51 protein-coding genes (1 of these 51 running past the window's edge) are annotated in these 57671 nt (G+C 70.3%); 28 read left to right on the forward strand and 23 right to left on the reverse strand.

Annotation, left to right across the window (positions count from 1 at the left end):
- The 4 genes from mmsB to idi form a co-directional block, all read right to left on the reverse strand.
- Positions 1-1247: multiple monosaccharide ABC transporter permease (gene mmsB / locus OXR63_RS11700; protein WP_267423406.1), on the reverse strand; the 1247-nt coding region annotated here is incomplete at its 3' end.
- Positions 1244-2767, reverse strand: coding sequence for a multiple monosaccharide ABC transporter ATP-binding protein (gene mmsA / locus OXR63_RS11705; protein ID WP_267423527.1), 1524 nt, complete (start codon positions 2765-2767; stop codon positions 1244-1246). The genes mmsA and mmsB, both read right to left, overlap by 4 nt.
- A gap of 355 nt (positions 2768-3122) precedes the next feature.
- Positions 3123-4145: a LacI family DNA-binding transcriptional regulator gene (locus OXR63_RS11710; protein ID WP_194629177.1), complete on the reverse strand. Its 1023-nt coding sequence runs from the start codon at positions 4143-4145 to the stop codon at positions 3123-3125.
- 299 nt (positions 4146-4444) lie between these two features.
- On the reverse strand, positions 4445-4978 hold the full coding sequence (gene idi / locus OXR63_RS11715; RefSeq protein ID WP_267423413.1) for an isopentenyl-diphosphate Delta-isomerase: 534 nt from the start codon (positions 4976-4978) through the stop codon (positions 4445-4447).
- Between the two features lie 21 nt (positions 4979-4999).
- On the opposite strand from idi, the gene OXR63_RS11720 reads away from it, so the two are divergent.
- From OXR63_RS11720 to OXR63_RS11750, 7 genes are all read left to right on the forward strand, one after another.
- Positions 5000-6058: a polyprenyl synthetase family protein gene (locus OXR63_RS11720; RefSeq protein ID WP_267423415.1), complete on the forward strand. Its 1059-nt coding sequence runs from the start codon at positions 5000-5002 to the stop codon at positions 6056-6058.
- Positions 6055-6996, forward strand: a complete 942-nt coding sequence (locus OXR63_RS11725) for a phytoene/squalene synthase family protein (RefSeq protein ID WP_267423417.1) — start codon at positions 6055-6057, stop codon at positions 6994-6996. The genes OXR63_RS11720 and OXR63_RS11725 overlap by 4 nt, the downstream gene beginning before the upstream one ends.
- Entirely contained in the window at positions 6993-8663 is a 1671-nt protein-coding gene (gene crtI / locus OXR63_RS11730; RefSeq protein ID WP_267423419.1) for a phytoene desaturase family protein, read from the forward strand. Before OXR63_RS11725 ends, crtI begins: the two co-directional genes overlap by 4 nt.
- Entirely contained in the window at positions 8663-8998 is a 336-nt protein-coding gene (locus tag OXR63_RS11735; RefSeq protein ID WP_267423529.1) for a lycopene cyclase domain-containing protein, read from the forward strand. The genes crtI and OXR63_RS11735 overlap by 1 nt, the downstream gene beginning before the upstream one ends.
- A complete protein-coding gene (locus OXR63_RS11740) occupies positions 8995-9390 on the forward strand; it encodes a lycopene cyclase domain-containing protein (RefSeq protein ID WP_267423421.1) in 396 nt (131 codons plus the stop codon). The genes OXR63_RS11735 and OXR63_RS11740 overlap by 4 nt, the downstream gene beginning before the upstream one ends.
- Complete coding sequence (locus OXR63_RS11745; protein ID WP_267423423.1) at positions 9387-10313, forward strand: prenyltransferase; 927 nt, start codon at positions 9387-9389, stop codon at positions 10311-10313. The genes OXR63_RS11740 and OXR63_RS11745 overlap by 4 nt, the downstream gene beginning before the upstream one ends.
- 234 nt (positions 10314-10547) lie before the next feature.
- Complete coding sequence (locus tag OXR63_RS11750) at positions 10548-11606, forward strand: Gfo/Idh/MocA family protein (protein ID WP_267423425.1); 1059 nt, start codon at positions 10548-10550, stop codon at positions 11604-11606.
- Positions 11607-11810: 204 nt separating this feature from the next.
- Here the strand turns inward: OXR63_RS11750 and OXR63_RS11755 are convergent, their stop codons facing one another.
- The gene (locus OXR63_RS11755; RefSeq protein WP_267423427.1) at positions 11811-12551 is read right to left on the reverse strand and encodes an MBL fold metallo-hydrolase; all 741 of its coding nucleotides are present in this window, start codon (positions 12549-12551) and stop codon (positions 11811-11813) included.
- Between the two features lie 98 nt (positions 12552-12649).
- Between OXR63_RS11755 and OXR63_RS11760 the strand changes: the two genes are divergently transcribed.
- Both OXR63_RS11760 and OXR63_RS11765 read left to right on the forward strand, forming a co-directional pair.
- A complete protein-coding gene (locus OXR63_RS11760; RefSeq protein ID WP_267423429.1) occupies positions 12650-13141 on the forward strand; it encodes a hypothetical protein in 492 nt (163 codons plus the stop codon).
- Between the two features lie 3 nt (positions 13142-13144).
- Entirely contained in the window at positions 13145-14176 is a 1032-nt protein-coding gene (locus OXR63_RS11765) for a YihY/virulence factor BrkB family protein (RefSeq protein WP_267423431.1), read from the forward strand.
- A 53-nt stretch (positions 14177-14229) separates the two neighbouring features.
- Here the strand turns inward: OXR63_RS11765 and OXR63_RS11770 are convergent, their stop codons facing one another.
- Positions 14230-14364 (reverse strand): hypothetical protein, encoded by a 135-nt coding sequence (locus OXR63_RS11770; RefSeq protein ID WP_267423433.1) that lies wholly within the window; start codon positions 14362-14364, stop codon positions 14230-14232.
- A 179-nt stretch (positions 14365-14543) separates the two neighbouring features.
- Between OXR63_RS11770 and OXR63_RS11775 the strand changes: the two genes are divergently transcribed.
- On the forward strand, positions 14544-15239 hold the full coding sequence (locus OXR63_RS11775; RefSeq protein WP_267423434.1) for an SDR family oxidoreductase: 696 nt from the start codon (positions 14544-14546) through the stop codon (positions 15237-15239).
- A 31-nt stretch (positions 15240-15270) separates the two neighbouring features.
- On the opposite strand, the gene OXR63_RS11780 is transcribed toward OXR63_RS11775, so the two are convergent.
- A complete protein-coding gene (locus OXR63_RS11780) occupies positions 15271-16848 on the reverse strand; it encodes an ABC-F family ATP-binding cassette domain-containing protein (RefSeq protein WP_267423435.1) in 1578 nt (525 codons plus the stop codon).
- A 272-nt stretch (positions 16849-17120) separates the two neighbouring features.
- Between OXR63_RS11780 and OXR63_RS11785 the strand changes: the two genes are divergently transcribed.
- A complete protein-coding gene (locus OXR63_RS11785) occupies positions 17121-17540 on the forward strand; it encodes a DUF3151 domain-containing protein (protein ID WP_267423436.1) in 420 nt (139 codons plus the stop codon).
- A gap of 150 nt (positions 17541-17690) precedes the next feature.
- Here OXR63_RS11785 and OXR63_RS11790 read toward each other — a convergent pair whose 3' ends face one another.
- The 8 genes from OXR63_RS11790 to OXR63_RS11825 form a co-directional block, all read right to left on the reverse strand.
- Entirely contained in the window at positions 17691-18464 is a 774-nt protein-coding gene (locus OXR63_RS11790; protein WP_267423438.1) for a hypothetical protein, read from the reverse strand.
- Positions 18465-18652: 188 nt separating this feature from the next.
- Positions 18653-19177, reverse strand: a complete 525-nt coding sequence (locus OXR63_RS11795; RefSeq protein WP_267423440.1) for an SdpA family antimicrobial peptide system protein — start codon at positions 19175-19177, stop codon at positions 18653-18655.
- A 51-nt stretch (positions 19178-19228) separates the two neighbouring features.
- Positions 19229-19903 carry a hypothetical protein gene (locus OXR63_RS11800; protein WP_267423442.1) on the reverse strand — a complete coding sequence of 225 codons (675 nt, stop codon included), beginning with the start codon at positions 19901-19903 and terminating at the stop codon, positions 19229-19231.
- A gap of 86 nt (positions 19904-19989) precedes the next feature.
- Positions 19990-20340, reverse strand: coding sequence for an SdpI family protein (locus OXR63_RS11805; RefSeq protein ID WP_267423444.1), 351 nt, complete (start codon positions 20338-20340; stop codon positions 19990-19992).
- 333 nt (positions 20341-20673) lie between these two features.
- Positions 20674-23700 (reverse strand): glycoside hydrolase family 2 TIM barrel-domain containing protein, encoded by a 3027-nt coding sequence (locus OXR63_RS11810; RefSeq protein WP_267423446.1) that lies wholly within the window; start codon positions 23698-23700, stop codon positions 20674-20676.
- Positions 23697-24632: a carbohydrate ABC transporter permease gene (locus OXR63_RS11815; RefSeq protein ID WP_267423448.1), complete on the reverse strand. Its 936-nt coding sequence runs from the start codon at positions 24630-24632 to the stop codon at positions 23697-23699. The genes OXR63_RS11810 and OXR63_RS11815 overlap by 4 nt, the downstream gene beginning before the upstream one ends.
- Positions 24629-25738, reverse strand: coding sequence for a carbohydrate ABC transporter permease (locus OXR63_RS11820; protein ID WP_374116121.1), 1110 nt, complete (start codon positions 25736-25738; stop codon positions 24629-24631). Before OXR63_RS11820 ends, OXR63_RS11815 begins: the two co-directional genes overlap by 4 nt.
- Complete coding sequence (locus OXR63_RS11825) at positions 25735-27096, reverse strand: ABC transporter substrate-binding protein (RefSeq protein WP_267423450.1); 1362 nt, start codon at positions 27094-27096, stop codon at positions 25735-25737. The genes OXR63_RS11820 and OXR63_RS11825 overlap by 4 nt, the downstream gene beginning before the upstream one ends.
- 200 nt (positions 27097-27296) lie before the next feature.
- On the opposite strand from OXR63_RS11825, the gene OXR63_RS11830 reads away from it, so the two are divergent.
- Positions 27297-27683, forward strand: a complete 387-nt coding sequence (locus OXR63_RS11830; RefSeq protein ID WP_267423452.1) for a hypothetical protein — start codon at positions 27297-27299, stop codon at positions 27681-27683.
- Entirely contained in the window at positions 27664-28830 is a 1167-nt protein-coding gene (locus OXR63_RS11835) for a baeRF2 domain-containing protein (RefSeq protein ID WP_267423454.1), read from the forward strand. The genes OXR63_RS11830 and OXR63_RS11835 overlap by 20 nt, the downstream gene beginning before the upstream one ends.
- 216 nt (positions 28831-29046) lie before the next feature.
- On the opposite strand, the gene OXR63_RS11840 is transcribed toward OXR63_RS11835, so the two are convergent.
- Positions 29047-30240, reverse strand: coding sequence for an MFS transporter (locus OXR63_RS11840; protein WP_267423456.1), 1194 nt, complete (start codon positions 30238-30240; stop codon positions 29047-29049).
- 81 nt (positions 30241-30321) lie between these two features.
- Between OXR63_RS11840 and OXR63_RS11845 the strand changes: the two genes are divergently transcribed.
- The gene (locus OXR63_RS11845) at positions 30322-31038 is read left to right on the forward strand and encodes a GntR family transcriptional regulator (protein WP_267423458.1); all 717 of its coding nucleotides are present in this window, start codon (positions 30322-30324) and stop codon (positions 31036-31038) included.
- A gap of 142 nt (positions 31039-31180) precedes the next feature.
- Here OXR63_RS11845 and OXR63_RS11850 read toward each other — a convergent pair whose 3' ends face one another.
- Entirely contained in the window at positions 31181-31342 is a 162-nt protein-coding gene (locus tag OXR63_RS11850) for a hypothetical protein (RefSeq protein WP_267423460.1), read from the reverse strand.
- Between the two features lie 234 nt (positions 31343-31576).
- Between OXR63_RS11850 and OXR63_RS11855 the strand changes: the two genes are divergently transcribed.
- The 7 genes from OXR63_RS11855 (at position 31577) to OXR63_RS11885 (ending at position 40534) form a co-directional block, all read left to right on the forward strand.
- Positions 31577-32677, forward strand: coding sequence for a LacI family DNA-binding transcriptional regulator (locus OXR63_RS11855; RefSeq protein WP_267423462.1), 1101 nt, complete (start codon positions 31577-31579; stop codon positions 32675-32677).
- 386 nt (positions 32678-33063) lie between these two features.
- Complete coding sequence (locus tag OXR63_RS11860) at positions 33064-34761, forward strand: ABC transporter substrate-binding protein (protein WP_267423464.1); 1698 nt, start codon at positions 33064-33066, stop codon at positions 34759-34761.
- Complete coding sequence (locus OXR63_RS11865) at positions 34758-35738, forward strand: ABC transporter permease (protein ID WP_071279662.1); 981 nt, start codon at positions 34758-34760, stop codon at positions 35736-35738. The genes OXR63_RS11860 and OXR63_RS11865 overlap by 4 nt, the downstream gene beginning before the upstream one ends.
- Positions 35735-36688: an ABC transporter permease gene (locus tag OXR63_RS11870; RefSeq protein WP_267423468.1), complete on the forward strand. Its 954-nt coding sequence runs from the start codon at positions 35735-35737 to the stop codon at positions 36686-36688. Before OXR63_RS11865 ends, OXR63_RS11870 begins: the two co-directional genes overlap by 4 nt.
- The gene (locus tag OXR63_RS11875; RefSeq protein ID WP_267423470.1) at positions 36685-38469 is read left to right on the forward strand and encodes an ABC transporter ATP-binding protein; all 1785 of its coding nucleotides are present in this window, start codon (positions 36685-36687) and stop codon (positions 38467-38469) included. The genes OXR63_RS11870 and OXR63_RS11875 overlap by 4 nt, the downstream gene beginning before the upstream one ends.
- Positions 38466-39338 (forward strand): alpha/beta fold hydrolase, encoded by an 873-nt coding sequence (locus OXR63_RS11880; protein ID WP_267423472.1) that lies wholly within the window; start codon positions 38466-38468, stop codon positions 39336-39338. Before OXR63_RS11875 ends, OXR63_RS11880 begins: the two co-directional genes overlap by 4 nt.
- Positions 39339-39358: 20 nt before the next feature.
- The gene (locus tag OXR63_RS11885) at positions 39359-40534 is read left to right on the forward strand and encodes a glycoside hydrolase family 1 protein (protein WP_267423533.1); all 1176 of its coding nucleotides are present in this window, start codon (positions 39359-39361) and stop codon (positions 40532-40534) included.
- 118 nt (positions 40535-40652) lie between these two features.
- Here the strand turns inward: OXR63_RS11885 and OXR63_RS18425 are convergent, their stop codons facing one another.
- Genes OXR63_RS18425 through OXR63_RS11900 form a run of 3 tightly spaced genes read right to left on the reverse strand, consistent with a single transcriptional unit; the run spans position 40653 to position 44243 of the window.
- Entirely contained in the window at positions 40653-41867 is a 1215-nt protein-coding gene (locus OXR63_RS18425; RefSeq protein WP_267423474.1) for an ankyrin repeat domain-containing protein, read from the reverse strand.
- Positions 41868-41877: 10 nt separating this feature from the next.
- On the reverse strand, positions 41878-42873 hold the full coding sequence (locus OXR63_RS11895) for an acyltransferase family protein (RefSeq protein ID WP_267423535.1): 996 nt from the start codon (positions 42871-42873) through the stop codon (positions 41878-41880).
- Complete coding sequence (locus OXR63_RS11900) at positions 42816-44243, reverse strand: hypothetical protein (RefSeq protein WP_267423476.1); 1428 nt, start codon at positions 44241-44243, stop codon at positions 42816-42818. The genes OXR63_RS11895 and OXR63_RS11900 overlap by 58 nt, the downstream gene beginning before the upstream one ends.
- A gap of 73 nt (positions 44244-44316) precedes the next feature.
- Between OXR63_RS11900 and OXR63_RS11905 the strand changes: the two genes are divergently transcribed.
- The 4 genes from OXR63_RS11905 to OXR63_RS11920 are packed head-to-tail and all read left to right on the forward strand — an operon-like array spanning position 44317 to position 48615.
- The gene (locus tag OXR63_RS11905; RefSeq protein WP_267423478.1) at positions 44317-45726 is read left to right on the forward strand and encodes a polysaccharide biosynthesis tyrosine autokinase; all 1410 of its coding nucleotides are present in this window, start codon (positions 44317-44319) and stop codon (positions 45724-45726) included.
- Complete coding sequence (locus OXR63_RS11910; RefSeq protein ID WP_267423480.1) at positions 45723-46343, forward strand: arsenate reductase/protein-tyrosine-phosphatase family protein; 621 nt, start codon at positions 45723-45725, stop codon at positions 46341-46343. The genes OXR63_RS11905 and OXR63_RS11910 overlap by 4 nt, the downstream gene beginning before the upstream one ends.
- Positions 46340-47446, forward strand: coding sequence for a glycosyltransferase (locus tag OXR63_RS11915; protein WP_267423482.1), 1107 nt, complete (start codon positions 46340-46342; stop codon positions 47444-47446). Before OXR63_RS11910 ends, OXR63_RS11915 begins: the two co-directional genes overlap by 4 nt.
- Positions 47431-48615, forward strand: coding sequence for a glycosyltransferase (locus OXR63_RS11920; protein ID WP_267423484.1), 1185 nt, complete (start codon positions 47431-47433; stop codon positions 48613-48615). Before OXR63_RS11915 ends, OXR63_RS11920 begins: the two co-directional genes overlap by 16 nt.
- A 68-nt stretch (positions 48616-48683) precedes the next feature.
- Here OXR63_RS11920 and OXR63_RS11925 read toward each other — a convergent pair whose 3' ends face one another.
- Positions 48684-50183 carry an oligosaccharide flippase family protein gene (locus OXR63_RS11925; protein ID WP_267423486.1) on the reverse strand — a complete coding sequence of 500 codons (1500 nt, stop codon included), beginning with the start codon at positions 50181-50183 and terminating at the stop codon, positions 48684-48686.
- 32 nt (positions 50184-50215) lie between these two features.
- Entirely contained in the window at positions 50216-50446 is a 231-nt protein-coding gene (locus OXR63_RS11930) for a DUF3060 domain-containing protein (protein WP_267423487.1), read from the reverse strand.
- Here OXR63_RS11930 and OXR63_RS11935 point away from each other — a divergent pair.
- A complete protein-coding gene (locus tag OXR63_RS11935; RefSeq protein WP_267423489.1) occupies positions 50445-50666 on the forward strand; it encodes a hypothetical protein in 222 nt (73 codons plus the stop codon). The genes OXR63_RS11930 and OXR63_RS11935 overlap by 2 nt on opposite strands.
- Positions 50667-50773: 107 nt before the next feature.
- On the opposite strand, the gene OXR63_RS11940 is transcribed toward OXR63_RS11935, so the two are convergent.
- Entirely contained in the window at positions 50774-54985 is a 4212-nt protein-coding gene (locus tag OXR63_RS11940; RefSeq protein WP_267423491.1) for an Ig-like domain-containing protein, read from the reverse strand.
- A 262-nt stretch (positions 54986-55247) separates the two neighbouring features.
- Here OXR63_RS11940 and dnaK point away from each other — a divergent pair, with 262 nt between their 5' ends.
- Both dnaK and OXR63_RS11950 read left to right on the forward strand, forming a co-directional pair.
- Positions 55248-57119, forward strand: coding sequence for a molecular chaperone DnaK (dnaK, locus tag OXR63_RS11945; RefSeq protein ID WP_267423493.1), 1872 nt, complete (start codon positions 55248-55250; stop codon positions 57117-57119).
- A gap of 3 nt (positions 57120-57122) precedes the next feature.
- Positions 57123-57671 carry the 5' portion of a nucleotide exchange factor GrpE gene (locus OXR63_RS11950; protein WP_267423495.1) on the forward strand. It continues 81 nt past the right edge of the window, so the window shows 549 of its 630 coding nt (coding positions 1-549); its start codon is at positions 57123-57125; its stop codon lies off the right edge, out of view.

The following is a 57671-nucleotide window of genomic DNA, read 5'->3' on the forward strand; positions in this document are numbered from 1 at the left end:
TGCTGGGCCGCCACCGTGTTCTGCTCGGTGTCCTTGCGCTGGAACTGCCGCATCATGCCGCCGATGAGCGACGGACGCCCCTGCGACTTCGAGTAGACGTCGAAGGCGACGGCCACGAGCAGGACCAGACCACGGATGATCTGCACCTTGTTGGACTCGAGGCCCATCAGCTGCAGGCCGTTGGACAGCAGCGCCATCACGAGACCACCGATGATCGAGCCGGAGATCGTGCCGACACCACCGGCGACGGCGGCACCACCGACGAACACCGCGGCGATCGCGTCGAGCTCCCAGCCGGTGCCGTCCGCGGGGCCGGAGGCACCCGAGTAGGCGACGAACACCATGCCGGCGACGGCGGCGAGGACGGACATGTTCATCATGACGAAGAAGTTGACCTTCTTCGCGCTGACACCGGAGAGGACCGCGGCGCTGGAGTTGCCACCGACCGCGTAGACCTGGCGACCGAAGATCGTGTTCTTCGTGACGAAGCCGTAGATGATCGTCAGGACACCGAGGATGATCGCGACGATCGGGACCGAGGTGCCGACGGGGCCGGCGCCGAACAGGTACGTGGCGACGAGCGTGACCGCGACGAGGATGCCGGTGCGGACGATCGAGACCCACAGCGGCGGGACCTCGGCCTGCATCTTGCGGCGACGGGCACGGCCGCGGGCCTCGATGATGATCAGCGCGGCGATGGTGACGAGCCCGATGAGCAGGGTGCCGTTGCTGTAGCCGAAGTCCGGACCGAAGTCACCGAGGAAGCCGGCGCCGATCGGGGTGTAGGCGTCCGGGACGGGGACCGAGGTCGAGTTGCCGATGATCTGGTTCACACCACGGAAGATGAGCTGACCGGCCAGCGTCACGATGAACGCCGGGACCCGGACGAACGCGACCCAGAAGCCCTGCCAGGCACCGATGAGCGCACCGACGGCGAGGCCGAGGATGATCGCGGTCCACACCGGGAGGTGCCAGACCGCCATGGACTGCGCCACGATGATGCCGACGACCGCCGCGACCGAACCGACCGACAGGTCGATGTGGCCGGCGATGATCACCATGACCATGCCGAGCGCCAGGATCAGGATGTAGGAGTACTGCAGGAACAGGTTGATCACGTTGGTGGGCTCGAGGATGAGGCCCTGGGTCGTGATCGAGAAGAAGATCAGCAGCGCGATGAGCGCGATGACCATGCCGTACTGGCCGATGCTGTTGCCCTTGCCGAAGAGCTGTTTCAGGTTGTTCATGAGGCTGTGGCGCCCTTCCGCGCGGAGGTCATGCTGCGCATGAGCGATTCAGGATCGGCCTGGTCGGCCGGCAGGTCAGCGGTGATCTGACCCTCGAAGATGGTGTAGATGCGGTCGGAGAGCCCGAGGAGCTCGGGGAGCTCGGACGAGATGAGGATGATGCCCTTCCCCTCGGCCGCGAGCTGCTGGATGATGCCGTAGATCTCGAACTTCGCGCCGACGTCGATGCCGCGGGTGGGCTCGTCGAGGATGAGCAGGTCGGGGTCGGTGAACATCCACTTGGACAGGACGACCTTCTGCTGGTTCCCGCCGGAGAGCTTGCCGACGTTGTCCTCGACGCTCGGCACCTTCGTGCGGAGCATCTTGCGGTACTTCTCGGCGACCGAGTACTCCTCGAGCGAGTCGACGACACCGGCCTTCGAGATCTTCCGCAGGTCGGCGGCGACGGTGGAGCGCTTGACGGTGTCGAGCAGGTTCAGGCCGAGGGCCTTGCGGTCCTCGGAGACGTAGCCGATGCCGTTGTCGATGGCCTGCTGCACGGTGTTGACCTTGATCTCGCGGCCGTCCTTGAGGACCGTGCCGCCGAGGAAGGTGCCGTACGAGTGGCCGAAGAGGCTCATCGCGAGCTCGGTGCGCCCGGCGCCCATGAGCCCTGCGAAGCCGACGATCTCGCCGCGCTTGACGTGGAAGTTCGAGCCCTTGCACACCAGGCGCGAGGAGTCGAGCGGGTGCTGCACGGTCCAGTCGCGGACCTCGAAGAAGGTCTCGCCGATCTTCGGGGTGCGGTCGGGGAAGCGCGACTCGAGCGAGCGGCCGACCATGCCGCGGATGATGCGGTCCTCGTTGACGCCGTCCGCCTTGACGTTGAGCGTCTCGATGGTCTTGCCGTCACGGATGATCGTGATGCTGTCCGCGATCTGCTCGATCTCGTTGAGCTTGTGGCTGATGATGATGCTCGAGATGCCCTTGGCCTTGAGGCCGACGATCAGGTCAAGCAGGTGCTGCGAGTCGTTCTCGTTCAGGGCCGCGGTGGGCTCGTCGAGGATGAGCAGCTTGACGTCCTTGTGCAGCGCCTTCGCGATCTCCACGAGCTGCTGCTTGCCGACGCCGATGTTCTTGATCTGCGTGTCCGGGTCGTCACGGAGGCCGACGCGGGCGAGCAGGTCCTGGGCGCGCAGCTGAGCGGCGGTCCAGTCGATGGTGCCGAACCGGCCGGGCTCGTTGCCGAGGAACAGGTTCTCGGTGATCGAGAGCTCCGGGATCAGCGCGAGCTCCTGGTGGATGATTACGATGCCGGCCTGCTCGGACTGCTTGATGCCCGAGAAGCGGACCTCCTGGCCCTCGAAGACGATGTCGCCGGTGTAGGTCCCGTACGGGTAGACGCCGGAGAGGACCTTCATGAGGGTCGACTTGCCGGCCCCGTTCTCGCCGCAGATCGCGTGGACCTCGCCGGCGCGGACGTTGAGCGAGACCTCCGAGAGGGCCTTGACACCAGGGAACTCCTTGGTGATCGAGCGCATCTCGAGGATGGTCTCGGGTGCTGTGATCGACCGGGTCTCGAGTCCGGTGTCGATCGGGGTTGACGCCACGGTGCATCTCCTTCTGCCGCTGCGATGCGGCAGTCCTTCGGGTGGTCCTGCTGCGGCAGCGAAGGCGCAGGAGGCCTGCGTGGACTTCGTTGTCGCGTCCAGTGCCCCAGCCCGTGTGACGGTGATGTGAACGGTCACATCGGCTGGAACGGAGGTAATACTACGCACGGCTACGGCACACGTGTCAATTCGTCACTGTCGCGTTTCGGTAACGGTGCCCGTGTCGGTGGGATCGCGGACATGTGTTGTCCCCCGATCTGGGGTCCGGACCTGCGTTCTCCGGCCACTACCCGCGGTGACGGGGAGCGCTGGTCGACGCCCGGACGACCAGCTGCGGGACGATCTCGACGGCGCGGAGCACCTCGTCCTCGTCGGGCAGGAGCAGGTCGACGCAGCGTCGTCCGAGCTCGGCGAAGTCCACCTGCACGGTGGTCAGCGGCGGCCAGAAGTGCTTCGCCTCCGGGATGTCGTCGTAGCCCACGACGGACAGGTCACCCGGCACGTCGAGCCCGTACGACCGGGCGGCGTGCACGACCCCGAGGGCCATCGCGTCGTTCGAGCAGAACACCGCGGTGCAGTCGCGGTACCGCAGGAGTTCTCGGCCCGCGTGGTAGCCGAAGTCCGCGGTCCAGTCCCCGAGGATCGGCGGCTGCACGGGCTTGTCGCGGTCGGACATCTCGCGGAGGAACCCCTGCATCCTGGCGTCGGCCTCGATCCAGTCCTGCGGGCCGGCGATGTGGCGGACGTACTCGTGGCCGAGGTCGAGCAGGTGTGCGGTGGCGAGCCTGGCGCCCTCCATCTGGTCCACCCAGAGGGCCGTCGGGTCCTCGCCGATGCTCGAGCGGAGGGTGACGTAGGGCGTGCGGACGCCGAGCTCCTCGATGAGGTCGAACACCCGCTGCTGGGGCGCGATCACGATCATGCCCTCGACGTCCTGGTCGAGCAGGTGCCCGAGCCCGTCGCGCACCGCGGTGTCGGTCGGTTCGGCGATGTTCGCCGTCGTGACGGAGTACCCGCGGGCGACGGCGGCGTCCTCGATGGCCTGCATCGTGACGGCGGGGCCGTAGTGGGAGCGCTGGGCCGTCAGCACCCCGATCGTCCTGGTGCGGGACGTGACCAGTGCGCGGGCGGCCCGGTTCGGCCGGTACTGCAGCTGCTCCATCGCCGCGAGCACGCGGTCGCGGGTCTCGGCGCGGATGGCGTCGGAGTTGTTCAGGACCCGTGAGACGGTCTGGTGCGACACACCAGCCACCCGCGCGACGTCGCGGATGCTGGGCGATCGCGGTGGCTGTGTCCGCGTCGACGCCATTGCTTGCTCTTTCCCGCTCGGTGTCGTGGCACGCCCATGTGCACGTTCACATTCCGAGCCAGATCATTATGCACGCCCACCGCCCGGGCGCCAGCCGGGAGGTTCGCGCGGGCGCCGCGCGCGGGCGGTCCCGGGCGCGGGACAGTGCCGCGCGCCGGGCGGCCCCGCGGTGCGAGCTTGCGCACCCGGTGCGGCCAGACGGACCCGCACGGGGTGGTCAACCTCGCACCGGCTGAGGGAACGCGCACGGTGCGAGGCCGGCGAAACGCACGGACACGCCCACGACGCGCCCGGAGGGGTCAGTCGAGCGCGTTGACCGGCAGCTGCTGGAGCTGCCACCCGAGCCATGGACTGAACGCGAACGGCGCCGCCGACACGGCACTGCGGAGCGCGTGCTCGGAGAGCCACTCGTACTCCGAGACCTCGTCGTCCGCGGGGGCGGGGAGGTCGTCGGTCACGGCACGGAACACCGGGCAGACCTCGTTCTCCACGATCCCGGAGGCGTCGACCGCCCGGTACCGGAAGTCGGGCAGCACGCTCTGCACGTCCCGCACGGTGATGCCGAGTTCCCGCGCAGCACGGCGGGCGATGGCGTCCTCGAACGTCTCGTCCGGGCCGGGGTGGCCGCAGAAGGAGTTCGTCCAGACGCCGGGCCAGGCCTTCTTCGACAGCGCACGGCGCGTGACGAGCAGGTCGCCGTCCGCGTTGGTGACGTGGCAGCTGAAGGCGAGGTGCAGCGGCGTGTGATCGGTGTGCACCGCGAACTTGTCCGCGGTGCCGATCGGGGTACGGTCTTCGGCCAGCAGCACGACGGTTTCAGGGAAGTGGTTCATCTAGTTCGATAGATTAGGCCAATGACGGACGAAGCGGCCACCGTGGCGCACATCGACCTCGCCCTGGTCGACGAGTGCCTGGAGCGCTTCTTCGTCGTGTCCTCGGCTCGGGCGCAGGCCTTCGGCCGCCCCTCCGAGGAACTCTGGCGGGTGCTCCGCAAGGCGAGCATGGGCGGCAAGCGCTTCCGTCCCCGCATGGTCCTCACCGCGTACGCCGGCCTCGGCGGCACCGACGTCCACGCGGCCTCGCACGTCGCCGCCGCCTACGAACTGCTGCACACCGCGCTGGTCGTCCACGACGACGTCATCGACCGCGACTGGTCCCGGCGCGGGCAGCCCAACGTCGCCGGGTCCTTCCGCGACACCGCCACGACGGGCGGCCTGCCGCTGCCGACCGCCGAGCACCGCGGGATGAGCGCCGCGGTCATCGCCGGCGACCTCGCACTCTCCGGCGCCCCGCGCTTCATCGAGTCGAGCGGCGTGGACGGCGACCGGCGCACCCGCCTGCTCGACCTCTTCGACGACGCCGTCTTCGCCAGTGCCGCCGGGGAGATGGCCGACGTCGACCTGACCCACGGCGTGATGCCCACGGTGGACGAGGTCCTGGCGATGGAGCGCGCGAAGACGAGCGTCTACTCGTTCGAGGCCCCGCTGCAGTCCGGCGCCGTGCTCGCCGGGGCCGACGAGTCGATCGTCACTGCGCTCGGTGCCTTCGGCCGCGAGATCGGCATCGCCTACCAGGTGGTCGACGACCTGCTCGGGGTCTTCGGTGACGAGGCCGCGACGGGCAAGACCGCGATCGGCGACCTGCGCGAGGGCAAGCGCACGATGCTCATCGCCTACGCCGCCACCACCGAGTGCTGGGCCGAGCTCGCCCCGTACCTCGGGGACCCCGACCTGACCGAGGAGCGCGCCGCCGAGATGCGCCGCCTGCTCGTGCACTGCGGGGCGCACGACGCCGCACTCGTCCGGGTCCGCGAGCACACCGCGCTCGCCCGGGCGGAGCTCTCCGCGCTGCCCTTCGACCTGGCCGATCGTCTGGAGACCCTGGTGTCGGAACTGGTGGAGCGCGTCCGGTGACCACGAGCACCACGAAGGCCGGCAGCGGGCACGCCGCTCGGCTCCCGCTGTACGACGCCACCGCAGAGGCCGCGTCCTCCGTCGTCATCGACCGCTACTCCACGTCCTTCGGACTCGCGTCGCGCCTGCTCACGAAGGACACCCGCGAGCACATCAAGAACGTCTACGCCCTGGTCCGCGTCGCCGACGAGGTCGTGGACGGACCGGCAACAGAGGCGGGGCTCGACCCGGCCCTCGCGCGCACGGTCCTCGACGAGCTCGAGGTCGACACCGAGCGCGCGATGGAGCACGGCTTCTCGGTGAACCCGGTGGTGCACGCGTTCGCCAGGACCGCCAGGACGACCGGGTTCGGTCCGGAGCTGACGAAGCCGTTCTTCGCGTCCATGCGGATGGACCTCGAGCAGACCGAACACGACCAGGCCTCCTTCGACACGTACGTGTACGGCTCCGCCGAGGTCGTCGGCCTGATGTGCCTGCGCGCCTTCGTGTACCGCGCCGGCACGCCGACGTTCGACGCCACCGTGCTCGTGGACGGCGCCAGGGCCCTCGGTGCCGCCTTCCAGAAGGTCAACTTCCTCCGTGACCTGCACGCCGACTTCGAGGTGCTGGGCCGCTCGTACTTCCCGGGCGTCGACCTGCGCTCCTTCGACGAAGCCACCAAGGCCCGCCTGGTCGACGACGTCCAGGCCGACCTCGACACGGCGGCACGCACCGTCCCGCTGCTGCCGAAGGACGCCCGCCAGGCCGTGGGCCTGGCCCACGCCCTGTTCCAGGAACTCAACGACCGGATCGCGGCCACCCCGGCCACCCGGCTCATCACCACCCGTGTGCGCGTCCCGAACCCCGTCAAGGCGCGGCTCGCCGCGCAGGTGCTCGCCGGACGCGCGCCGATCACGTCGCGCAGGGTGACCAGCCGACACACAGGAGGCCCAGCATGAGCCCGAAACGAGCCTCCCGTCCGGAGTCCACCCGCAAGGTCCCCGTGCGCCGCGCCGTCGTCATCGGCGGCGGCATCAGCGGACTCGCGTCCGCCGCGTTGCTCGCGCGGGACGGCTTCGCCGTCACCGTGCTCGAGCAGCGCACCCAGCTCGGCGGACGTGCCGGCACGTGGGAGCAGGACGGCTTCCGGTTCGACACCGGACCGTCGTGGTACCTGATGCCCGAGGTCTTCGACCACTTCTTCCAGCTGCTCGGCACGAGCGCCGACGAGCAGCTCGACCTGGTCAAGCTCGACCCCGGCTACCGGGTCTACAGCGAGGGCTACGACGAACCGATCGACCTCCGGGCGACGCGGGAGGACAACCTCGAACTGTTCGAGTCGATCGAACCGGGTGCCGGCAGGCGGATGGCGAAGTACCTCGACTCCGCTGCCGACACGTACGAGATGGCCGTCCGCCGGTTCCTCTACGGCACGTTCCAGGACTTCCGGAAGCTCGCCGCTCCCGACGTGCTGCTCCGCATGGGCAAGCTCGCGCGGCTGCTGCTCGAGCCGCTGTCCACCTTCGCCGAGAGCGCCGTGCGGGACCGCCGCCTGTGGCAGGTCCTCGGCTACCCGGCCGTGTTCCTCGGCACCAGTCCGTACTCCGCGCCGAGCATGTACCACCTGATGAGCCACCTCGACCTGGCCGACGGGGTGCTCTACCCGAAGGGCGGCATCACCGAGGTCATCTCCGCCGTCGAGCGCGTCGCCCGGGCCGAGGGTGCCCAGATCATCGCCGGCGCGAAGGTCGAGCGGATCACCGTCGAGGGCGACCACGTCACCGGCGTCGTACACCGCGACCGGGACGGCGTCCAGCACGTCGCCCCCGCGGACGTCGTCGTCAGTGCCGCCGACCTCCGCCACACCGAGATGCAGCTGCTCGACCGCGAGCACCGCACGCACGACCAGTCGCACTGGGACAAGCGCGACCCCGGGCCCTCCGCGGTGCTCGTCTACCTCGGCGTCGACGGACCGGTCCCCGGGCTGCTCCACCACACGCTGATGTTCACCGCCGACTGGAAGGCGAACTTCGGCGCGGTCTTCGGCGACGACCGGCACGTGCCCGACCCCGCCTCGATCTACGTGTGCGCACCGTCGGAGACCGACCCGACCGTCGCCCCGCGCGGGTCGAGCAACCTGTTCATCCTGGTGCCGCTGCCCGCCGACGTCGGCATCGGCAAGGGCGGGATCGACGGCGCCGGCGACTGGGAGGTCGAGCGCATCGCCGACCGGGCCATCGACGTCGTCGCGGAGCGCTCGGGCGTCCCGGATCTCCGCGACCGGATCCGCGTCCGCCGCACGATCGGCCCCCGCGACTTCGCGGACGACTACAACGCCTGGAGCGGCTCCATGCTCGGCCCGGCGCACACCCTGAAGCAGAGCGCGTTCTTCCGCGAGGGCAACGCATCCGCCAAGGTCGACGGCCTGTACTACGCCGGGTCCTCGACGATCCCGGGCATCGGGTTGCCGATGTGCCTGATCTCCGCCGAGGTCCTGCTGAAGCGCATCCACGGCGACACCTCGACCGAGCCCCTGCCGACGCCGCTCGAGCGGTCCGCCGGTGCCCCGCCGCGGGTGACCACGGCGGGGTCGACGCGGACCCCCACGCCGACGGCCGCTGGGTGATGCACGGGCTCTACCTCCTCGGGCTGCTGGTCTCCCTGACCGGCATGACCGTGCTCGACGCCCGGTTCCGCCTGTTCTTCTGGCGGGCACCGTGGCGTGCGGCGGCCGTCATGGCGATCGGCGTCGTGTTCTTCCTCGTCTGGGACGCGCTCGGCGTCGCGCTCGGCATCTTCTTCATCGGCCCGACCCGGCTGCTGACGGGCGTGCTGCTCGCTCCGGACGTCCCGCTCGAGGAGCTCTTCTTCCTGCTGCTGCTCTGCTACACGACGATGAACCTGTTCGGGGCAGTCCGGCCGATCGTGGCGCGCGCCGCCGACCGTCGGAGCCGCTCGTGAACGGGTCGGGCGTGTACGCGCTGCTCGCGGTGCCGTTCCTGCTCACCGCCCTCGTGCTCGCGGTCGTCGCCGGCGTCGTGGCCGACCGCCGTGCCCGGACGCGTGAAGACGCTGCCCGACGCCGACGGGTCACCGCCGTCACGGGCATCGTCGCCGGGGTGGCGCTGCTCGTTATGACGATCGTCTTCAACAACGTCATCGTCACGCTGCGCATCGTGGCGTACGACCCGGCGCGCATCACCGGGCTCCGGATCGGGGCGTTCCCCGTCGAGGACCTGGCCTACGCCATCGGCGCCGTGCTGCTGCTCCCGTCCCTGTGGGTCCTGCTCGACCGCGACCACCGCGCCGAGCTCACGACCCGACCACGTCCCGAACCGGAGGACCCGCGATGACGGCGACCCCTGCCTCCCGGCAGTCGACCCTCGGCGCACTGTTCGTGTCGTCCCGGCCGATCAGCTGGGTGAACACCGCCTACCCGTTCGCGGCCGCGTACCTGCTCGGAAGCGGCGTCGGCGTCGACGGCGGTGGCGGCTTCTCGCTCGTGGCGCTGCTCGTCGGTGTCGTGTACTTCCTGGTGCCCTACAACCTCGCGATGTACGGCATCAACGACGTCTTCGACTACGAGTCCGACCTGGTCAACCCGCGGAAGGGCGGGGTCGAGGGCGCCCTGCTCGACAAGAGCGTGCACCGCACCACGCTGTGGGCCGTCGTCGTCACGAACGTGCCGTTCCTCGTCGCGCTCGTGCTGCTCGGTGGTGTCGGCGGCAACGGCCCGTGGTCGTGGCTCGTGTTGGCGATCAGCGTCTTCGCCGTCATCGCGTACTCGGCACCCGGGCTGCGGTTCAAGGAGAAGCCGTTCCTGGACTCGCTGACCTCGTCGACGCACTTCGTGTCCCCGGCGGTCTACGGGCTGGCGCTCGCCGGACCGCACTGGACCGGGCAGCTCGTCGCCGTGTGCGTGGCGTTCTTCCTGTGGGGCGTCGCCTCGCACGCGTTCGGTGCCGTGCAGGACGTGCTCGCGGACCGGGCCGGGGGCATCGGCTCCGTGGCCACGGTCATCGGTGCGCGTGCCACCGTGCGCCTGGCGTTCGTGGCGTACGTCGTCGCGGGCATCGCGCTGCTGTTCTCGGCGTTCCCGGGGCCCATCGCCGCGGTCGTCGTGATCCCGTACGCGCTCAACGTGCTGCCGTGGTGGAACGTCACCGACGCGGGCGCGGAGTCGGCGAACGCGGGGTGGAAGCGGTTCCTGTGGATCAACTACCTGGCGGGGTTCATCGTCACGATGGCGCTCATCGCGTACGCGTTCACGCACTGAGGCGTGCGCGCGCAGAGCGGGCCCTTTCGCGCGTAGCGAGTCGAAACGCGCGTAGGAGGTCGTTCGTTCCGACCGTCAACGCGCGATCCCGCTTCCCACTGCGAGTGTGATGGGAAGGAACGCGCGTGCGGGCGACCCCCACGAGGCGCTCCCCGGACCACCTCGTCGGCGGTCCCTGCCAGGATGGTCATGACGTCGAGGTCGGCGTCGACGTGAACACGAGGGAGTGCACACATGACGGTCCGCATCATCCACGTCGGTCTCGGAGGGTGGGGCGGCAGCTGGGCCCGCGTCGCGCTCCCCGCGGTGTCGGAAGTCGAGGTCGTCGGGATCGCCGACCCGAGTGCCCCGACGCTCGAGGCCGTGCGGAAGGACCTCGGCCTGCCGGAGTCCGCGGCGTTCCCGTCCCTGACCGCGGCGCTCGCCGAGGTCGATGCCGACGCCGTCGTGATCACCGCGCCCGCCGTCACGCACGTGCCGCTCGCGCTCGAGGCCCTCGACGCCGGCAAGCACGTCCTGGTGGAGAAGCCCTTCGCGAACTCCGCGGCCGAGGCAGCCGAAGCCGTGCACCGCGCCGAGGAACGCGGCCTCGTGCTGCAGGTCAGTCAGAACTACCGGTTCTACCCGGCACCCCGCGTGACGAAGGACCTGCTCGCCGCGGGCACCCTCGGGGAGCTCTCCGCGATCAACATCGACTTCCGCCAGTGGGACAACGACGCGGCCTTCGAGGACAACCCGCACTACCGGTTCCCGCACGCGATGATCAACGACATGGCGATCCACCACCTGGACCTGCTCCGGATGGTCACGGGGAAGGACGCCGTCCGGGTGTTCGCGAAGGCGACCTGGCCGTCGTTCAGCAAGTACCAGGACGAAGCGGTCGCGTCGATGCTCATCGAGATGGAGGACGGCCTGGTCGTCAGCTACCGCGGCAGTTGGTTGAGCCGTGCCGAGCACACGCCGTGGGCGGGGGAGTGGAGCATCCAGGGCGAGGACGGCGAGATCCGGTTCACCAGCCGTGCCGGTGAGCCCGGGGACGTCAGCGGTGACCTCGTCACGGTGCGCACGGTCAGCGGCAGCGCAGCCGAGGGTCCGAAGGAGACGTCCGTCGAGCTCCCGACGGCCGAGCACCACGACCGGCAGGGCGGGTTGCAGGCCTTCGCCCGGGCGGTCGAGGGTGGGCCGGCGCCGGAGACGAGCGGGCGCGACAACCTCCGGAGCCTCGCACTCATGGAGGCGGCGACCCGATCCGCCGCGTCCGGCATGCCCGAGGACGTGGTCGTCCCCGACTGACGCGCTGCGGCGCCCAGTCGGGCTCGAATCGGAACGACAACGTCGCTGTCGTACGACGTCGACCTTGTCGCTCGAGCCGGCCAACGCCGTCACGCCAGCCGGGCTCGACTCGGAACGACAACGTCGCTGTCGTCCGACGTCGACCTTGTCGCTCGACCCAATCGGTAGCGTCCATCCGCGCCGCGTCCCGCACCACCGCGAGCGTCAGGCCGCCCCGGCCGCCCGCCGCGCCTGCGCCACCGCGCCCCGCACGCCCCACGACCACGCCGGCCCGTGCCCGGGCAGCACGTGCCGCGCCTCGGTGTCCTCGAGCCGCCCGAGCGACGCGACCGCGGTGTCCATGTCGGACGTCGCCGCCGGTGCCACCACCCGCGGCCCGATCCCGCCCGTGTACGGGTCGAAGGTCACGAGCGCGTCCCCGACGACCACGGCGTCCCGGTCGGCGAAGTGCAGCGCCACGTGCCCGTCGGTGTGCCCGGGCGTCTCGATGATCCACGGCGACCCGGGGACCTCCGCGCGGGACTCGAGCGGCACGGTGTCCTCGATGCCGTCGACGGTCGCGGCGCCGGCGAGCAGCATCCGGCCGAGCGGGGCGAGCCCACCCGGGTGCGCGAGCACGAAGCCGAACCGGTTCGTCTGCGGCTGGTACGAGTAGGGGTGCGCCGCCAGGTCCCGGTCGCCCGGGTGCACGAACACGGGCGTGCCCCACTCCCGGTGCGCGCGGGCGGCGGTGCCGACGTGGTCGAAGTGCCCGTGGGTGAGCAGGAGGCCCTCGACACGGTCGGGCGTGTACCCGAGGTCGTGCACGGCGAGCAGCAGGTGCGGCCACGACGCGGGGAGCCCCGCGTCGATGACGATCAGCTGGTCGCCGGTCTCGACGAGGTACTGGTTCGTGTGGGCGATCTCGAGCCGGTGGATGCCCTCGGCGACGTCTCGGTACAGCATGCGCGGGACGGTGGACGCGTGCCGCTGGAAGCACTGCCGGGGTGGTCGCACAACGCGGTCCTGGGGTGTCGAGGCCCGGAACCGTGTACGAACGACGTATGGCGAACGACAGTCTCCCCGAGCTCGAGCTCGCGAACGTCCGCACGCGCGAGCGGATCACCGACACGGTCGAGCGCATCAAGCAGAAGGTCGACGTGCCCGCGCGCACCCGACTGGCCGTGGCGAAGACCCGGCAGCGCTGGCACCGCGACCCGACCCCGCTCGTCGCGCTCGCGACGATCGCGGCCACCGGCGTCGTGGCCATCGTGGTGGGCACGCGCATCGGCCGCACCCCGGCCGGTCATCTCGCGGCACCGCCCGCGTCGACCGCGTTCACCGCGCTCCTGCCGTTCGGCGCGCGCGGCGACGAGTCAGCGCCCGGCCGCAAGGGGCGCAAGGCCCGCAAGGCCGGCCGGAAGGCTCGGCAGGCGCAGCTCGAGCAGGACCCGGGCTACCAACTCCGGACGAAGCAGCGCCGTCGGCTCGCACCCGTGCAGGCGCAGGCCGCGAAGTACCGCAAGCAGGCCGCCAAGCGAGCGAAGAAGGGCTGACCCATGGCGCGCGAAGACACGAAGCCGGCACCGGACGACTCCCGGAAGGCCGACAGCCCCACCGACCTGAAGAAGCCGACGGTCGTCTACACGCTGAAGAAGACCCTGCGTGAGTTCACCAGTGACCAGTGCACCGACCTCGCGGCGAGCCTGACGTACTACACCGTGCTCGCGCTGTTCCCCGGACTGCTCGCCGTCGTCTCCATCCTCGGTCTTGTGTCCGACCCGAAGGCGACCATCGACACGCTGCTCAAGATCATCGGCAACGTCGGTTCCCAGCAGGTCGTCGACCTCATCAAGGGCCCCGTCGAGAACCTCGTCCGGTCGCCCGCCGCACCGGTCACCTTCATCGTCGGTCTCCTCGGCGCGCTCTGGTCGGCCTCCGGCTACGTCGGGGCGTTCGGCCGCGCGATGAACCGGATCTACAACGTCCGCGAGGGTCGCCCGATCTGGAAGCTCCGTCCGACCATGCTCGGCGTGACGGTCACCACCGTCGTCCTGCTGGTCCTCGGCCTGCTCGTGCTCGTCAGCGGTCCGCTGGCGCGCAGCTTCGGCGACCTCATCGGCCTCGGTGACGCCGCTGCGACGGTCCTGCTCATCGTGCAGTGGCCGATCCTGCTGGTCATCGCGATCGTCATCGTCGCGGTGCTCTACTACTGGTCGCCCAACGTCAAGCAGCCGAAGTTCACCTGGGTCGGCGGGGGCTCGATCGTCGCGCTGCTCATCTGGATCATCGCGAGCGTCGGCTTCGGGTTCTACGTCGGCAACTTCTCGAACTACAACGCCACGTACGGCTCCCTCGGTGGCGTCATCGTGTTCCTGCTGTGGATCTGGATCACGAACAACGCGCTGCTCTTCGGCGCCGAGTTCGACGCCGAGATCGAGCGGGGCCGCGAACTGCAGGCCGGGATCCGCGCGGAGGAGGACATCCAGCTCCCCGAGCGCGACACCCGCCAGATCGACAAGCAGGACGAGAAGCGCGCCCAGGACGTCCTCGAGGGCATCCGGATCCGCCAGGGCGTCGACAACGACTGACCCGTGAACCGGAACGAGGACGTGGGCGCCGTGGCGCCCACGTCCTCGTCGTCTCAGTGGAGGAACGCGCCGATCAGGGCGGCGGCGACCGTGCCCACGACCCCGAGCGCTCCGGCGCCGATCGCGCCGGCGGCTCCGACGATGCCGGCACCGACTGCGCCGATGAGTCCGATGATGGCGATGAGCATGCTGGATTCCCTTCGATCTGCCGACGCCTCGCCCTGCGAGGTGTCGGTCCGGTGCGTCGCTGACTGCCACGCGGAGCCAGCGTGACATCCGACGTACCAGATGTCGAAGCCCGGAACGTCGATACGCACGATCAGGGATCGGCCGGGAGGCTCGCCCCGGCATCCGTAGGCTGGCCTGCGTGACGCAGACACAGCCTCCAGTCCGTCCGGTCGCCCTGGTGACCGGAGCCACGCGCGGCATCGGCCGCGCGATCGCGGCCGACCTCGGCCGCACCCACCACGTCCTGGTCGGCGGGCGCAGTGCCGATGCGGTCGCCGCCGTCGTGGCCGACCTGCCGAGCGCGGAGCCCTTCGTGGGGGACCTCGGCGCCGGCGAGGTCCCGGACCTGCCGGAGTGGCTCGACGTCCTCGTGCACTCCGCCGGGGTCGAGCAGGGCACCCGGGTCGCGGACACCCCGCGCGCCACGTGGGAGGCCGTCTTCGCCACCAACGTCTTCGCGGTCGCCGAGCTGACCCGGCTGGCCCTGCCGGCGCTCCGTGCGTCGCGGGGCATCGTCGTCACGATCAACTCCGGCTCGGGGTTCGTCTCCGGCCCGGGCGGAGGTGTGTACGGGGCGTCGAAGTTCGCGCTCCGGGCGTTCGCCGACGCCCTGCGGGAAGAGGAGCGGGACGCCGGCGTGCGGGTGTCGAGCGTGCACCCGGGCCGGACGGACTCGGACATGCAGCGGCAGCTCGTGGAGAAGCTCGGCGAGGACTACGACACCGAGTACTACCTCGCGCCGTCCGACGTGGCCGACGCCGTGCGCATCGTCGTCGACCTGCCCGAGCGCGGCACCGTCGAGTCGCTCTCGATCCGCCCGACCCGGAAGCGCTAGCCCGCCCCCGGCAGCAAGCCGGCGCCCGTCGTCACGCCAGCTCCAGCCGGACGTCGGGCGCCAGCCGTCCCAGGAACGACTCGTCGTGACTGACGACGACGACGGCTCCGCGGTAGGCCTGCAGCGCGTCGACGAGCTGGTCCACGCTCGTCAGGTCGAGGTCGTTCGTCGGTTCGTCGAGCACCAGGAGCTGTGGCGGCGGGTCCGCGAGCACCAGACCGGCCAGCGCGACGCGGAACCGCTCGCCGCCGGACAGCGTGCCGACCGGGCGGTCGACCGTGTCCCCGCGCACCAGGAACCGTGCCAGGCGGTTGCGGAGCTCGGCGGCCGGCACGTGCGGCGCGCTCCGGTGGACGTTCTCGAGCACGGTGGCAGTGTCGTCGAGCGAGTCCTTCCGCTGGGGCAGGTACCCGACGTGCTCGACGTGCGCGACGGCTCCCGTGGCGGGGAGGGGGTGCTCCCGCGCGGTGGAGACGCCGACCAGTTGTTCGAGCAGGGTCGTCTTGCCGACGCCGTTGTCCCCGCCGACGGCGACCCGCTCCGGCCCCTGCACGACGGTGTCCCGCCCGCGCAGGGTGATCGTGGCGATGCGGCGCGACGCGGGCACGTGCGGGTCGGGCAGCTCGACGTGGATGGCCTCGTCGTCGCGCAGCCGGAGTTCGGCCTCGCGCTTCGTCGCCAGTGCCGCGGCCTCGTCGTCGGCGAACCCGACGCGGAGCCGGCCGGCGGTCTCCTGCGCGTGCTTGCGCATCTCGTTCGAGAACGACTTCGGCATGGACCGCCCCGCCTTCTCGCCCGCCTTCGCACGGCGGGCGATCGTCGTCTCGGCGGCGATGCGCTGCCGTTTCTCGGTGCGGTGCCGCTGGTCGGCGACGCGGACCTCGCGCTCGACGGCCGCCTGCTGCACGGCGAGGTGCTCCTCGTAGGCCGAGAACGTGCCGCCGAAGACCGTGACCGACCCGGTGCGGAGCTCGCACGTCTCGTCGACGTGCTCCAGGAGCTCCCGGTCGTGGCTGACGAGCACCAGGGTCCCGCGCCAGGAGTCCACGACGTCGAGGAGCATCGCGCGCGCCCGGCGGTCGAGGTTGTTCGTCGGCTCGTCGAGGAACGCGATCGGCCGACCACGCAGGCGGATGCCCGCGATGGCGACGAGCACGGCCTGCCCGCCCGAGAGCGTCGACACCGGGCGGTCGAGGTCCAGGCCGAGGGGGTCGACGGCTGCGGTGGCCCGCTCCTCGACGTCCCAGTCGTCACCGAGGACGTCGAAGTGCGCGGGGTCGGGGTCCCCGCCGAGGATCGCCCGGAGCGCCGCGAGGGACGGTCCGACGCCGAGCAGGTCCGCGACGGTGTCGGTCGCCCGCGCGCCGTCGGCCACGGCGAGCAGTCGCTGGGGCAGGACGTCGACGGGACCCGACGTCTGGACCGAACCGGACGTGGGCTGGAGCCGACCGGTGACCAGCCGGACGAGCGTGGACTTGCCGGCCCCGTTCCTCCCGACCAGACCGGTGCGGCCCGAGCCGAAGGCGGCGGTGAGGTGGTCGAGCGCGACGGTGCCGTCGGGCCAGGTGTAGCTGAGGTCGTGCAGGACGACGGATGGGCTGCTGGGCATGGAGGTGTCTCCCCGGTGTCGGTGCTGGGCGCACGACACCGAGCCACCGCGGTGCGGTGGAGCGCCCGACGAGGCGCGCGATCACGGTGTCAGCGCGTGGGCTGAGCAGGACCGGTGATCGAGAGCAATCCGTCGTCTTCCGTCGGGGACCCCCGTGTCCGCCATCCGAGCCGCCGGTCGGTCTCCCGCCCCGGGGGCCTCGTGATGACGACGAGGTGGCACCACGGTAGGCCCGGTCGCCACGCGGGCGCAAGGGATGACAGGGTGGAGGCATGCCCGAGAACCTGCTGCCGACCCCGTCGGCCAACCCCGAGACCCTGCTGCCCGCCGACCCGTCGGTGGACGACGCCCTCGCCGCGAACGCCCCCGTGGCGTCCGTGGTCGTCGCGCACCCCTCGTCGAGCCTGGCGTGGGCGCTCCTGGCGGACGAGGCCTGGGCCCGCGGCGCGACGCTGGAGTCCTACGCCTACGCCCGCGTCGGGTACCACCGGGGGCTCGACTCGCTGCGGAAGGCCGGCTGGCGCGGTGCCGGGCCGGTGCCGTGGTCGCACGAGCCGAACCGCGGGGTGCTGCGCTCCCTGTTCGCCCTGCGTCGTGCGGCGATCGCGATCGAGGAGCCGGGCGAGCCCGAGCGCCTGACCGACTTCCTGAACGGTGCCGACCCCGCGGCGCTCCCCGCGCTGGGGGCGTAGGCGGCGGCAGGCCCCTTCGCAAAACACCGGTGTTCGTCGGTCGCGCCGCGGTCTTCCGCGGCGCGGAGCACGAACACCGGTGTCTTGCATGGCCGGCGGCCGGGCCGCGCCAACTGTCCGGCGTGCAGGTATGACCAGGCGTGCGGGGTCTCAAGCGATTGCATCAAGGCGCCGTGAACGTGCGACTTCGCGCTCGTCCGAGTGACGATGCGCCAGGCGGAAGATCCTCCAGGACATCGCATCTCGTGGCTGCCACATGAGGACCAGCATCGCGCCGAGCATGGAGATCTCGAACGTGATCAGTCCGAGGACCACCGAGAAGACCAGGTGAAGTGCCGCGGAGACTCCGAGCGTCAACAAGCGAGGCGTTCGACGTCGAGCTGCGAGTACCGAGAATGCGAGGACGTACTCAGTGACGATGACGCCCCACGTGACCGTGTGCAGGAGAGGGGCATGCGACAAGACCCATTCGAGGAGGTCACGAACCTCAGGGCGGGCCCCGAAGTTCGGTTGTTGCACCCAGAACCACAGCGCACTTCCGTCTGCCCAGATGGGATGCACCTGTTTCACTGTCGCTGCTTCGAGGTACACGTACGCAAGCTGTAGCTTCAGCGCGAGCAGCAGGACGTGCGCTGGGATGTACCGCAGCCGGGGGAGCGCCGTGCGACGCGGGCGCCAGCCGTTCCATCGTCCGTCCGTACAACAGACGCCAGCCAAGACGACCGTGATTGTGGTCTCGAGGTAGTCGCCGCCCTCGATCCCCACGGTGTTCGACGCGAGGCTGAATGCAGCGTAGGCGTGCAGAGGCGCTGCGACCGCGGGCAGGATCCCGAGCAGTGTGGGGATGCACATCGTCACCAGGAGCCACCGAACGAGTTCGACAGTGTCCTGAGGAGCGGCGCAGAACGCGCCCAGTGAAGCCACGCCCGTACAAGTCGACGGGGTCACCCCTGGTCGCGATGGGTCGTGGAGCAACACCGATGTTGGGTTCAGCGCGAGCACGAGGAAGGTCGACAACGCAAGTACCGACCGTCCGAGTGTCAGCTGGAAGCCATGGGGTGACCGAGCCCAACTGAGCAGCACTCGATCACCGCAGCGATCCACCAGACGACCTAGGCGGAGCACTTGACGTCCAGCGCCAGGACAGCGCCTGGAGGGGCAACTCGGAAGCGGGAGAACGCGAACGGGACCGGAGGCTGACGGGTGAGGACCACCGTTCCGCAGAGCGACTTCGACGAACTGTGAAGTCTGAGCTCCGGGGCACTTCGTAACTGGGTCTTCGTGAGACAGGACACGGGTTCGCTCACGGTCCGGCAGTCGGTCCAGCGGCTTTCGGCAGGTACGTTCTCAAGCAAGAAGGACAGGTCCTGGTCGAAGTTGCGGGATCGGCGGGACAGGCCGAAGAGGTTCTCCCTCATGGAGGTGACATTCTCGTCGGACACTTGCCAGCCGTGATCTTCTAGGTGAGCGACACGGACGATGTCCTCGCGTGCGTCGCGGGTGAAGAAACCCCAACCTTGTCGGAACAGCTGCGCGACGGGCTGCTCGTCGAGCTGCCGCCCTGTCGGATCACTCACGGTCTGCGACGCCTTGTTGCCGATGAACGAGAGGAGCGTGAGGATCAGGGCTCCAACCACCGCGACGACGGCAACACCAAGAGCGGTCCTCGACCTGCGAGCGTCCATTGTCTACTCGAAGACGGTCGCCACTCGTGCGGCGACCTCTGACTCGACGAGGTGTGGGTACTGCTCAGCGATGCGTGCGGGATCGGCGGTTGGGAGATTGCCATCGTCGCTCGAACTGGATCGTGAACTGAAGACGCCGTTGTTCGACCACAGGCCATTCTGGTTGACGACCATGTTGACGTTCCCCGCGACGTTGAAGTTGACGGCAGCGAGTACGGTTCCGACCGCGATGACCGCAACGATCGCTGCTGCACAGACGGTCGGCCCACACACCCGCGGTTGCGTCGCTTCCGATCGCTCCGCGATTGCCTCTGGGTACTGTGACCGCAGAGATTCCTCGAAAGCGTCGTGGAGTTGATCGAAAGCTGACAGCACCTGGTAGGGATCACCAGATCGCATGGCCTTGATCGACCTGTTCGTTCCGTAGGACGTGTTGCGGACGAGATCGAGAACGATGTTGTCCGTCACCTCGTCGTACTTCTTCAGCTCGGGTTCACTGAGCTCCTTGGGAAGCTCCACTCTGGTCTTGATGCGATCGGCGAACTCGCCCTGGCCGAAGACAAGTCCACGAACGATCTGCTCATCAGAGAATGACTCGTGCTGGGCGGCGTGCGCCGCTGTCGCGCTGCCAACGGCGATCGTTGCGGTGAGCGCAATTGCAGTGGCGATCAATCTCATGGTCTACCCCTTTGTGAGATGGTGTCTGGTTCTGATGGTCTTCTGAGGCGGATCATTCGCTGCGCCACGCTGTTTGCCTCGATACGTCAGTCGTCGAGGATCGAGGTTTCGGACCGCCGAGCCGCGCGACTCGCGACGATGGCGCTGAAGATGAGGAAGCAGAAGGCGACCGCCAAGCCGATGGGGAGCCAGGTGTCAACGATTCGTTGTGGCGCCAGGATGCTCAGCAGTCCGGAGCCGACCAGCGCCGTAGCGGCTGCGTGGAGCCATGCCCGGGCAGCGCGATGGCCGACCTTCCAGGTCGATTCCGATCGCATGACGGAGGCAATGCGGATACCGGCGCCGCCGTTCGGGCCGACGATTCCTCGTGATGTCAGCTCGGCAATGACCGAGATGACCGACCCGCTGGCGATGACCATCAGAGCGGAAAACAGCATGGAGATACTGAAACGTAGTATTCCGGCCTTTGTCAAGGGCGACGCTGTCGATGTTCATGATCGCGATGGAGGGGCCTGACCGCTGTTGCCTCTCGTTGTGTCATCGGTAGCTGGAGGGGGCAGCGCCCAGGGGTGCCTCAGCGTGACGAACACCCCGGTCTCCGCGGCCGGGGAAGCGCGCCCCGTCGTCGCCGCGTACGCGATGCCACGGCGATGGGTGCATCGCCGGGTGTCCCCGTCGCAAAACACCGGTGTTCCGGCTCCGCGCCGCGCAAGAACGCGGCGCGACCGACGAACACCGGTGTTTTGCAGACCCGGCGGGCCCGCCCCCGCCTACCCCAGCAGCACGCTCCACGCCGTCGTCGCCGGCCACAGCTGGTGCTCCGGCAGCACGTCGAGCCCGCACGCGCGGGACCCCAGCCCGTGCTGCGCCGCGTCGAGGTACAGGTACAGCGCATCCGACGCGGGCAGCTCGTACGGGTGCCCCGCACGACCGACCTGCTGCGCGGTCCACGGCGTCAGCGTGAAGCCGGTCCGCCGTGCACCGACCGACGAGACCGTGAACGGCCCCACCGTCAGTGAGCGCAGGTCCGGACGGTGCCCGGTCTCCTGCGGCATCGAGTAGTTGACGTTCAGCAGCGACACCGGCGCAGCGAACCGACCGACGTGCGCCGCGTGCGAGGAGTCCGCGTACGACTCCAACGGCCCGGTGCCGAACCACTCCGCCGACTCGTCGACGAGCGACGCCGGCAGGTCGATGCGGACGCCGATGCGCGGCCACGTGATGCCCCAGGCGCCGAACGGGACCGCCGTGGTGTCGAGCTGCAGCCCGGCCTCGGTCAGGGTCCAGCGGTGCGTCACCTCGACGCCCGCGCCGCTGTTCGCCGCCGAGACGCGGACACGCTGCACGAGGCCGTGCTCCGTCCGCGACACCGAGACGAGTCGGTGCGTCAGCCGGTCGAGCCCGTGCGCCTCCCACTTCGACGCCGACGACGGCGCGTCCGGGTCGCCCACACCGTGCGTCAGCACCGGGTCAGCGGTCTCGTACCCGCCCTGCGAGGCCAGCCGGTCGTTGTCCGTCGGCGCTCGCCAGAGCTCCAGGCGCGGCCCGGCGACGGGCAGCTCCTTCCAGCTCGACAGGTCTCCGCGCGCCGTGAATGTCGCCTCCCCGAGCCGGTCGCCGTCCCACCCCGCACTGGAGGCTCGTGGGGCCTCCGCCGGTCGGCTCGCGACGAGTGTCTGGGTGCGTGCCACGACGTGGCCGGTGTCCGCCCAGGCCGTCGGTCCGGCGAGCTCGGCGACGACGTCGAACCAGAGTTCCTCGCCGGGGGCGAGGGGACCGGCCGCGGCCGCGAGCACCTCGCTCGGCACGGGCACGGTGGCCGACTCCCGCGGCGGCACGACGCCGGGCGCCAGGCGTCCGGTGGCCTCGACGACGCCGTTCCGCGCCAGGGTCCACGTGAAGCGGAGCCCGGAGGTGGACGCCGAGTGGAACCGGTTCTCGACCAGGACGGTGCCGCCGCCCGCGGTGGTCGCACCGTGCAGCGGCGACACGGACAGGCGCACCGGGGCGACGACGGCCGCGAACTCCGCCAGGCCCGGGGTCGGGGTGTCGTCGGGCAGCACCAGGCCGTCCATCACGAAGTTGCCGTCGTGGACGACCTCGTGGAAGTCGCCGCCGTAGGCGTAGTAGGGGGTGCCGTCGGGGGTGTGCGCGAGGAGCCCGTGGTCGCGCCACTCCCACACGAAGCCGCCGTGCAGCCGCGGGTAGCGGTCGACCAGGTCCTCGTACTCCTGGATCTGCCCGGGGCCGTTGCCCATCGCGTGGACGTACTCGCAGTGGATGAACGGCTTCGACCGCTGGCGTGCCGCCTCGGCCGGGCCGCACTCGAGCAGCGGAGTCGCCGGACCGCCGCCGATCGACTCGGTCTCCTGCAGCGTCGGGTACATCCGCGAGTACACGTCGGTGTACTCGCCCGTGTAGTCGCCCTCGTAGTGCACGGGCCGTTCGGCGTCCCGGGCGCGGACCCACGACGACATCGCCGCGAGGTTCCGCCCGGTGCCGGACTCGTTGCCGAGCGACCACATCACGATCGACGCGTGGTTCTTGTCCCGCTCGACGGTGCGCGCGATGCGGTCGAGGTAGGCCTCCTCCCACGCCGGGTCGTCGGAGGGGTTGCCCACCCAGTCGACGAAGAGGAACCCGTGCGTCTCGAGGTCGCACTCCAGCACGACCCAGAAGCCGAGCTCGTCGGCCAGGTCCAGCACGCGCGGGTGCGGCGGGTAGTGCGAGGTGCGGATCGCGTTGACGTTGTGGCGCTTCATGAGCGCCATGTCGGCACGGGCGTGGGCCTCGTCGAACACGCGGCCGCGCTCGGGGTGGGTCTCGTGGCGGTTGACGCCGTGGAACACGACGCGCTCGCCGTTGACCAGGAACCGGTCACCCTCGATCGTCACCGTGCGGAAGCCCAAGCGGAGCGAGACCGTCTCGCCGTCCGAGGACAGCGTCGCGTCGTACAGCCGGGGGAGTTCGGCGCTCCAGGGGTCCACGCCCTCGACCGTGATCGGGGCGACGTCCTCCGCGGAGTCCCAGACGACGGACACGCCGAGCTCGGGGACGGCGAACCGCACGGGGAACACCGCGTCGAGCGTGGGGACGGAGATCGTGCCGGTCCCCGTCGCCGGGCGACCGGACGCAGCCGTCCCGGCCGAGGCCGCGTTCTCCGTGGCGGCCGTCCAGCCGGCGCGCACGAACACGTCGTCGATCGGGGCGGCGGGACGCGCGAGCAGGGTGACGTCGCGGAAGATGCCCGGCAGCCACCACTGGTCCTGGTCCTCCAGGTACGACGCCGCGGACCACTGGTGCACCCGGACGCGGACCTCGTTCGAGCCGGGCCGCAGCAGCGACGTCACGTCGAACTCGGTCGCGAGCCGGGAGCCCGTCGACCACCCCACCAGGGCGTCGTTCAGCCAGACGCGGAAGTGCGACTCCACGCCGTCGAACCGCAGCAGCACCCGGGCGGCCGTGTCGAACGACGTCGGCAGCGAGAAGGTGCGCCGGTAGTCGCCCGTCGGGTTCTCCTCGGGCGGATGCGGCGGATCGATCGGGAACGGGTACTGCAGGTTCGTGTAGCTCGGCGCCCCGTGCCCGTGCAGGACCCAGTGCGCGGGGACCGGCAGGGTGCCCCAGCCGTCCGGGTCGTCGAAGTCCGGGGCGTCCGCCACCGGCGACCAGCGGAAGTCCCACTCCCCGTTCAGCGTCAGTGCGGGTGCATCGGTGTGCAACCACGCCCTCGGTGCCAGTCGGGACGCCGATCCGGGCGTCGTGGCGTGCAGGTCGTCGGTGGCGGTGGAGGTCAACCCTTGACCGATCCTTCCGTGAGGCCCCCGCGCCAGAAGCGCTGCAGGACGATGATGGCGATGACGAGCGGGATGACCGAGACGAGCACTCCGCCGGTGGTGAGCTGGTAGAACTCTGGCAGACGGTCCACCTGGGACCGCCAGTTGTTCAGTCCCAGTGTGATCGGGTACAGCTTCTGGTCTGCCAGCATGATGAGCGGCAGGAAGAAGTTGTTCCAGATGCCGACGACCTGGAACAGGAACACCGTGACGAGCGCCGGCGTCATCTGCCGGAGCGCGATCGTGTGGAAGATCCGCAGTTCACTGGCGCCGTCGAGCCGCGCGGACTCCATCAGGGCCGTGTCGATCGACGCCGAGGCGTAGACCCGGCAGAGGAACAGGCCGAACGGCGAGACCAGGCTCGGGATGAGCACGCTCCAGTACGTGTCGGTCAGGCCCATCGTCGAGAACAGCAGGAACAGCGGCAGCGCCGTCGCGGTCCCCGGCACGAGCACGCCGCCGAGGATCGTCCCGAACACCAGCTGCCGACCGCGGAACTCGTACTTCGCGAGCGCGTACCCGCCGGCCGCCGCGAAGTAGGTCGCGAGCACCGCGCCGACGCCGGAGTACAGGATGCTGTTCGCGATCCACCGGACGAAGATGCCGCCGTCGTACGTGAACACCTGCTGCAGGTTGCTGAACAGCGCGAAGTCCCCGCCGAACCAGAACCCGTTCGTCGAGAACAGCGCCCCGGTCGTCTTCGTGGCGGCGATCACGACCCAGTACAGCGGCACCAGGAAGTACAGCGCGACGACGACGAGGATGCCCGTCACCACGATCTGCGACCGCGGTGAGCGGTCGAGCTTGCGGCGCTGGTGGGCAGTGATCGACGTGGTGTCGACGGGGACCGCGGTCTTCGCCGTGGCCGGCGCTTCGATGGCTTCGCTCGTCATCGGTCAGTCCCTTCGGTGGTCGCGACACGACCGGACGGGAGGCCCGGGTCGGCTTGGGTGGTGACCACCGGTCGGGCGGTCGCGCGCGTCTGGAGCGCACGCCGCGCCTCCAGGCCGTCCTTCCTGGACCGCTTGCGCTGGTCGCGCTCGTCCTTGGGCGGACGGTTCGTCAGCGCCAGGAACGTGAAGGACAGGATGAACGCGGCCAGCGCGATGATGACCGCCTGCGCACTTGCGACGCCGTACTCGTTGAACGCGAACGCGTTCGTGTAGGCGGCGTAGTTCGGCGTGTACTCGGTGTCGATGGCGGGGGCGACCGTCGACAGGATCTGCGGCTCGGCGAAGAGCTGCAGCGTGCCGATGATCGAGAACACCGTCGTCAGCACCAGGGCCGGCGCGATGAGCGGGATCTGGATGCGCCACGCGACCTGGAAGGGGCCGGCGCCGTCCATCTTGGCGGCCTCGTAGACCTCGCCGGGGATCGACTTCAGCTGCGCCACGATGATGAGCATGTTGTAGCCGGTGTAGGTCCACGTCACGATGTTCGCGATCGACCACAGCACGCTGTTCGCGCCGAGGAAGTCCGGCTGCAGCCCCATCGACTGCAGCAGCGACACGATCGGCGACAGCCCGGGCACGTACAGGAACGACCAGAGGATCGTCGCGATGACGCCGGGGACGCCGTACGGCATGAAGTAGATCGCCCGGAAGAAGCCCGGCCAGCGGGCGCTCGCCGACTCCAGCAGCAGCGCCAGGATCGTGCAGGCGATGATCATCACCGGCACCTGGACGATGCCGAACAGGAGCATGCGGCCGATCGAGGCGACGAAGCCGTTGTCGTTCAGCGCGGTGACGTAGTTGTCGAAGCCGGCGAACCGGCCGGTCACGCCGTCCTCGCCGAACAGGCCCTTCCGGTCGACGGTGGTGAAGCTCTGGAACAGGGCGCTGATGATCGGGATGACGAACGTCAGGACGAAGAGCGCCAGGAAGGGTGCGAGCAGCATCCACGGCGCACGCTTCTGCGCCCGGGTGGCCTTGGTGCTCGTGCGGAAGGTCGGTTGCGTGCGCTCGGTGGTGCGCGCCCGGGTGGGGGTCTGGGTGCTCACGATGCCGTCCTGACGCTGAGGCCCTTGTCCTTGAACGACTGCACGATCTCGCGCTGGGCGAGTTCGACGGCGTCGCTGAGCTTGAGTCCGCCGGTGATCTTGCGGCGGAACTGGTTCTGCAGCGACGTGAAGGCCGACTGCGTGACGGGGGACCAGGACCAGTCGATGTTCTGCTCCTTGGCCGCCGGGGCGAAGACGTCCTCGTTGTAGTTCTGCCCCGAGAACCAGGCACTCGGCTGCTCGCGCTGGGCGCCGATGTAGTCCTTGGCGGGGGACCAGCCGATGCCGCAGTGCTTGATCATGGCGTCCACGCCCTCCTTCGAGGTGGTCATCCACGTGATGAAGTCGAGCGCTTCCTTCGGGTGCTTCGCGTTGGCGAGCACCGCGGCCGTCGAGCCACCGATCGCGCTCGACCCGAAGCCGTCGGCGCTCCACTTCTGCATCGGGGCGACCTTCCACTTGCCCTTGCCGCCCTGGATCGACTCGATGAGGGCGTCGCCCCAGCTCGCGCTGGTCACGGCGGCGATCCGACCGCTGGCGCACGCGGCGTACCAGCCGGGGGAGTAGGCGCCGGCGCTCGTGTCGACCAGCTTCTCGTCGATGCACCCGTCGAAGAAGTCGGCCACCTCGAGCGTGGCGTCGTCGGTCATGTCGACGACCCACTCGTCACCGTCGACCTTGAACCAGCGCGCGCCGGCCTGTTGCGCGTAGGCGGCGAACGGCGAGGCGTCGGCGACCGGGAAGACCTCGAGGTAGTTCTGCTTGCCCGTCTTCCGGACCTTGTCGGCCAGGACCTTCCACTCGTCCCACGTCGTCGGGGGTTCGCCGCCGGCCTGCTCGAGGATCGCGGGCTGGTAGTAGAAGCCCATCGGGCCGGTGTCCTGCGGGATCCCGTAGACGCCGTCGACGAAGGAGACCTGGGCCCAGGCGGCCTCGTCGTACTGGTCCTGCACGTCCTTCGCGCCGTAGCGGGCCAGGTCGACCAGGCCGTTCGCGAGCATGAACTCGGGGATCTGCCGGAGCTCGACCTGCCCGATGTCCGGGCCGCCGCCGGCCGCGAGCGCCGAGTACATCTTCTGGTACCCGCCACTGTTGCCGCCGGGGATCCAGTTCGCCGTGACCTGCACGTCGGGGTGCTTCGCGTTCCAGATGTCGCAGACCTTCTGCAGGTCCTTCAGCCACGCCCAGTAGGTGAGCTGGATGGTCTCGCCGCCCGCCGCCGCGGGGACGAGTGCCGCCTTGTTGACGTTCGTCGAGCCGGGCACCGCGCAGCCGGCGAGGAGACCCGTCGCAGCCGCTCCGATGCCGAGCCCGAAGAGCTGGCGTCTGGTGATTGGTGGTCGTGATGATGGCGTCATTGCCTGCACTCCGGTTCGTCATTGATCGGGGTTGCGCCTCAGCAAACCACGGAACCCGAGTGCCGGTGGGTGTTCGCGGCTGGGTGTTCGCTCCGACCTTGGAACGACGTCAGGTCGGAGCGCGGACGGTGGGGGCTCAGAGCAAGCACGAAGGCCGCCGACGGCGATCGCCACCGGCGACACGAACGGGAGGAGCACTGATGGCTGAACGCGGGAACACCACCCACCGGCCAGAGCTCGACGAGCAGCTCGCGCACGAGGCGCAGAGCATCGTCCAGGGCCACGGCAGCAACAGCCACGTCGAGGAGTTCCGGCAGTCCGAGCCGGTCCCCGACGACACCGACGACGCCGAGACGCTGCAGGCGTCGGGCTACGACGGCGAGCTCGAGGGCGAGCTGCAGGACGACAGCACGGACGTCCTCCCCGAGGACGACGCCGACGTCGTCACGGACACGGACGGCCGCGGAGCGATCGGCGGGGGTGCGGTCGCCGGCGACACCGTGGGTGGCGACGACACCGTCTTCACGACCGAGACCGGCGAGGAGACCGAGAACGAGGTGGTCGACGGTGGCACAGACGACGCGTGAGACCACGGCCCTGCAGCCCGACCTGGTCGAGGCGCTGCAGGCTCCCGGGACCTGGACCTGGGCGTACGTCGACGCCTCCGGCAACCGGGAGGACCCCCGTCGGTTGGCCGCGCTCCAGCGGCGCACGGTGTCGGACGCGCTGCAGCAGCAGGGCGGCTCGAGCCGGGCGGTCGAGGTCATCGAGGAGGAGCTCGTCGAGCAGCCGGGCGTCCCGGCACCCGTCGCCCGCTACGTGCTCGTCCGTGACGACGAACTCGTGCTGAGTGAGGTGCTGCCCGGTCACCTGCACGGGCAGGAGTCGATGGGCACCGGCGCCGTCCCCGACCTGCTCCCGCTGTTGGCCCACCGGCCCTTCGACCTGCCGTTCCTCGTGGTCCAGGTCGGCCGCGAGGGCGGTGGCTTCCGCGGCTACCGGCTCGGACACGCCCCGTCCGGCGCCCCCGAGGACGAGCAGCGCGTCCAGGGCCGCACGGACACGCTGCACAAGGTGAAGTCGGGGAACGGCTGGAAGCAGTCGCACTGGCAGCAGCACACCGAGGAGATCTGGAAGCAGACGGCCGGTGAGGTCGCCGCCGCGCTGGAGGAGGCCGTGCGCACCACCTCGCCGCGGCTCATCGTCGTGGCGGGGGACATCCGCGCCCGCGAACTGCTGCGCGGGGAGCTGTCCGCGGCCACCAAGGCGCTCGTGACCGAGGTCGCCGTCGACCCGCGGGCCGACGATGCGTCCGAGAAGGCGCTCGTGCAGCACGTCGACCTGGCGCTCGCGCGGCTCCTCGCATCGCGGCGGCACGACGTGCAGGACCTCCTGCGCACGCACGAGGGCCGCGGCGACAACGAGAGCGTCAGCGGGATCGGTCCCGTGGTCGACGCGCTGCAGCAGGCGCAGGCGGCCGTGGTCGCCCTCGACGCCGGGGCGCTCGGCGACCGCACGCTGTACGCCCTCGCCGCCGCACCCTGGGTGGCGACGGCGCCCGAGCAGGCGGCCGGGGTCGAGGTCCTCGGGCAGGTGCCGGCGGTGTGCGCCCTCGTCCGGGCGATCGTGCTGACCGACGCCGAGCTCGTGCTCGTCAACGCGGCGTCGTTGCCGAGCGGGGCTCCCGCGTCCGCGCTGCTCCGCTGGCGGGTGGGCCCGGCCGTCCCGGCCTGACGCGGCGGCGCGCGCGAGGCGCGGCGCGGCTCCGGCGCGGGGTCCGGCTTCGGCTCCGGCTCCGGGTCCGGGTCGGGTGCGGTGGGTCGTTCCGCGCGTTGTCGGTCGGATCGTGCGCGGCAGGTCGGATCGCGCGTGGTGGGTGAGTTCTTCCGACCCCCTACGCGCGATCCGACCTCCCATCGCGGGCGTCATGGGTCGGAACGCCCGCCGGCCTCACCCGGTGGAGCGGTCGGAACGCGGGACCAGCGGCAGCGCCAACAACGGCAGCACCGCCACGATCCCGAACGACGCCGCGAAGCCGAGCACGCCGACCAGGGCGCCGATGCCCGGGCCGACGGCGCTCGCCGCGATGAACTGGCCGGTGTTCTGCGCGCCGAGGGCCCGCCCGGACCAGAAGGGCCCCGCTGCCTCGGCGACGGACGTGTACGCGAGCCCGTTGTCCGCCACGGTCACACTCGTCGCCACGACGAGGAACACCGCCGCGCCAGCCAGGTGTGAGACGTCGACGAGCGCCATGACCGCCATGACCACCGCCGCGCTCACGGCGACGACCCGCAGCGGACCGACCCGGGAGCGTGCCCGGTCGCTCCACACCCCCACGAGGATGCGCCCGATCGCCCCGACGAACTGCGACGCCCCGACGAGCAGCCCCGCCGCGGCCGTGGGCCACCCGAGCCCGACGAGCCACACGAGCCCGTACGTCGACAGCGTGAACTGCGGGACCACGAGCAGGACGGACACCGCGTGGATCCGCCACAGGAAGCCCGACGTCCGGTAGGGGTTCGCGACGTGGGCCGCGGGAGCGTCACCCCGTGCCGGTCGCGGCGGGTTCGCGATGCCGATCGCGCAGAGCACGGCGAGCACCGCGCACAGCACGATCGGCAGCACGAGCGCCGCCCGGATGCCGGACGTCTCGGCGAGCTGCGGCACCGTGACCGCCGCGAGCGTCACCCCGAGCGGCTGCGACATCTGCCGGATGCCCATCGCCAGGCCCCGCCGCTCCTTCGGGAACCACCCGACCACGACCCGTCCGCTGGCCGCGTTCGTCGACGCGCTCGTCATCCCGCCCGCCAGGAACGCCAGCCCGAGCAGCACCGGGTCCCCCGCGGCGAGCCAGGCGCCGACCGTGGCGAGGGTCGTGAGGACGAGGCCGCCCGCGATGACGACCCGCTCGCCGATACGGTCGGTGAGCGCTCCCCAGGCGATGAGCGTCAGCACCATGCCGAAGGTCGGCGCGGCGGCGAGCACCCCGGCGACCGGCAGGGGCGTGCCGTGCGCGTGCAGGTAGGGGATGAGCAGGGCCGGCGCTGAGACGACGAGCGTGCCCGCGGCCTGTGCGGCGACGCCGAGCGCGAGCATCGACCACGCGCGGGCGGTGGTCGCGGGCGCGGAGGAAGTCGTCGTCATGAGCATCGTTTCGTCGCGGAACGGTTTGGTATACCAAAACGGTATACCATCCGGTCCACTCCGGCGCTACGCTGGTCCGTCGTGATCGAACCGACCGACGCAGCGCCCGTGTCGCAGACGGCCCAGCTCTACGACAACCTGCGCGCCGCGATCCTGACACTCGAGATCGCGCCGGGGGAGCGCATCTCCGAGCGTGGGCTCGAAGCGCGGTTCCACGCGTCGCGCACCCCCGTCCGTGCAGCGCTGTCACGACTCGAACGCGAGGGGCTCATCCTGCACGAGGGCCGCTCGTGGACGGTCACGCCGATCGACCTCGACGAGATCGCCTCGCTCGCCGAACTGCGCGGCGTGCTCGAGCCCGCCGCCGTCCGGTTCGCGGTCGAACGAGCGGACGCCGCGGCGCTCGCCGAGGTCCGGTCGCACCTCGACGCCCTGCGCCCGACGCCCGACCAGCAGGCCGGCATCCGGATGGGCTCGACCTTCCACCTCGACCTGGCGGCGCTCGGCGGCAACCGGTTCGTCACGGACGCCATCGGCGACGCCCTCACCCGACTCGAACGCACGCGGTGGATCGAGGTCCGCACGCCAGAGGCCCGCGACGCCGCGTGGGACGAGCACAGCGCCGTCCTCGACGCCGTGCAGGCTGGGGATGCCGACCGCGCGGCGGAACTGCTCGCGGCGCACGTCGCCGGGACGAACGACCGCCTGATCGCCTGGATTGCCCAGGAGCGCCGACGCCTCCGGGGGGCCGGCATGGCGATCATCGGCGCGACCGACCGGACGTCGACCACGCACTGACCGACGCGTGCGCCGTGCCTGCGGTCCGGGCGGCTCGAAGTGCCCGCGGTCTGGACGCGACCGCGCGCGGAACCCGACCCGCCCTGTGGGGGCGAGCCGGGCCTCCTGGCTGTGCCGCGTCCTGATCCGGCCGCGGCGCGGCTCACTCGATGCGCGTGAGTCCGTCCGCGCCGTCGAGCTGCGCGAAGGCGGCTGCGCCCTCCCGCGGTTCGTGCGTGCGTTCGAGGAGGGCCTCGCGCACCTCGGCTTCGTCCAGGCTGACCCTGACCGCGTCGCGGCGTCCTGACTGCGTCGACTGTGACATCTCGTTGGTCCTTCCCGTAGGCGGGCTCGGCCCGCGTCGATGCGGGCACCGCCCGCTGGTTGCGCTTCCTCACGGGACGTACTGAGGTCGCCCCAGTGTGATCCGCTGCTGCCGTCCGCCGCAAGGGCCTGGCGGCGCTTGTGGAGAAGTGTGTCGAGACGGGTTGCCTAGGATGGTCGGCGGTCGGGGCGGCTCGCCTCCGGCGCGCATGAGCGGACGGACGGGAGGCCCTGGTTGGCCGAGCAGCGCACCGCACCTCCCACGGTCTACGACGTCGCGGCCGCCTCCGGGGTGTCCATCGCCACCGTCTCCCGCGTCCTCCGCACGCCGGACGCCGTCCGCGAGGGCACACGCGACCGCGTGCAGGCCGCCATCCGACTCCTCGGGTACGTGCCGTCGGGGAACGCCCGGGCGCTGGCGGGCAAGCGGACCGGCGTGATCGGGCTCCTGCTGCCCGGGTTCGACGTGGTGCCGGACGAGCGACCGGGACTCGTGACGGACGGCGGAGTGCGGGTCGTCGACGACCGCCGCCACGTGACGCAGCCGTTCGCGTCGAACCTGTACTTCGACGAGGTGCTCCGCGGCGCCGAGACCGAGGCCTGGCAGCGCGGCCTCGCCCTCATGGTCGCCGCCGGGCGCGGTCCCTCCCGAGACGTCATCGTGAACGACGTCGCCGGGCGCGTGGACGGCCTCGCGGTGCTGGCGCAGACCGTGCCGGACGAGCTGCTCGAGCACGTCGCCCGCCGGGTCCCCGTGGTGGTGCTCGCGGACGACCGGCGCTCGCACGGGTTCGACTCGGTCAGCGTCGACAACGCCGCGGGCATGCGCACGCTTGCTGCGCACGTGATCGGGCGGCTCGGCATCCGGTCGATCGCCTACGTCGCCGGCCCGATCGACTCCCCGGACGACCAGGAACGCTCCGCCGGGTTCCGCCAGGCGCTCGACGACCACGGGGTGGAGCCGCGCTCCGTCCGGACCGTGCACGGGGACTTCGGACGGGCTCGGGCGCGGGAGCTGGCGGTCGCGCTGCTGGCGGACAGCCCGCCGCGGGCCATCGTCTGCTCGAACGACCAGTCGGCGCTGGGGGTGCTCGACGCGGTGCTCGCGGCGGGGCTCCGGGTGCCGGACGACATCGTCGTGACGGGCTTCGACGGCATCGACGCCGGTCGGTTCTCCGCGCCGAGGCTCACCACCGTGCACCAGCCGATGGGGGAGCTCGGGCGGGCCGCGGTGGTGGCGATCGTCGATCGGCTGGAGCGCCGCGAGGGGCCGCCGCGTGCCGTGCGGCTCCCCGTCGAGGTGCTCCTGCGTGAGAGCTGCCCGCCGACGCTGTAGCGCGGGGTGCTCGCACCGTGCGCGGTTCTCCGCCCCATGCGAGCGCACCCGGGCTCGCACCGTGCGCGCTCTCCCGCCCCGTGCGAGCGCACCCGGGCTCGCACCGTGCGCGGTCTCCTGCCCCGTGCGAGGTTGCACACCCCGTGCCCGCCCGCAGCGCCGCACGGTGTGGTCAACCTCGCACCAGCTGCTCGCCGCCACCCGCCCGCCACGCACCCGCCACACGCCCCCACGCGACTTGCGCCCCGCGATGTAAGCGCATACATTGACCCTCGTACCCACTCGACACGGAGGTCGACCGAGCAATGACGCTTCCCCCACAGCGCACCCCACGGCGCACGAGGCGCGGGCCGTGGCGCACGCCGAGCACGCCGAGCATGCCGAGCATGCCGAGCACGCCGCACACGCGGCGCGGTCGCCTCGCCGCGGCCCTCGCCGGCATCGCGGTCGTGGCCCTCGCGGCGACCGGCTGCAGCATCCAGGTCCGATCAGAGCCGGACCCGAGCATCGGCAAGGACACGATGCTCATCAACGCCGACCACGGCAACCCGCTGTTCGACCGCAACTTCAACCCGTACATCACGAACGCCCGCACCGCGTCGAAGTGGATGTACGAGCCCCTCATCGAGGTGAACCCACTCGACGGCAAGCGGAACCCCTGGCTCGCCAGCTCGTGGGAGCAGCCGGACGCCCGGACGATCGACATGACGATCCGCAAGGGCGTCGAGTGGTCCGACGGCACGCCGTTCACCGCGAAGGACGTCGTCTTCACGTTCGACCTGTTGAAGCGGTTCCCCGCGATGGACGTCAAGGGCGCCTGGCAGCACATCGCCACCATCGAGCAGCAGGGCGACCACGTCGTCTTCCACCTGAAGTCCGACGACGTCCCGAGCCTGACGATCATCGGCCAGACGTACATCCTCGGCGAGCACCACTGGGGGAAGGTCAAGGACCCGACGACGTGGCGTGACCCGAACCCGGTCGGCACGGGCCCGTTCGTCCTCGGCAACTACTCCGACCAGCAGTACTCGATGGACAAGAACGCGCGGTACTGGCAGGCCGGCAAGATCGCGATCAAGCACCTCGTCCTGCCCGCGACGAACACGCAGCTCGACACCGTCACCCGCGGCTACGACTGGGCGTACTCGTTCATCTCCGACGTCAAGGGCACGTGGGGTGCCGCATCGGACACGAACACGTACTGGTTCCCACCGGGGGGCGTGATCGGCCTCATCCCGAACCTGACGAAGGCGCCGTACGACGACGTCAACGTCCGCCGAGGGATCTCGCTCGCCCTCGACCGCGACGACATCGCCGAGACCGCCACCGAGGGCAACCTCACCGCGGCGGCACAGACCGGCCTGATCCTGCCGAACCAGGAGCGGTACGCGAACCCCGACATCCCGGACAAGGGGATGGTCACGCAGGACGTCGCCGCGGCGAAGGCGTCGTTCGCGAAGTCCGGCTGGGTGGAGCAGGGCGGCAAGATCGTCAAGGACGGCAAGCAGCTCGAGATCACCATCACGACCGCCAACGGCTACGCCGACTGGCTCCGCGCCGCGCAGGAGGTCCGCCGTGACCTCACCGCCATCGGCGTGAAGGTGTCGATCAGTGCCCCGCAGCCCGCCGGCTACCAGCAGGCGATCAACAACGGCACCTTCGAGATGGCGATGGGCGGCATGGGCAACGGCGACGTCTACCAGGCCTTCAACTCGCTCATGTCGACCGACTTCTACCAGCCCGTCGGCAAGTCGACCGTGAACAACTACGAGCGCTACCGGGACCCGGCGACGCAGCGACTGCTCGACGAGTACAAGGCCACCACGGACACGACGAGGCAGCAGGAGATCCTCGACCAGCTGCAGACCATCGTGTACGACCAGCTGCCCGTCATCGGCATGTACCACGGCGGGCTCTGGGGCCTGTTCAACACCGGCAAGTTCGTCGGCTGGCCGAGTGCGAAGGACCCCTACATGGCGCCGCAGAACTACGACTCCGCGCCGCTGCTCATCTTCACCAAGCTCCGGCTGCGCGACAGCGCCGCCGGGCGCGCGATCGTCGCAGAGAGCGAGCAGGGCAAGTGAAGTACATCCTCCAGAAACTCGTCCTCTTCGTCCTGACCCTCTGGGCCGCGGTCACGCTGAACTTCGTGCTCCCGCGCCTCATGCCGGGCAGCCCGAGCGACGCGGCCCTCGCGAAGCTCAGCCAGAACGGCCCGGTCACCGACGCCACCAAGAAGGCCATCGAGGCCCAGCTCGGCGTCCCGACCGGCAGCCTCTGGGCCCAGTACGGCAGCTACCTGCACCAGGTCGTCACCCTCGACTTCGGCACGAGCTACACGTTCTACCCGCAGCCCGTCGGTGACCTCGTCGGCAAGGCCCTGCCGTACACGCTGATCCTGGTCGGGGTCGTGACGATCCTGGCGTTCGTCCTCGGCACCCTGATCGGCATCGCGGCGGCCTGGAAGCGGGGGACCTGGCTCGACTCGCTCCCCACCCTGTCGGGATCGTTCATGTCGACGTTCCCGTACTTCTGGACGGCGCTGCTCCTGCTGTTCTTCCTCGGCTACGTCCTGCACTGGTTCCCGACCACCGGCGCGTACTCGGCGACGACCACCCCCGGCCTGAACCTGGCGTTCACCGGCGACGCGCTGCAGCACGCGGTCCTGCCGGCGGTGACGATCCTCGTGACCAGCCTCGGCGGCTGGATCATCGGCATGCGCAACGCGATGATCAACACGCTCGGCGACGACTACGTCACCTTCGCCGAGGCCAACGGCCTGCGCGGTCGCACCGTCGCCATCCGCTACGCCGCCCGGAACGCGATCCTGCCGAACCTGACCGGCTTCGGCCTGGCCCTCGGCGGTGTCGTGGGCGGCTCGGTGCTCGTCGAGCAGGTGTTCGGCTACCCGGGCATCGGCTACCTGCTGTTCAACGCCGTCATCGGGCAGGACTACCCGCTCATGCAGGCGCTCTTCCTGATGATCACCGTGTCGGTGCTCATCGCCAACTTCATCGTGGACGTGTTGTACGGCGTCCTGGACCCGAGGACGCGCCGATGACGAACACGAGCACACCCGACGCAACCGTCGCAGTCCGCACGCAGGACGCACCGGAACAGCAGGCCCCGTCCAAGCTCAGGTCCGCCGCCCGCCAGTTCGGCGTCGTCTGGTCCAACACCAAGGCCCGCATCGGCATCGTCATCCTCGCGGTGTTCGTCGTCGTGGCGATCGCCGCACCCCTCCTGGCCCCCTACGGCGCCAGCCAGAACGGCTTCGCCCGCAGCGAGGACGCCACCTGGGCCCACTGGATGGGCACCACCGCCGCCGGCGAGGACGTCCTGTCCCAGCTCATCTACGGCGCCCGCATCTCGGTGATGGTCGGCGCGGTCGCGGGCATCCTGTCCACGCTCGTCGCGGTCGCGATCGGCCTCAGCTGGGGTTACGTCCGCGGCTGGGTCGCCGAGGTCATCGGCTTCGTCGTGAACCTGTTCCTGGTGATCCCGGGCCTGCCCCTCATGATCGTCATCGCGGCCTACCTGCAGAACGGCGGTATCGCGGTCATCATCGCGGTGATCGTCGTCACCGGCTGGGCCTGGGGTGCCCGCGTCCTGCGCAGCCAGACGCAGTCCCTCCGCGGTCGCGACTTCGTGACGGCCGCACAGTTCTCCGGCGAGGGTGCCACCCGCATCGTCTTCCGCGAGATCCTGCCGAACATGACCAGCCTCATCGTCGGCAGCTTCTTCGGCGCCGCGACGAGCGCGATCCTCGCGGAAGCCGGCCTCGAGTTCCTCGGCCTCGGGGACTCCTCGATCGTCAGCTGGGGCACGATCCTCTACTGGGCACAGAACTCCAACGCGCTGCTCACCGGCCAGTGGATCCTGCTCTTCGCCCCCGGCCTCTGCATCGCCCTCCTCGCGATGAGCCTGACCCTCATCAACTTCGGCGTCGACGCCGTGTCCAACCCGCGGCTGCGCGAAGGCGCGCGGCCCCGTAAGGAGAAGACCGCATGAGCGGCGCACGTCAAGTCCCCACCACCGGACTGGAGGCTCTCACCGGCGCCGCCACGAGCCTCCCGTCCGACGGGTCCACCGCCACCGACGTCCTGCTGGACGTCCGCGACCTGTCGGTCGTCTACGAGTCGTCGGGGCAGACCGCCGTCCAGGCGGTCGACCACGTGTCGTTCTCGCTGCGGAAGGGCGAGTTCGTCGGCCTGGTCGGCGAGTCCGGGTCCGGCAAGTCGACGCTCGGCTACGCGCTCACCCGGCTGCAGAAGCCCCCGGCACGGACGAACGGCGGCAGCATCGTCTTCGCGGGGAAGGACATCCGCGACCTCGGCGACGAGGAGCTCCGGCAGCAGCGCCAGGGCGGCTTCGCGATGGTGCTGCAGTCGGGCATGAACGCGCTCAACCCGGTGCGCACGATCCGCAACCACTTCATCGACGTCTTCAAGGCCCACGGCCACGTGCCGCGTGAGCGGTGGGACAGCCGGATGCGGGAGCTCGTCGGCAAGGTGAAGCTCCCCGACTCGATGCTGGCGCGGTTCCCTGGGGAGCTGTCCGGTGGCATGCGGCAGCGCGTGTCGATCGCCCTCGCGCTGTCGCTCGAACCGCAGCTCATGGTGTTCGACGAGCCGACCACGGCGCTCGACGTCCTCGTGCAGCACGCGGTGATGGACACGATCATCGAGCTGCAGCGTGCCGAGGGCTTCACGGCCGTGCTCATCAGCCACGACCTCGGCATCGTGCTCGAGGCCACCGAGCGTGTCCTCGTGATGCACGAGGGCAGGATCGTCGAGGACGGCGGTTCGCGCGAGGTGCTCCGTGCACCGCAGGACCCGTACACGCAGATGCTCCTGTCGCACTACGCCGACCCGCGTGCTGCGGTCGTGAGTCTCCCCGGTTTCCCGGACCGCTCGCTCCGCGCCGAACACGGCGAGAAGCGGCAGGAGGCCACCACCTCCCACGCCACGGTCGGCTCGCGGGAGCGCAGCGCGGCGAAGAACCCGATCGTCGTCGACCACCTGGTGAAGACCTACGCCCCGCCCCGTCGTGGTGAGGACCCGGTCCGGGCCGTCCGCGACGTGTCGTTCACGCTCGAGCCGGGGCAGTCCCTCGCGCTCGTCGGCCAGTCGGGCTCCGGCAAGTCGACCATCGCGAAGCTGCTCACCGGCGTCGAGAAGCCGAGCTCGGGCACCGTCCGGTTCGGCGACCTCGACGTGGCGAAGCTCGGGCGCCGGGGCATGCGGGACCTGCGCTCCGAGGTGCAGATGGTGTTCCAGGACCCGTACTCGGCGCTCAACCCGCTGCACACGGTCGAGTACACGCTCACCCGTCCGGTCGTGAACTACACCGGGCTCCGCGGCAAGGACGCTCGGCGCCGTGTGCTCGAACTCCTCGAGACCGTGGGCCTGACGCCCGTGGAGCAGTTCGCGCAGAAGCTCCCGCACCAGCTCTCCGGCGGGCAGCGGCAGCGTGTGGTGATCGCCCGCGCACTGGCGAGTGACCCGCAGGTGATCATCGCCGACGAGCCGGTCTCGATGCTCGACGTGACGCTCCGCGCCGGGGTGCTCGCGCTCCTCGAGGACCTGCGCGAACAGTGGGGCGTCTCGCTCCTCTACATCACGCACGACCTGCTCAGCGCACGGCTCATCACCGACGACATCATGGTGCTCCACGACGGCGCGGTGGTCGAGCGCGGACGGACCGCCGACGTGCTGCAGCACCCGCAGGACGACTACACGGTCGCGCTGCTGGACGCCGTGCCCAACCCCCGTCGCAGACTGGCCTCATGACGAACCTGCACGCGTTCCCCACCGTCCCGCCGTTCGGCCACCTGCCCACCCCCGAGGGCGTCGACGTCGTCGGCATCGACCTGCCCATCGGCCGGCTCACCGCCTACCGCGTCGTCCCGTCGGGGGCGTCGAAGGGCACGGTCCTCGTCGTCCCCGGGTACACCGGCTCGAAGGAGGACTGGCGCACGTTCATGCCCCTCCTCCGTGACGCCGGCTGGACCGCGGTCGCGATCAGCCGCCGCGGCCAGGCGGACTCCGCGGCGCCGACCGAACCCCGGGACTACTCACTTGACGAGGAAGCCGCCGACGTCATCCGCGTCGCCCGGCTGCTCGACGACGGCGCTCCCGTGCACCTGGTCGGGCACTCGCTCGGCGGCGTGATCGTCCGCGCCGCCGCGATCCAGGACCCGAGCGCCTTCCGCGACGTCGTGCAGTTCTGCTCCGGTCCGTACGGCTGGCCCTACCGCAAGGTCACCGAGCTGACGATCATGCACGACACCGGCGGGAACAACCGCACGCTGTTCGACGCCACGAACCCGCTCTGGGCCTACCGTCCCGACGAGGAGCTCCCCGACGACGTCCGCATGGTCCGCGAGCGCTTCGACGCCACGAGCCCCCTGAGCATCGTCGCCGGTGGCCACGTCCTCGAGGACCACACCGACAGCTCCGCCGAACTCCGCGCCACCGGGCTCCCCGTCCTCGTCACGCACGGGGAGTGGGACACCGCCTGGCCGATCCCGTGGCAGCGGACCATGGCCGAGGACACCGGCGCCGAGTACGTCGTCATCCCGGAGAGCTGGCACGGCCCCCAGATCGAGAACCCGCAGGGGACCGTCGAGGTCTTCGACACGTTCCTCAGCAAGCACTGAAAGGCACCATCATCACTTCGCTGCACTTCCCCGACGGCTTCCTCTGGGGCGCCGCCACGGCCGCCCATCAGATCGAGGGCAACAACGTCAACAGCAACTGGTGGGTGCACGAGCACGAACCGGACACCACGATCGTCGAGCCGTCGGGTGACGCGGCGGACAGCTACCACCGCTACCGCGAGGACATCCGGATCGCCGCCGACCTCGGCCTGAACTCCTACCGGTTCAGCATCGAGTGGTCCCGCATCGAGCCCGAGCGGGGCTTCGTCAGCCGTGCCGAGGTCGACCACTACCGCCGCATGGTCGAGGCCTGCCACGAGTTCGGCATCGAACCGATCGTCACCCTCATGCACTTCACGGTGCCGCGCTGGTTCGAGCGGGACGGCTTCTGGCGCGCCCCCGACGCCGCCGACCTGTTCGCCCGGTACACCGAGGCCGCGCTCCCCGTGGTGCAGGACGGTGTCCGCTACGTGTGCACGATCAACGAGCCGAACATCGCCGCGATGCTCGCCGGCGGCGAGGACGCGGCCAACCTGGTGGCCTTCGGTCTGCCGAACCCGGACCTGCAGGTGGCCGACGCCCTGCTGGCCAGCCACAGGCGGTCGCGCGAGGTCCTGGGACAGGTGTCGGGCCTCCAGTCCGGCTGGACCATCGCGACCCAGGCGTTCCGCGCCTCCGGCGAACCGGGCTCGGAGGAGATGCTGCGGGAGTACGGGTACCCGCGCGACGACTGGTACCTCGAGAACGCCGCGGGCGACGACTTCCTCGGGGTGCAGGCCTACACCCGCACGTTCATCGGCCCCGACGGGCCGCTGCCCGTGCGGGACGACGTCGAGACGACCCTGACCGGCTGGGAGTTCTGGCCGGAGGCATCCGCCGAGGGTCTCCGCAGCGCGTGGGAGCTGTCCGGCCACGTCCCGCTGATGATCACCGAGAACGGCATCGCCACCGCCGACGACACCCGGCGCATCGCCTACACGCAGGGCGCGCTCGAGGGCATCCACCGCTGCATCGAGGACGGCATCGAGGTCCTCGGCTACCAGCACTGGTCGCTGCTCGACAACTACGAGTGGGCGTCCGGCTTCCGGCCGACCTTCGGTCTCGTGGCGTGGGACCGCGAGACCTTCGTGCGCACCCCGAAGCCGAGTGCGCACTGGTACGGCGGCGTCGCGGCCGCGAACGCCCTGGCCGTCTGACGGTCGGACGGGAGGCTCGTCCCGCGTCCGTCGCGCCGGCTCGGTCCGGCCGTGGCCGGCCCCGGCACCTCGTGTCGGGCGCCCGGTCTCGCCCGATCGGGTCGGTCCGGTCCGGTCGCTAGTCGGTCGCGTCGGGGGTGAGGAGGTCCGCGATGGCGCCGTCCCGGAGGAGTCCAGCCCGGTCCGCGGCGGTGGAGCCCTCGTCGTCCTCGGCCGCACGGTCGACGTCCAGGGCGAGCACCGCGCGGACGGTGTCCACGTCCGCGGAGTCGACCGCCGCGATGAGCAGCGTCGCACCCCGCGAGCCCCGGGCGCGGACGTCGGCGCCCGCGGCGGCGAGCAGGCGCACGACCTCGGCGTGGCCACCCCATGCAGCGCGGACGATCGGGGAGTTGCCGTCGCCGTCCCGAGCCTCCAGGTCGGCACCCGCCGCGACCAGCACGCGGAGGGCCCGTCGTGCGTCGCGGTCGACCGCCAGCGTCAGCGGCGTCCGGCCCTCGGAGTCGATCAGAGCCAGGGTCGCACCGCGCCGGAGGAGCTCCTCGAGCATCTCGGGCCGGTCGAACCACGCGGCGGCGTGCAGCGGGGCGAAGCCCCAGCGCGGGTCGACATCGTCCACGTCACTGGCGTCGTCGGCGAGGTGCAGCCCGCCCAGGTCCCCGTACGCCGCAGCACGGACACCCTCGGTCGCCCACTCCACCCAGCCGTCGGGGACCGGGCCGTGCCAGCCGCGCGTCGGGCGGTCGCCGAGGACGTCGTAGGCGGACTCGTCGACGCTCTGCACCGCGACCTGGGCGTCCCGGAACCGGATCGCGACCTCGCCGACGGGGGAGACGAGGAGTCGGAGTTCCCAGGCGTCCTCGCCGGCCACGTGGTCGAGCTCGCCGCGGGCGATGTGCGCGTCCCCGGCCAGCACCGCGCCGGCGTCCACATCGGGCGGGTCGATCACGGCGTCGTCGAAGCGTAGGGTCACCCGTGCGTGGTTCCAGCGCCGCCAGAGCCCGTCGGCGGTGTCGAGCACCTCGTCGTTCCGGACGACGACCTCGGCGTGCACGACCACCGGGTCGGGCAGGCCGTGCCCCGGGATCGCCGCCGTGTCGTCCGTGGTGCCGTCGGTGCCGTCCGTGCCGTTCGACGCGTCCTCGGATGCGTGTCGGTGAGCCGCTTCGCTGCGCAGGGTCGCGACCCGGGCGTCGGTCCAGCGCACGGTGGCGAGGGCCGCGACCGGCGGGGGAGCGTCCTCGAGCAGTCGTGCGATGTGCTCGGACTGTCCGTCGAAGTCCTCGAGGGACACGTAGCCCACCGAGGGCCAGTTCACTCGACTCCAGCGCACGGGGTCGAGACTACCCGGGGGCCCGTCGTCGTCCGCGCCCTCGGCGGTCGAGCCCTCCGCGCCCGCCCTGGAGCAGCCGGATGACCGGTCGATCGACCGCGAACCAGACCACGACCGACGCTGCGACGGCTGCACCGACGGCGGCGGCCCCGACGAGGACCGGCGCGGACGACCCGGAGGCCACCGCCGCGATGACGGCCACCGTCGTCGGTGCGACGATCGGGTGCGTCAGGTAGAGCGCGTAGGACGCGTCGCCGAGCGTGGTCCCCACGAGGCCGACACGACGGCCGATGAACGGTTCCGACGCGACCGTCAGCGCCAGTGCCACGGCCGCGATCGGCAGCAGCATCAGGGCCCCGGTCGATGCTTCCGCGATCGTCCCGACCACGGTCCACAGCGCCGTGATGGCCACCAGCCGGAGGACCGCCGTGCGGGTCGACCGATCGATCGCCCAGCGGCCGATGGTCATCCCCACCAGGAAGCACAGCACGACGCGGTCGCCGTGGAACTGCCAGGTGGGCCACCCGGCCGGGGCGCGGAACGCCGATGCCGCGGCGAGGACGACGAACACCGCCGAGGCGAACCGGAAGGGGTCGACCCGGACGGCGAGCGCGACCGTGACGACGACGTAGAAGAGCAGCTCGAACGCCAGCGTCCACGTCACCGTGTAGAAGGGCTGCACCACGCCGTCGGCACCGCGGCCGGGCAGGAACAGGTACGACAGCGCGATGTAGACCGGTGAGGTCGACGCCCGCTCGAGCGCGCCCGGTGCCACCAACAGTGTGAGCAGCTTGACCGTCATGACCGCCCACGCCAGGGGCACGACCCGGACGAGCCGTCGTCGGAGGAAGTGCTGCCAGGTCGGCGGCGGTGACCGGTGCGTGACGAGGACGGCCACGAAGCCGCTGATGGCGAAGAACACCGGCACCCCGACCTGCCCGGTCGGGATCACGACGAGCGGTGCGCCGAGGCGGTCGTGCAGGTACGACGGCAGGTGCGCGAACACGACGAGGAGTGCTGCGACGAATCGCAGTGCCTGGACGCCGAGGAACTTCGATCCGTTGACTGCCATGGCACGAGCGTGGGCCGGATCATCACGGGATCGGCAGTTGTCCACATGTTGTGTTTCAGTGAGGCCGTCATGCACAGGGCGATCGTGACCCAGAGCAACGGCGTCGAGAGGTCCGGCACCGAGACCACCTTCGCGATCAGCAGGGCGCCGAGCGTGGCCACGGCGGGGAGGGTCGCACGCTGTCCGGCCGCTCGCCGCACGACGAGGGCCACCGCGACGATGAACAGTGCGGTCCCCGGCACCCCGACGGTCGAGAGCAGGGTCACCAGGAACGACGACGAGCGGTTGCTGCCGAGTCCCGCCCCGATGCCGAGGGTGTCGGACGTGACCCGCAGGCCGATGGCGTCGGCGGCCGTCCGTGAATCGAACGACTGACTCCCGACCTTGTCCTCGATGACGTCGAGGAGCGGCGTCGTCACCGTGTCGCCGGCGACGAGCAGCACGCTCGTGACCGTGATCGCGCCGAGCACGAACCAGACGACCCCGCGACCGTCCCGCAGCACGGTGCGGACCACGACGACGACGAGAGCGAGTGCGACGACGGCGCCGGACGCGATCACGGCGGTCCCGGAGACGGATCCCAGGAGGTTGCCGAGGGCGAGGGCGCCGAGGACGAGCGGGGCGATGCGGCGGCGCCCACGCGAGGTGAGGGCGAGGACGACCGTGCCGGTCATGACCGCCAGGGTGAACGTGGCGAGTTCGCTCGGCTCCGAGAACACCCCGCGGAGCCGAGCGTCCCCGTCGGTGTACGAGGCGTTGAGGGTGTCGAAGACCGGCGCGAGTGGATCGGTCCCCGCCGAGCGGAGCACGTTCCGCACGGTGCTCAGGCCGATGCCCGTCCACGCGGCGACCGACAGCGCCGTCCTCGCGGTGCCGGTCGCGGCGAGGTGCAGCACCACGACCAAGGCGATGACGAGGTAGCCCGCCTGGGCGATGTTGCTGATCCCGAAGGCGAGCGGCGTCAGCGCGCGGATCTGTTCGTCGATGCCGCCGCGGGGCTCGAGCACCGGGGTTCCGGCGAACGCCCACGGGCCGATCGCCGTGACGGCGATGCTCCAGGCCGCGAACGCGACCAGGGTCGACGCCACGGCCGATCCGGGCCCGCGGGGCCGGGTGGCCAGCCAGGAGACGACGGCGACCAGGCCGACGCAGCTGAACACCGGCACGGCGACGGCTCCGACGACGATGCCGGCCGAGGCGGGGACGCCCGCGCCGAAGCCGAGCGCGATCGCGATCAGCTTCGGACGACGGCGCGCCGCTCCGATCAGGGCGCAGGCCAGCGCCAGGACTCCCAGCAGGGTCATGATCACCTTCCAGTTGATATGCAATACAGCGTACGCTATATTTCACATCGACACGCCAACCCGGAAGGCTCTCATGACCCTGCAGCAGTTCCTCACCGTGCTGAGACGCCGACGGTGGTGGGTCGCGCTCATCACGCTCCTCGGCGTCGGCACCGGAGTGGGCGTCTCCCTCGTCATGACGCCGGTCTTCCGCGCGACGACCTCGGTGTTCGTCTCGGTCAGTGGTGGGGCGAGCGTCACGGACCTCAGCCAAGGCGGCAACTTCTCCGAGGCGCGAGTCGCGTCGTACGCCGAACTCGTCTCGGCCCCACGGGTGCTCCGCGCTGCCGCCGAGCGCGCCGGTGTCGACCGGTCTGTCGCTGACCTCGAACGCACGGTCTCCGCGACGACCTCGGCCGACACCGTCATCCTGACGCTCTCCGTCGCAGACCCGTCCGCGAAGGACGCCGCTGCCCTGGCGAATGCCGTCGCCCGCGAACTCATCCACGTCGTCGACCAGATCGAGACGGCGGACGACACCGGCTCGGCGCTCGTGAAGCTCAGCGTCTACCAGCCGGCCGACCGCCCGACCGAGCCGGTGTCGCCACGCGTTCCCGTGAACATCGCGCTCGGGGTGTTGCTCGGCCTCGGTGTCGGGATCGCCGCCGCCCTGCTCCGTGAGACCGTCGACACGAAGGTGCGGTCCGTCGATGCGCTCCGCCGCGTCACCGACGCGAGTGTCCTCGCGGAGATCCCGCTCGACGACCGGACGTCACGCACGCCGCTCATCGAGGCGGCGAACGCCTACTCCGGCCGGGCAGAGTCGTTCCGGCAGCTCCGCACGCACCTCACGTTCACGAACCTGGAGGGCGGTTCGCAGAGCGTCGTCGTGACGAGTTCCGTCCCCGGCGAGGGGAAGTCCTCCACGGCGGTGGACCTCGCGCTCATGCTGGCGCACAACGGGCACCGCGTGGTCCTGATCGACGCCGACCTCCGACGCCCGGCAGCGAGTGGGTACCTCGGTGTCGAGAGCAGCGTCGGTCTCTCGACCGTGCTGACCCACCAGGTCGAGCTCGAGGACGCGCTCCAGGTCGTCGGCGAACGCGGGCTGCACGTGCTCGCGGCCGGACGCGTCCCCCCGAACCCGAGCGAACTGCTCGGGTCGCGTCAGATGGAACTCCTGCTGAGCACGGTCCGCGAGCAGTACGACTACGTCGTCATCGACGCGCCACCCGTGCTCCCCGTCACCGACCCCGCGGTCATCGCGGCGCTGTCCTCCGGGGTGCTGTTCGTCACCTCCGTGGACGGCCGCGCGACGACCGGCGAGGTGGCTCAGGCGCTGTCGACGCTCGAGTCGGTCGGCGCCCGCGTGCTGGGCGTCGTCGCGAACCGCGTCAAGGGCCTCCGCCCGTCCAACTACTACGGGTACGCGCCGAGTGCCGAACCCACCGAGAGCCCGCGACGTGCCAGTCGCCGCGCGCGCGGAACGGAGACCGCCCGATGACGTCGTCCCCACGCCGCATCCTGTTCGTCTGCGAGGGCAACGTCTGTCGCTCGCCGTACGCCGCGATGGCGTTCCAGCAGCAGTGGCGAGCCGTCCCGAGCGCACGGCAGACCGTGACGGCGAGCGCTGGGACGCGTGCGCCCTCTGGTGCCCTGGCGCACGAGCAACTCCGGACGCTGGGGCTGGAGGCAGCCCCGCTCGACGTCCATCGGGCACGGTCCGTCGACGACGTCGACCTCCGGCAGCAGGACCTCGTCGTCACCATGGAGCGGCGGCACCGGCAGGCCGTGCTCGAGCGTGCTCCGCAACTCGTCCGCCGGACCTTCACGCTCGGCGAGGTCGCGCGGATCGCCGAGCCGCTGCTCGCGGGCGGGATCGACACGGCAACGGCGCACGACGAGTTCCACGACCTCCTCGCGCGCTTCCGGCTCGCCGCTCCGGCTCCGTCATCGACGGGGCCGAGCGACGACGTCCCGGACCCCGTCCGCGGGGACGGTGCTGACTTCCGCCGGATGGCAACACGCATCGACCACGACCTCGACCTGCTCGTCACGCTGCTCGTCCGCTTCGACGCCGTTCTCGCCGACGACACCAGGAACCCGGGGGCGGGGCGATGAACCGCGGTCTGATCGTCCACGAGTGGATCGAGCGCGTCGGGGGTGCCGAGCGAGTCCTCGACGAGTTCGCCGCGGCCTTCCCGGATGCGGACATCCTGTGCCTCTGGAACGACCATCCCGGGCGGTTCCGTCCTGGGCGGGTGCACGAGAGCGCCGTCGCGCGGACACCGCTCCGGGGTCGGAAGGCCGCTGCACTCCCGCTCATGCCGCTCGTCTGGCGGCGGTCTGCCCGCCCCCTCGGCACGCATGACTGGGCGCTGGTCAGCTCGCACCTCTTCGCACACCACGTCCGGGTGCCGGGTGTCGACCCGCGCCGGCAGTTCACGTACGCGCACACGCCGGCGCGCTACCTCTGGACGCCCGAACTCGACGAACGCGGGCGCTCGCTCCCCGCCCGAGCCATCGCGCCGATGTTCCGTCACATCGACCGTCGGAGCGCCGTCGCGCTGCAGAACCTCGCCGTCAACAGCGCCTTCGTCCAGGAGCGTGTCCGGCGCACCTGGGGAGTCGACTCGGTCGTGATCCACCCTCCGGTGGACATCGAACGCGTGCGCCGCGCCGTGCTCGACCTCCGTGCTGCCGATGCCGAGGACCAGGCCGTCCTCGAGTCCCTCCCTGAGGGCTTCGTCCTCGGCGCCTCGCGCTTCGTCCCGTACAAGCGCCTGGACACCGTCATCGCGATGGGAGCAGCGACCGGCCGTCCGGTCGTGATCGCCGGCTCCGGCCCGGACGAATCGCGCCTCCGCGCGCTCGCCGCGGCGTCCAACGCCGACGTCCGCTTCGTCATCGCTCCGTCGGACGCCCTGTTGGCGAACCTGCTCGATCGAGCGTCGGTCCTGGCCTTCCCCGGCGTCGAGGACTTCGGCATCCTGCCGGTGGAGGCCCTCGCCGTCGGCACCCCCGTGGTCGTCGCCGACCGCGGAGGCACGAGGGAGTCCGTCTCGGACCGCAGCGGTGTCCGGCTGCCCGACACCGAGCCGTCCACACTGCGGGACGCCGTCGAACGCGCGGTCGTGCTGGACCCCGACGACTGCGCACGCGATGCCGACCGCTTCGCCGTGCCCACCTTCCGACAGGAGCTCCGCGCGTGGATGTCGATCTGACCGCACGCGACCACCGACCGGTCGTCGCCTTCGTCACGCACTCGGCAGAGCTCTCCGGGGCTGAACTGTTCATCCTCCGCATCGCCGGAGCCACGCGCCGCGTCCGTCCGCTCGTCGTCCTCGGCGAGCACGGTCCGATCGAGGCCGCCCTCCGCGCTGCGGGTGTCGAGCACGTGGTCATCCCCCTCACAGAGACCGTGGCGTCGCACACCGAGCAGACCGGTGGGGGCGTTCGCGACGCGTTGGGGAAGGTCTCCGGGGCGGCGGCGACGGCCGTTCGCCTCGCCGGGCTGCTCCGCCGTCACGAGGTCGCGCTGGTGACGACGCACTCGGCGAAGGCGCATGTCTACGGCGCGCTCGCCGGACGACTCGCACGGGTGCCCGTAGTCGCACACGCGCACAGCGTCGTCGGGAAAGAGGACGACACGAGCTGGAACGCGCGCTTGCTCCGCGTGGTGTTCGCCGTCCTGCCGCACGGCAGAGTGGCGAACTCCCGTGCCACCGCCGCGTCGCTGCTCCCGCCACGTCGTCGGACGACCCGGACCAGCGATGCCGCGGTCGTCCGGTGTCCGGTGTCACTGCCGGACCGGGTCGCCGACGCGCCCGCGCGGACCCTGTTCGTGCTCGCCGGACGGGTGTCCGAGACGAAGGGGCAGGACGTCGCCCTGCGGGCGTTCGCACTCGCCCGCGCAGCAGGGATCGACCCCGACGCACGGCTGCGCATCGTGGGGGAGGCCCTCTTCGACCGCGACCGGGCCTTCGCGGCGGCACTCCCCGCGCTCGCCGTGGAACTCGGCATCGCCGACGCCGTCGACTTCATCGGGCACGTGGACGGCGTCGCGCAGGAGTTCGCCGCGGCCTCCGTCGCGCTGCACGCCAGTCCCGTCGCCGAGGGCTTCGGGCAGGTGGTCATCGAGGCCATGGCGTCCGGCCGACCAGTGATCGCGAGCGCTGCCGGTGCGCCGGGCGAGATGATCGTCGACGGGGTCGACGGCTTCCTGGTGGCACCGGGCGACGCAGCCGCGATGGCCGACGCGATGCTGCGGCTCGCGAGCGATCCGGAGCTCCGAGCCCGAGTGGGTGCCGCAGCGCGCGTGAGCGCGGAACGGTACCGGCTCGACCGCGTGGTCGAGGACTGGGAGCAGGCGGTGACGCCGCACCTGCGGTGAACGCGACCACGAACGGGAGGCACGGTGCGGGTCCGACCCGCACCGTGCCTCCCGTCCGTGGTCGCGTCTCAGCCCGCGGAGGCCGGCTCCGGAACGCGGTGCAGGACGACCCTGCCGACGCCACGCAGGGTGCGGCGCGTGGCCGGGATGACGAGTAGGAGTGCCACCCAGAGCCCGGCGGCCACCGCAGCGCCGACCACGAGCGTGATCAGGGGTGCGGCCTCGAGCGGGACGACGACGGCAGCGACTCCCGCGGCGCAGACGACCGCGATCCCGGCCGGCGCGATGAGCGGGACCAGGAGGTCGCGGAGGCCGAGGCCGCTCCTGCCCGCGATGACGAGGTACCCGGGAACGACGAGCAGGACCGCCGAGACGGACGAGCCGGCAGCCACGCCCTGCACGCCCCACACGGCACCGATGCCGTAGGCGGCGATCGTCCCCGGGCGGCTGACGAGGCACTCCCAGAGCGTCTGTCTGCCGGCGAGCCCGTGTGCGAACGCCACCACGACGGTGATGCCGGCGACGACACTCGCCATCGCCATGGGGATCATGGCGCGGAACAGCGTCGCCGAACCCGACCAGGCAGGGCCGAAGAGCGTGACCACCACCGGTTCAGCCAGGACGGCGAGGACCGCGAACACCGGCCACAGGACGCTGCAGGAGAGCGTCAGCAGTGCCCGGTAGGCGGCGCGGAAGCGGTCGGGTTCGTCGATCATGCGGGCGAGTGCCGGAACGGCGACGCGACGCAGTGGACCGTTGACCTGCTCGATCGGCAGCACCGCGAGCTGTGCTGCCTGGACGTAGAGACCAGCTGCTGCGTTGCCGAAGAGCGCGGCGACGATGATCCGGTCGATGCTCCGGACGGCCCAGTCGAGCGCCTGCGAGACCGTGGCGTTCCCCGCGAACGCGAGTTCGCTGCGCAGCGTTCGGAGCTGTGCTGGCCGACCGGGGCGCCACGGGCACGCCGTGACCACGATGCCGCAGAGCACCACGGCGTAGGACGCCGACTGGACGAGCAGCGCCGCGGCACCGCCGCCGGTGGCTGCGATCATGACCGCGACGACGCAGGAGACGACGGCTGCGCTGACCTCGGCGGTGCCGATCAGGCCGAAGCGCAGGTTCCGGGCGAGCAAGGCCGTCGGCACGGCGCTGACGCCGGCCGCGAGGAACACCACCGCCAGTGTCGGGAACGTGAGCACGCCGGCCGGCAGCGCATCCGGGGGCACGATGCACGTCAGCACGGCGAACACCGCCGCGACGGCCGAGCCCACCGTGACGGTCAGCCGGTGCAGCGTGCTCACGGCGGCCGCCGTCAGGGTCTGCGCTCGGCCGATGAGCCAGGTGATCCCCCCTGACCGGACGAGTTCGGCACCCATGACGGCGACCAGGGCGGTCGCCGCGGCGCCGTAGTGCGCCGGGCCGACGAGGCGCGCCACGATGACCATCGTGGCGAGCTGGACCACGAACCGAGTCCACGTGGAGACCGCCGAGGTGAGGGCACCGCGGGTGGCAGCGGTGCCCAGGCTCCGTGTCTCGGCCCAGTCGGCTTCTGTGGTTCGTCGGTGCATGGTGCGTCCGGTCACGGGGGAGTCAGCGCGCGTCAGCGCTGGACGGTGTTCTGCTTGCCCTTGTCGTCGACCTCCGGCTTCGAGGCCGTGGTGATGCGGTTGCCGTCACCGTCGATCGTGAGCTTCTCGACGGACTTGACGTCGATGCCGTTGATCGCGCCCTTGACGGTCAGGGACGTGACCGCACCGAGGTGGATGATCGCGTTGCTCGACTCGACGATGACGGTGGTGCAGTCGCCGACGGAGACTTCCTTGTTGTTCATGTCCGCGATCGTCGCGGTTCCGTCAGTGCACTCCGCGGCGCCCTGCTCCAGCGCGGGGCGTGTCGCCTGTGACGTGGGGTTCGCGCTGGCCGAGGTGGAGGGCTTCTGTGACGTCGTCGAAGTCGGCGAGCCCGACGGTCCGTCGCTGCGGTCAGTCGAGCTGCAGCCGGTGAGCAGCACAGCGGTGGTGACGGTGACGACGAGGAGGGAAGCGAGGTGACGGGCGTTCATGGAGAACCTTTCGATCGGTTGACATTGATATTCTAGCAGTTGAAATGCAAAACGGGGCGCTCCTTCCGGAGCGCCCCGTCGTCGGTGCTGGTCGGGCTACCGCTGCACGGTCACGTTGATGCCGGCCATCTGGTACTTGCCGCCCTTCGTGTGCTGCGAGGCCCAGAACTGGTAGGGGCCCTCACGCAGGTCGAGGGTGGAGGCCAGGGACCAGCTGCCGTCGACGACAGTCGTGGAGCCGAACGGCGTCGAGTTGCTGAAGTCGGTCCCGGAGACCTGGATCTCCGCGCCGGTCAGGCCGGTGCCGGTGAACGTGAAGCCGCCCTGGCCGCTCACCGTGGAGAGGTTCTCCGGACTGGTCACGGCGAAGTCGCCCTGGACCCCGTAGTCGAGCTCCACCCCGATGCCGGTGGACGTGCTGCCGTTCAGCGTCTGCGTGACGGTGAGCTGCTGCTTGCCCCACCCGACCTTCGAGGGGTCGATGCCGAGGTCGTAGTAGCCGTTCGGGTCGGTGATCGTCGTGGTGGCGATCTCCGTGCCCGAGGCGTCCTTCACCGAGATCGTGGCACCGGTGAGGCCCTGGCCACGAATCGCAGCCCAGGCGTTGACGTCGGTCTTGAAGTAGCCCTCGGCCGTCGGGGCCGCGGTGCGTGCCTGTTCGACGGTGACGTTGGTGCCCTTCACGACGACCTTGCCGCCCTTGGTGAACTGGCCGAGCCAGAACTGGTAGTTGCCCGTGGTGAGCGTGATGTCCGTGTTGGAGACTGCCCAGGCGTCGTTCGCGACCGTGGTGGATCCGAGCTGGGTGTCGTCACCCGTGCCGAGGTCGTTGCCCCACACCTTGAGCAGGCCGCCGGTGTTGCCGGTGCCGGTGAAGGAGAGGTCCTTGTTGCCGATGGTGGACCCGTTCTCAGGCGTCGTGAACGCGGGGTCGTTCTGCCCGTAGTCCAGCTCGACGGTGACGGCGTCGGAGGTCGCACCGTTCAGGGTCTGGCTGACCGAGAGGTCCTGCTTGCCGAAGCCGACCTTCGACGGGTCGATCGCGACGCTGTAGATCCCGGACGGGTCCGTGATCGTGGTCTCGGCGACGACGTTCCCGGCGGTGTCCTTCACCGTGACCGTTGCACCAGGGGCGCCGGTACCGCGGACGCTGGCCCACTGGGTGACGTCCGCCGCGAACTCACCACGCGCCGTCGGGGCCGCAGGGCGTGCCTGTTCGACGGTGACGTTGGTGCCCTTCACGACGACCTTGCCGCCCTTGGTGAACTGGCCGAGCCAGAACTGGTAGTTGCCCGGGGTGAGCGTGACGTCCGTGTTGGAGACTGCCCAGGCGTCGTTCGCGACCGTGGTGGATCCGAGCTGGGTGTCGTCACCCGCGCCGAGGTCGTTGCCCCACACCTTGAGCAGGCCGCCGGTGTTGCCGGTGCCGGTGAAGGAGAGGTCCTTGTTGCCGATGGTGGACCCGTTCGCGGGCGTCGTGAACGCGGGGTCGTTCTGCCCGTAGTCGAGTGAGGCTGCGGCGCCCGTGGACTCCTGGCTGTCGACGGTCTGGGTGACGGTGAAGTCCTGCTTGCCGTAGCCGACCTTGGACGGGTCGATGACGATGTCGAACGCGCCGGTGCCGTTGGCGGTGCCGGTGGCGATGGTGTCGCCTGCGGCGTTCTTCACGGTGATGTCTGCGTTGGCCTCGCCCTTGCCCCGGATGCCGGCCCACTGGGTGACGTCCTGGCTGAAGTAGCCCTCGACCTCGGTCGGAGCCGACGGTGCGTTGCGGTTGACGGTGATGTTGGTGCCCGTGACCTCGACCTTGCCGCCCTTGGTGAACTGCGCGGCCCAGAACTGGTAGGGCCCGGTCGGGAGGGTGAGGTCGGAGTTGGTGATGCTCCAGGCGTCGTCGGCCACGGTCGTGGTGCCGATGTCGGTGCTGTCGGAGAAGTCGTTGCCCGAGAGCACGAGCTTGCCGCCGGTGTTGCCGGTCCCGGTGAAGCGGAAGTCGGTGTTGCCGATCGTGGAGCCGTCAGCGGGGGTGGAGATCACCGGGGTGTTCTGCCCGTAGTCCAGTTCGACTGCCACCCCGTCGGACTCCTGGTCCTCGACGGTCTGGGTGACGGTGAGGTCCTGCTTGCCGTAGCCGACCTTCGACGGGTCGATCCGGACCGTGTACGCGCCCGAGCTGTTCGCCGTGGTGGTGGCGATGGTGTCGCCTGCGGCGTTCTTCACGGTGATGGCCGCGTTCGCCTCGCCCGTGCCTCGGATGCCAGCCCACGCCTCGACGTCCGCATCGAAGAAGCCGGTCGCACTCGGAGCAGCGGGACCGTTCGCCTCGATGGTGGTCGCGGTGGTGCTCGTGGTGTCGTACGACCCCTCCGTTGCCGTGCCCGTGAGCTTCGTGCTCATGGAGGGCTTCCCGGCCGCTGCACCCTCGGGGGTGTTCACGTCGATGTTCCAGCGCATCAGCGACGCGTCGGGGAGGTTCCAGGTCGTGGTGGTGGTCGCGAAGTCATAGGTGTACTTCGTGCCGTCCTCGGAACGAACCCCGTTGGTCAGGGTCATGGCGGAGTTCGTCCAGGCATCCTCACCCGGCTTCTTGAACGAACCCTCGATCCTGCCCTGGTCCTCGGCGAACGTGGTGCCCTCGGGCGCGGTGAACTCGACCTTGCCCTGCGGACGGCTGATCGAACCGTTGGTCTTGAACAGGGACTCCACCGAGGTGACCTCGCCACGCTCGAGCGTGATGGCGGTGCCGTCCTGGCCGGAGATCGTGGCGTCGTTGATGACGACCTCGAGGTCCTTCGAGTCGTGCTCCTCGCCGTCGATCTCCTGCACCACGTGCAATGGGTTCGTCCCGCGGTCGAGATCGTCGACCGTGATGCTCCACGCACCGGTCTCAGCGTCGGCTTCGACACTCTTGTCGCCGATCGTGATCGTCGCGCCTGGGGTTGCGGAACCCGAGATGACCGCGGTCTTGCCTGCGTGGTCGATCGAACCGATGTTCGCGACCAGGTCGACGACCGAGGTGCCGACCGTTGTGGTCGTTGAACCCTGCGCACGGAAGTCATTCGTGCTGCTCGTCCCGCTGAAGTCGAAGTCCATCGCGCTCGAGCCCTCCGGGGCGTCTGCGGCGGCCGTGACGTCGATCATGAAGCGGTACTGCTGGTCTGCGGCGCGCTCGCTTGCCCAGTCTGCGTCGAACGTGAGGGTCGTGTTGTCGTCGGACAGACGGCCGTTCGAGAGCGGGATGGAGGTGGAAGCGTTCCACGCGGTGTTGCCGACGCGCCGCCACGAACCCTGGACGGTGTCCTGCTCCGAGAAGGTCGCGCCGTCCGGAGCGGTCAGCGTGACTGTGCCCTTCGTGCCGGTGCGAGAGACGCGGTTCTCGACGACGAACGGCACCTGGGTGGTCTCGCCACGCTTGAGTTCGACGGGCCCCTGATCGACGCCGAAGAGGCCGCCGCCCTCGACGATCGTGGCGGAGACCGTCTTCCGGTCGAACTCGGTGCCGTCGATCTTCTGGATCGCGACCAGGTCGCTCTTGCCCGCGGCAAGCCCGCTGACTGTCATCGACCACTTGCCATCCGTGCCGACGTCCGCGCTTTGCTCACCGATCGACACCTTCGCCCCCGGCGTCGCAGTCCCCGACACCACCGCGGTCTTCGCGAGGTTGTTCACGGTCCCCACTGCCGCGGAGAGAGCTCGCTTCTCGCTGGCTTCAACGAGCTCACTGACGCCGGAGAATTCGTAACAGCTGCCACCGAGGAACATCTTCTGCAGCCCCACGGACGGTGCTGCAGCGCCGGTCCTCATCGTACCGAGCGCTTCGTTGTAAGAGACATTGGTGAGTCTCCCGGAGTCCGAGATCCGGAACTGCCCTGCGGCATTGGTGCACGGCGAAGTCGTGACGCTGGAAGAGGAGACTCCGATGCCCTTCCCGAAGACTGCGTTGTCGTGCACGGCCATGTAGACGCATCCGTTGTTGTTGTCCTTGAAGGACACGGATCCGTCGTCGAACTTGTAGACGGTGACCCGGGGGGCGGCGGCTTCCGCAGCTGCCTTGGTTGTGTAAGTCCGCAGTTGCCCGTAGAAGCCAGCTTCATACGGCAGCGCCGCGTCGCGGAGTGCTGCATAGCCGGAGCCGTACTTGAAGTAGAACGGCGCAGTACCGAGGCTCACCGGTGATGCGGCGCTCACCGTCGGTTCCGCGAGCGCAGCGGGCGCTCCGAAGGACAGGCCGGAGACGATGGTGGCTGCGGCCAGTCCGGCCGCACCCATGGACTTGAGGGCAGTTGACGCCCTCTTCTTGTGAGACATGTGCATCTTTCAGGACAGGCCGCATCGAGCGCGGCTTGCGGGAAGGGAGCAGTTGCGCCTCTTGCGGTGCAACGTGTGTATCAAGAATATCATTTGAAATACGAACGGACAGCCACGCCGCAACCGCTTGGAAACTGGAGAGTTGAGTCCGGTCGACGCAACTCTTGCGACCTTGACTTGACGCACAGGCGGTCCTGAGTAGAGTTGAGTCCATCGGACGCAAGTCCAACGACTTACCCCTAGCAAGAAGGAGCACCCACACATGGGACGTGCAGTAGGCATCGACCTCGGAACCACCAACTCGGTCGTCAGCGTGCTCGAGGGCGGCGAGCCCACGGTCATCGCCAACGCCGAGGGACTCCGCACCACGCCGTCGATCGTCGCGTTCACCAAGGACGGGGAAGTCCTCGTCGGTGAGACCGCGAAGCGTCAGGCCGTGACGAACGTCGACCGCACCATCGCCAGCGTGAAGCGCCACATCGGCACCGACTGGACGACGGACATCGACGGCAAGAAGTACACGCCGCAGGAGATCTCGGCGCGTACCCTCGGCAAGCTCAAGCGCGACGCCGAGCAGTACCTCGGTGAGGACGTCACCGACGCGGTCATCACCGTCCCGGCGTACTTCAACGACGCCGAGCGCCAGGCCACGAAGGACGCCGGTGAGATCGCCGGCCTCAACGTCCTCCGCATCATCAACGAGCCGACCGCGGCCGCTCTGGCCTACGGCCTCGACAAGGGCAAGGAAGACGAGCTCATCCTGGTCTTCGACCTCGGTGGCGGCACGTTCGACGTCTCCCTGCTCGAGGTGGGCAAGGACGACGACTTCTCCACGATCCAGGTCCGCTCGACGTCCGGCGACAACCGCCTCGGTGGCGACGACTGGGACCAGCGCATCGTCGACTACCTCGTCAAGAAGTTCAAGGACGAGCACGGCGTTGACCTGTCCACCGACAAGATCGCGAAGCAGCGCCTCAAGGAAGCCGCTGAGCAGGCCAAGAAGGAGCTCTCGTCGCAGATGTCGGCGAACATCCAGCTCCCGTACCTGACGCTGACGGCCAACGGCCCGCTGAACCTCGACGAGACCATCTCGCGCGCGCAGTTCGAGCAGATGACCTCTGACCTGCTCGACCGCACCAAGAAGCCCTTCAACGACGTCATCAAGGAAGCGGGCGTGTCGGTCAACGACATCGCGCACGTGGTCCTCGTCGGTGGCTCGACCCGCATGCCCGCCGTGGCCGAGGTCGTCAAGTCGCTGACCGGTGGCAAGTCGCCGAACCAGGGCGTCAACCCGGACGAGGTCGTCGCCGTCGGCGCCGCACTGCAGGCCGGTGTCCTCAAGGGCGAGCGCAAGGACGTCCTGCTCATCGACGTCACGCCGCTCTCGCTCGGCATCGAGACCAAGGGCGGCCTGATGACGAAGCTCATCGACCGCAACACCGCGATCCCGACCAAGCGCAGCGAGACCTTCACGACCGCTGACGACAACCAGCCGTCGGTCGCGATCCAGGTCTTCCAGGGCGAGCGCGAGTTCACCCGGGACAACAAGGCGCTCGGCACCTTCGAGCTCACCGGCATCGCGCCGGCTCCCCGTGGCGTCCCGCAGGTCGAGGTCACCTTCGACATCGACGCCAACGGCATCGTGCACGTGTCCGCGAAGGACAAGGGCACCGGCAAGGAGCAGTCGATGGTCATCTCCGGCGGTTCGTCGCTGCCGAAGGAGGACATCGAGCGCATGGTCCGCGAGGCCGAGGAGCACGCGGCCGAGGACAAGGCCCGTCGCGAGGCCAACGAGCGTCGCAACCAGGCCGAGCAGCTCGTCTACTCGATCGAGAAGCTCATCAAGGAGAACGACGAGAAGCTCCCCGCCGACGTCAAGTCCGATGTGCAGGCCGACGTCGACGCGCTGAAGTCCGCCCTCGCGGGTGAGGACGACGACGCGGTCAAGACCGCCTACGACAAGCTCAACGAGTCGCAGGGCAAGCTCGGCCAGGCCATCTACTCCCAGCAGGACGCCGGCGCTGCCGGTGCTCCGGGCGCTGAGGGTGCCGGCGAGCAGCCGCAGGACGGCAACGACGAGGACATCGTCGACGCCGAGGTCGTGGACGACGAGGACGACAAGGACAAGAAGTAAGCGATGGCTGACGACAAGAACGCCAACGACGACAACGTCCAGAACGAGCCGGAGCCCCAGGTCGAGGGCGACGCCACCAACGCGGAGCAGCCGGAGGACCTCATCGAGGCCGAGGGTCCCGACGTCGAGGTGCCGAGCGACCTGAGCCCGGAGGACCAGGCCCTGCTCGACGACGCCGCCCGTGGCATCGCCGAGGACGGTCTGTCCGCGAGCGACCGGGACCTCGTCGCCGAGATGCGCACGGACATGCTCCGGGCGCAGGCCGAGCTGGTGAACTTCCGGAAGCGCGTCGAGCGTGACCGCGAGGCCAACCGCGAGGTCGCCATCGCCGAGGTCGTGCGTGCACTCCTCCCGGCGCTCGACGACCTGAGCCGCGCCGAGGCGCACGGTGACCTGACCGAGGGACCCATGCAGGTCATCGGCCAGAAGATCCGCGGCGGCTTCGAGAAGTTCAAGCTCGTCCAGATCGGTGAGAAGGGCGAGGCCTTCGACCCGAACATCCACGAGGCGATCGTCCAGCTCCCCACCCCGGGTGCCACCGGCCAGACCGTG

Source organism: Curtobacterium sp. GC_Cur_3 (assembly GCF_026544205.1).
Classification (GTDB): Bacteria; Actinomycetota; Actinomycetes; order Actinomycetales; family Microbacteriaceae; genus Curtobacterium.

Coding starts and splice junctions, on each gene's coding strand:
- OXR63_RS11930 (WP_267423487.1), bottom strand. CDS start 50,446: ATGAACAACAAGGAAGTCTCCGTCGGCGACTGCACCACCGTCATCGTC.
- dnaK (WP_267423493.1), top strand. CDS start 55,248: ATGGGACGTGCAGTAGGCATCGACCTCGGAACCACCAACTCGGTCGTC.
- OXR63_RS11735 (WP_267423529.1), top strand. CDS start 8,663: ATGCACGGGCTCTACCTCCTCGGGCTGCTGGTCTCCCTGACCGGCATG.
- OXR63_RS11745 (WP_267423423.1), top strand. CDS start 9,387: ATGACGGCGACCCCTGCCTCCCGGCAGTCGACCCTCGGCGCACTGTTC.
- OXR63_RS11750 (WP_267423425.1), top strand. CDS start 10,548: ATGACGGTCCGCATCATCCACGTCGGTCTCGGAGGGTGGGGCGGCAGC.
- OXR63_RS11860 (WP_267423464.1), top strand. CDS start 33,064: ATGCCGAGCACGCCGCACACGCGGCGCGGTCGCCTCGCCGCGGCCCTC.
- mmsA (WP_267423527.1), bottom strand. CDS start 2,767: ATGCGCTCGATCACCAAGGAGTTCCCTGGTGTCAAGGCCCTCTCGGAG.
- OXR63_RS11830 (WP_267423452.1), top strand. CDS start 27,297: ATGGCTGAACGCGGGAACACCACCCACCGGCCAGAGCTCGACGAGCAG.
- OXR63_RS11815 (WP_267423448.1), bottom strand. CDS start 24,632: ATGACGAGCGAAGCCATCGAAGCGCCGGCCACGGCGAAGACCGCGGTC.
- OXR63_RS11870 (WP_267423468.1), top strand. CDS start 35,735: ATGACGAACACGAGCACACCCGACGCAACCGTCGCAGTCCGCACGCAG.
- OXR63_RS11825 (WP_267423450.1), bottom strand. CDS start 27,096: ATGACGCCATCATCACGACCACCAATCACCAGACGCCAGCTCTTCGGG.
- OXR63_RS11760 (WP_267423429.1), top strand. CDS start 12,650: ATGGCGAACGACAGTCTCCCCGAGCTCGAGCTCGCGAACGTCCGCACG.
- OXR63_RS11900 (WP_267423476.1), bottom strand. CDS start 44,243: ATGACCCTGCTGGGAGTCCTGGCGCTGGCCTGCGCCCTGATCGGAGCG.
- OXR63_RS11925 (WP_267423486.1), bottom strand. CDS start 50,183: ATGCACCGACGAACCACAGAAGCCGACTGGGCCGAGACACGGAGCCTG.
- OXR63_RS11935 (WP_267423489.1), top strand. CDS start 50,445: ATGTCCGCGATCGTCGCGGTTCCGTCAGTGCACTCCGCGGCGCCCTGC.
- OXR63_RS11785 (WP_267423436.1), top strand. CDS start 17,121: ATGCCCGAGAACCTGCTGCCGACCCCGTCGGCCAACCCCGAGACCCTG.
- OXR63_RS11770 (WP_267423433.1), bottom strand. CDS start 14,364: ATGCTCATCGCCATCATCGGACTCATCGGCGCAGTCGGTGCCGGCATC.
- OXR63_RS11765 (WP_267423431.1), top strand. CDS start 13,145: ATGGCGCGCGAAGACACGAAGCCGGCACCGGACGACTCCCGGAAGGCC.
- OXR63_RS11915 (WP_267423482.1), top strand. CDS start 46,340: ATGAACCGCGGTCTGATCGTCCACGAGTGGATCGAGCGCGTCGGGGGT.
- OXR63_RS11905 (WP_267423478.1), top strand. CDS start 44,317: ATGACCCTGCAGCAGTTCCTCACCGTGCTGAGACGCCGACGGTGGTGG.
- OXR63_RS11710 (WP_194629177.1), bottom strand. CDS start 4,145: ATGGCGTCGACGCGGACACAGCCACCGCGATCGCCCAGCATCCGCGAC.
- OXR63_RS11755 (WP_267423427.1), bottom strand. CDS start 12,551: ATGCTGTACCGAGACGTCGCCGAGGGCATCCACCGGCTCGAGATCGCC.
- crtI (WP_267423419.1), top strand. CDS start 6,993: ATGAGCCCGAAACGAGCCTCCCGTCCGGAGTCCACCCGCAAGGTCCCC.
- OXR63_RS11780 (WP_267423435.1), bottom strand. CDS start 16,848: ATGCCCAGCAGCCCATCCGTCGTCCTGCACGACCTCAGCTACACCTGG.
- OXR63_RS11805 (WP_267423444.1), bottom strand. CDS start 20,340: ATGCTGTTTTCCGCTCTGATGGTCATCGCCAGCGGGTCGGTCATCTCG.
- OXR63_RS11720 (WP_267423415.1), top strand. CDS start 5,000: ATGACGGACGAAGCGGCCACCGTGGCGCACATCGACCTCGCCCTGGTC.
- OXR63_RS11910 (WP_267423480.1), top strand. CDS start 45,723: ATGACGTCGTCCCCACGCCGCATCCTGTTCGTCTGCGAGGGCAACGTC.
- OXR63_RS11840 (WP_267423456.1), bottom strand. CDS start 30,240: ATGACGACGACTTCCTCCGCGCCCGCGACCACCGCCCGCGCGTGGTCG.
- OXR63_RS11850 (WP_267423460.1), bottom strand. CDS start 31,342: ATGTCACAGTCGACGCAGTCAGGACGCCGCGACGCGGTCAGGGTCAGC.
- OXR63_RS11800 (WP_267423442.1), bottom strand. CDS start 19,903: ATGAGATTGATCGCCACTGCAATTGCGCTCACCGCAACGATCGCCGTT.
- OXR63_RS11875 (WP_267423470.1), top strand. CDS start 36,685: ATGAGCGGCGCACGTCAAGTCCCCACCACCGGACTGGAGGCTCTCACC.
- idi (WP_267423413.1), bottom strand. CDS start 4,978: ATGAACCACTTCCCTGAAACCGTCGTGCTGCTGGCCGAAGACCGTACC.
- OXR63_RS11880 (WP_267423472.1), top strand. CDS start 38,466: ATGACGAACCTGCACGCGTTCCCCACCGTCCCGCCGTTCGGCCACCTG.
- OXR63_RS11940 (WP_267423491.1), bottom strand. CDS start 54,985: ATGTCTCACAAGAAGAGGGCGTCAACTGCCCTCAAGTCCATGGGTGCG.